General features: G+C 43.3%; 36 protein-coding genes (1 of these 36 running past the window's edge). 21 read left to right on the forward strand and 15 right to left on the reverse strand.

The annotated features are described in order from the left end of the window. The 3 genes from F6K49_RS09885 to F6K49_RS09895 all read left to right on the forward strand — a co-directional run. Positions 1-679, forward strand: the 3' end of a protein-coding gene (locus tag F6K49_RS09885; protein ID WP_293096211.1) for a transglutaminase family protein. Its footprint begins 1,013 nt before the window's first position; the window shows 679 of its 1,692 coding nt (coding positions 1,014-1,692); its start codon lies off the left edge, out of view; its stop codon occupies positions 677-679. A 170-nt stretch (positions 680-849) separates the two neighbouring features. Beyond that, the gene (gene hisA, locus F6K49_RS09890; RefSeq protein ID WP_293026019.1) at positions 850-1,623 is read left to right on the forward strand and encodes a 1-(5-phosphoribosyl)-5-[(5-phosphoribosylamino)methylideneamino]imidazole-4-carboxamide isomerase; all 774 of its coding nucleotides are present in this window, start codon (positions 850-852) and stop codon (positions 1,621-1,623) included. A gap of 778 nt (positions 1,624-2,401) precedes the next feature. After that, positions 2,402-4,699, forward strand: coding sequence for a polysaccharide biosynthesis tyrosine autokinase (locus tag F6K49_RS09895; protein WP_293096214.1), 2,298 nt, complete (start codon positions 2,402-2,404; stop codon positions 4,697-4,699). A 93-nt stretch (positions 4,700-4,792) separates the two neighbouring features. Here the strand turns inward: F6K49_RS09895 and F6K49_RS09900 are convergent, their stop codons facing one another. Further along, complete coding sequence (locus tag F6K49_RS09900; RefSeq protein WP_293096217.1) at positions 4,793-5,041, reverse strand: hypothetical protein; 249 nt, start codon at positions 5,039-5,041, stop codon at positions 4,793-4,795. 757 nt (positions 5,042-5,798) lie between these two features. Then, positions 5,799-7,442 (reverse strand): hypothetical protein, encoded by a 1,644-nt coding sequence (locus F6K49_RS09905; protein WP_366514157.1) that lies wholly within the window; start codon positions 7,440-7,442, stop codon positions 5,799-5,801. A gap of 288 nt (positions 7,443-7,730) precedes the next feature. Between F6K49_RS09905 and F6K49_RS09910 the strand changes: the two genes are divergently transcribed. Further along, positions 7,731-9,386, forward strand: a complete 1,656-nt coding sequence (locus tag F6K49_RS09910; RefSeq protein WP_293026025.1) for a glycosyltransferase family 39 protein — start codon at positions 7,731-7,733, stop codon at positions 9,384-9,386. A gap of 68 nt (positions 9,387-9,454) precedes the next feature. Here F6K49_RS09910 and F6K49_RS09915 read toward each other — a convergent pair whose 3' ends face one another. Both F6K49_RS09915 and F6K49_RS09920 read right to left on the reverse strand, forming a co-directional pair. Next, positions 9,455-11,059 (reverse strand): glycosyltransferase family 39 protein, encoded by a 1,605-nt coding sequence (locus F6K49_RS09915; RefSeq protein WP_293096220.1) that lies wholly within the window; start codon positions 11,057-11,059, stop codon positions 9,455-9,457. Between the two features lie 523 nt (positions 11,060-11,582). Beyond that, positions 11,583-12,794, reverse strand: coding sequence for a transposase (locus F6K49_RS09920; protein WP_293026034.1), 1,212 nt, complete (start codon positions 12,792-12,794; stop codon positions 11,583-11,585). Positions 12,795-13,037: 243 nt separating this feature from the next. Here F6K49_RS09920 and F6K49_RS09925 point away from each other — a divergent pair, with 243 nt between their 5' ends. After that, the gene (locus tag F6K49_RS09925) at positions 13,038-15,038 is read left to right on the forward strand and encodes an FAD-dependent oxidoreductase (RefSeq protein WP_293067675.1); all 2,001 of its coding nucleotides are present in this window, start codon (positions 13,038-13,040) and stop codon (positions 15,036-15,038) included. A 480-nt stretch (positions 15,039-15,518) separates the two neighbouring features. Here the strand turns inward: F6K49_RS09925 and tatC are convergent, their stop codons facing one another. Both tatC and F6K49_RS09935 read right to left on the reverse strand, forming a co-directional pair. After that, entirely contained in the window at positions 15,519-16,301 is a 783-nt protein-coding gene (tatC, locus tag F6K49_RS09930; protein WP_070395249.1) for a twin-arginine translocase subunit TatC, read from the reverse strand. 72 nt (positions 16,302-16,373) lie between these two features. Further along, the gene (locus F6K49_RS09935) at positions 16,374-17,963 is read right to left on the reverse strand and encodes a glycoside hydrolase family 57 protein (RefSeq protein WP_293096224.1); all 1,590 of its coding nucleotides are present in this window, start codon (positions 17,961-17,963) and stop codon (positions 16,374-16,376) included. Positions 17,964-18,208: 245 nt separating this feature from the next. Here F6K49_RS09935 and F6K49_RS09940 point away from each other — a divergent pair, with 245 nt between their 5' ends. Continuing rightward, on the forward strand, positions 18,209-19,408 hold the full coding sequence (locus F6K49_RS09940) for a histidine kinase (protein ID WP_293037618.1): 1,200 nt from the start codon (positions 18,209-18,211) through the stop codon (positions 19,406-19,408). Positions 19,409-19,484: 76 nt separating this feature from the next. Here F6K49_RS09940 and mutT read toward each other — a convergent pair whose 3' ends face one another. From mutT to F6K49_RS09960, 4 genes are all read right to left on the reverse strand, one after another. Beyond that, positions 19,485-19,898: an 8-oxo-dGTP diphosphatase MutT gene (gene mutT, locus F6K49_RS09945; RefSeq protein ID WP_202970699.1), complete on the reverse strand. Its 414-nt coding sequence runs from the start codon at positions 19,896-19,898 to the stop codon at positions 19,485-19,487. A gap of 121 nt (positions 19,899-20,019) precedes the next feature. Then, entirely contained in the window at positions 20,020-20,520 is a 501-nt protein-coding gene (locus F6K49_RS09950) for an A/G-specific adenine glycosylase (protein ID WP_293029534.1), read from the reverse strand. A gap of 396 nt (positions 20,521-20,916) precedes the next feature. Continuing rightward, positions 20,917-21,264 carry a DUF760 domain-containing protein gene (locus tag F6K49_RS09955; protein ID WP_293029537.1) on the reverse strand — a complete coding sequence of 116 codons (348 nt, stop codon included), beginning with the start codon at positions 21,262-21,264 and terminating at the stop codon, positions 20,917-20,919. Positions 21,265-21,510: 246 nt separating this feature from the next. Next, positions 21,511-22,470, reverse strand: coding sequence for an RNA polymerase sigma factor, RpoD/SigA family (locus tag F6K49_RS09960; RefSeq protein WP_293029540.1), 960 nt, complete (start codon positions 22,468-22,470; stop codon positions 21,511-21,513). 159 nt (positions 22,471-22,629) lie between these two features. Here F6K49_RS09960 and F6K49_RS09965 point away from each other — a divergent pair, with 159 nt between their 5' ends. From F6K49_RS09965 to F6K49_RS10010, 10 genes are all read left to right on the forward strand, one after another. Further along, a complete protein-coding gene (locus F6K49_RS09965; RefSeq protein ID WP_293029543.1) occupies positions 22,630-23,268 on the forward strand; it encodes a histidine phosphatase family protein in 639 nt (212 codons plus the stop codon). Positions 23,269-23,909: 641 nt separating this feature from the next. After that, the gene (locus F6K49_RS09970) at positions 23,910-25,367 is read left to right on the forward strand and encodes a PAS domain S-box protein (protein ID WP_293029546.1); all 1,458 of its coding nucleotides are present in this window, start codon (positions 23,910-23,912) and stop codon (positions 25,365-25,367) included. A gap of 575 nt (positions 25,368-25,942) precedes the next feature. Beyond that, entirely contained in the window at positions 25,943-26,167 is a 225-nt protein-coding gene (locus F6K49_RS09975; protein WP_364302468.1) for a sensor histidine kinase, read from the forward strand. After that, entirely contained in the window at positions 26,167-27,906 is a 1,740-nt protein-coding gene (locus tag F6K49_RS09980) for an EAL domain-containing protein (protein ID WP_366514158.1), read from the forward strand. The genes F6K49_RS09975 and F6K49_RS09980 overlap by 1 nt, the downstream gene beginning before the upstream one ends. Positions 27,907-27,930: 24 nt before the next feature. Beyond that, positions 27,931-29,046: a response regulator gene (locus tag F6K49_RS09985; protein ID WP_293096227.1), complete on the forward strand. Its 1,116-nt coding sequence runs from the start codon at positions 27,931-27,933 to the stop codon at positions 29,044-29,046. A 171-nt stretch (positions 29,047-29,217) separates the two neighbouring features. Continuing rightward, on the forward strand, positions 29,218-29,985 hold the full coding sequence (locus F6K49_RS09990; RefSeq protein ID WP_293096230.1) for a YebC/PmpR family DNA-binding transcriptional regulator: 768 nt from the start codon (positions 29,218-29,220) through the stop codon (positions 29,983-29,985). A gap of 91 nt (positions 29,986-30,076) precedes the next feature. Further along, the gene (locus F6K49_RS09995) at positions 30,077-30,982 is read left to right on the forward strand and encodes a hypothetical protein (protein WP_293027947.1); all 906 of its coding nucleotides are present in this window, start codon (positions 30,077-30,079) and stop codon (positions 30,980-30,982) included. A 17-nt stretch (positions 30,983-30,999) separates the two neighbouring features. Beyond that, positions 31,000-32,073 (forward strand): DUF4231 domain-containing protein, encoded by a 1,074-nt coding sequence (locus tag F6K49_RS10000; protein WP_293096233.1) that lies wholly within the window; start codon positions 31,000-31,002, stop codon positions 32,071-32,073. Positions 32,074-32,099: 26 nt separating this feature from the next. Then, positions 32,100-32,453: a hypothetical protein gene (locus F6K49_RS10005; RefSeq protein WP_293096237.1), complete on the forward strand. Its 354-nt coding sequence runs from the start codon at positions 32,100-32,102 to the stop codon at positions 32,451-32,453. A 26-nt stretch (positions 32,454-32,479) separates the two neighbouring features. Continuing rightward, positions 32,480-36,640, forward strand: coding sequence for a TIR domain-containing protein (locus F6K49_RS10010; protein WP_293096240.1), 4,161 nt, complete (start codon positions 32,480-32,482; stop codon positions 36,638-36,640). On the opposite strand, the gene F6K49_RS10015 is transcribed toward F6K49_RS10010, so the two are convergent. Then, complete coding sequence (locus tag F6K49_RS10015) at positions 36,621-36,785, reverse strand: hypothetical protein (protein WP_293079575.1); 165 nt, start codon at positions 36,783-36,785, stop codon at positions 36,621-36,623. The genes F6K49_RS10010 and F6K49_RS10015 overlap by 20 nt on opposite strands. Here F6K49_RS10015 and F6K49_RS10020 point away from each other — a divergent pair. The 3 genes from F6K49_RS10020 (at position 36,773) to F6K49_RS10030 (ending at position 39,739) form a co-directional block, all read left to right on the forward strand. Then, positions 36,773-37,213 (forward strand): DUF29 domain-containing protein, encoded by a 441-nt coding sequence (locus F6K49_RS10020; RefSeq protein ID WP_293037642.1) that lies wholly within the window; start codon positions 36,773-36,775, stop codon positions 37,211-37,213. The genes F6K49_RS10015 and F6K49_RS10020 overlap by 13 nt on opposite strands. A 163-nt stretch (positions 37,214-37,376) precedes the next feature. Further along, on the forward strand, positions 37,377-37,883 hold the full coding sequence (locus F6K49_RS10025) for a Uma2 family endonuclease (protein ID WP_293037645.1): 507 nt from the start codon (positions 37,377-37,379) through the stop codon (positions 37,881-37,883). A gap of 611 nt (positions 37,884-38,494) precedes the next feature. Further along, entirely contained in the window at positions 38,495-39,739 is a 1,245-nt protein-coding gene (locus tag F6K49_RS10030) for an FAD-dependent hydroxylase (protein ID WP_293096245.1), read from the forward strand. A 17-nt stretch (positions 39,740-39,756) separates the two neighbouring features. Here F6K49_RS10030 and F6K49_RS10035 read toward each other — a convergent pair whose 3' ends face one another. Beyond that, positions 39,757-40,380 carry a hypothetical protein gene (locus F6K49_RS10035; protein WP_293096248.1) on the reverse strand — a complete coding sequence of 208 codons (624 nt, stop codon included), beginning with the start codon at positions 40,378-40,380 and terminating at the stop codon, positions 39,757-39,759. 418 nt (positions 40,381-40,798) lie between these two features. Between F6K49_RS10035 and F6K49_RS10040 the strand changes: the two genes are divergently transcribed. Continuing rightward, the gene (locus tag F6K49_RS10040) at positions 40,799-42,277 is read left to right on the forward strand and encodes a leucyl aminopeptidase (protein WP_075903719.1); all 1,479 of its coding nucleotides are present in this window, start codon (positions 40,799-40,801) and stop codon (positions 42,275-42,277) included. Between the two features lie 371 nt (positions 42,278-42,648). Here F6K49_RS10040 and F6K49_RS10045 read toward each other — a convergent pair whose 3' ends face one another. From F6K49_RS10045 to F6K49_RS10055, 3 genes are all read right to left on the reverse strand, one after another. Further along, complete coding sequence (locus tag F6K49_RS10045) at positions 42,649-43,050, reverse strand: transcriptional regulator (RefSeq protein WP_293096253.1); 402 nt, start codon at positions 43,048-43,050, stop codon at positions 42,649-42,651. Continuing rightward, positions 43,034-43,333 (reverse strand): type II toxin-antitoxin system HigB family toxin, encoded by a 300-nt coding sequence (locus tag F6K49_RS10050; RefSeq protein WP_008189566.1) that lies wholly within the window; start codon positions 43,331-43,333, stop codon positions 43,034-43,036. Before F6K49_RS10050 ends, F6K49_RS10045 begins: the two co-directional genes overlap by 17 nt. A 392-nt stretch (positions 43,334-43,725) precedes the next feature. Continuing rightward, positions 43,726-43,926 (reverse strand): hypothetical protein, encoded by a 201-nt coding sequence (locus F6K49_RS10055; protein ID WP_293037657.1) that lies wholly within the window; start codon positions 43,924-43,926, stop codon positions 43,726-43,728. A 15-nt stretch (positions 43,927-43,941) separates the two neighbouring features. Between F6K49_RS10055 and F6K49_RS10060 the strand changes: the two genes are divergently transcribed. Further along, a complete protein-coding gene (locus F6K49_RS10060; protein WP_293096256.1) occupies positions 43,942-45,666 on the forward strand; it encodes an ABC transporter ATP-binding protein in 1,725 nt (574 codons plus the stop codon). Positions 45,667-45,808 lie beyond the last annotated feature (142 nt).

Genomic DNA, 45,808 nt, shown 5'->3' on the forward strand with positions numbered 1-45,808 from the left:
CTGGAGTATCAAGTACCGCCTGACACCACGGGATATGGAGGCGTTGCCTGAGTTAGCGCCAGAATTTCAGAACCGTTATTTGGTGGATGATGACAAGTTAGCCATGGATACAGAAATCATCCGCCGTTCGGCTAAAGAAGCAATTGGTAGCGAAACGAATCTGTTGCGGCAAGTCTACAGTATTCGCAATTATGTCTACGACAAACTTTCCTACCACGTGACCCCTAAAATAGATACTCCTGACATTGTGCTACGACGGGGTGTGGGGTCTTGCGGGGAGTATTTGGGAGTATTGCTAGCTTTGGGACGCCTTAATGGTATTGCCTGCCGCACTGTTGGTCGTTACAAATGCCCTCCCCATCCTGACCAAATCGGTATTCCTTTGGTACCAGATTTTAATCATGTTTGGATGGAATTTTATATCCCAGGAATCGGCTGGCTACCGATGGAATCGAGTGCTGATGATACGGTTGAAGGGGGTCCTTATTCCACTCGGTTTTTGATGGGTCTTGCCTGGTACCATATAGAGATCGGTAAAGGAATTAAGTTTGAAATCCTGAAGAGTCAAGGGGTGCCTGTGAAAAAGGAAGATATTTCCATTGGTGAGTTAGCCATTAATCATGTGCGGTTTAAGATTCTGGCAGAATTGCCCAGTGGTAGTGCTTCAATCGAACAATAACGACTACTACTGGCAAGGGTAGCCAGAAAGAAGTGGCTTGCAGGGGATCTAAGACCAAATCGAGGACGTAACTCCTAGACTTGGGCTACCCCCGTGATGTCAGAAGCCTACACCATACCTGCTGGGATTGGTGTGCCGTAGTTCAGTATAGGTTAGGGGGAAATTTAGTCATGGATGTTATTCCAGCTATAGACTTACTTGAAGAAAAATGTGTGCGGTTAGTCCAGGGAGACTACCAACGTGCGCAAATATTTAACGATAACCCAGTCGAGGTAGCGAAACAATGGGTTGAACAAGGTGCATCAAGGCTGCATGTCGTTGATTTGGATGGTGCAAAACTGGGTAAGCCAGTGAACACTAAAGCAATCGAAGCAATTGTGCAGGCGGTACCTGTGCCAGTGCAAGTCGGTGGTGGATTACGCTCCCGCTCCGGAGTCACTCAACTGTTGACTCTAGGCGTCGATAGAGTCATTATAGGGACGGCAGCGGTGGAAGACCCTTCCCTAGTGGAACAGCTTTGCACTGAATTCCCAGGGAAGATTGTAGTTGGTATTGATGCTCGTCAGGGATGGGTGGCCACTCACGGTTGGTTAGAAACCTCAGAAATTGCAGCTATTGACCTAGCTGAGCAAATGACTCAGCTGGGAGTAACTACGATTATTTACACCGACATTCACCGGGATGGAACTCTGTCTGGACCAAACCTAGACGCTCTAAGAGAACTAGCAAGTCATATCTCCATCCCCGTGATTGCCTCTGGGGGTGTCAGTTCAATCACTGATCTATTGAGTCTACTGACTCTCGAACCTCTAGGGGTTAGGGGTGTAATTGTTGGTCGTGCGCTTTACACCGGAGATATGTCTCTGAAAGAAGCTATTCAAGCAGTCGGTCCTGGAAGGTTACAAGATATCCCTCTAGATATGGGGTTTTCTAGCTTTGCTTGAGGAGTCGTCAATGGAAAAATGGAAAAATGGAAAATTGATCTGATTCGAGCCAAATACCCCATGATCAGTTTTTCATTGTCAGGGGCAATTTATTTTAAGATAATCATTTGTCTAATTGCTTCCTGATTAAACTTTAAAAGTTTAGTAAAGGGGTAAAGGGCAAGGAATTCCAACCATTGACCTTTTCCTTTTTATATTTATAACTTAAATTCAAGACCATACTACTAAACTAAATTGCCTTCTTGAAGTGTTATTTAGCTAGGCAGGAGGACAAGCTAATGGGGAGATAGGTAGATAGTGCTACCGCAAGCATATGCGCTACTTGAGGTGCTACTTGAGGTGCTATCAGTGGTCAGCCGTCAGCTAATCAACGGGAGGTAGTCAACAAGGTTACGGGCTGGTACCGCTGGTTGAAAATTCCTGCTCGTTTTGCTGATCTGATCCCGTGCAGTGAAAGCGGCTGCTAGTTGATAGTTTATAGCTGATAGCTGACAGCGGTAGGCTGAATCCTTACGATAGTGCTACCTATGAATTTAACTTGGTACCAGCAAACACGATTCCCCTAACTTAACCATTCCTTCATTTTATCCGGATATTTGATAAGTTTTGCGTAAAATTTTCCAGTTCTAGTGTCAAATACTAGTTTGTTAACACAAACTAACTACAGAGCTGATGGTTAGTGGCAAATACTGAAGGATATGATAGGGGAGCGATTAGCCATAGGTTCAGTTACTCTTGAACATAACTTAAACCAATAAATAAAAAGGCACATATAGAGATGGGCAATAAATCAGAGCTTTTCCCACAGGGGAATGGTAAATATTTCCACTCACAGCCCGTCATCTACCACACTAGAAACTCAAAATACTATCAGGATGGGCGTAAGCTAGAGGAGATTTGGACGATCATACGGCGTCGCTTTTTAGCGGCTGCTGGTGTAGCAATTACGATCACAGCTAGTATTTTTGTATGGACTTCTAATCAGAAACCTCTGTACGAAGGCAAGTTCCGACTGCGTCTGGAGCCTCTGACAGCACAGGATGATGAAAATCAATCGACACCAGGTTTTGAGAGCTTGGCTTATCAAACCCAAATGCTGGTACTGCGTAGTCATAAACTGATCACTCCCGTGATTGAGGAAATAAACAAGCGCTATGGAAAAACTAGCTACAAGTCTTTAGTCAAGAATAATCACCTGAGGATCAAACACATTGAAGGAACTAGTGTCTTAGAAGTCCGCTACCGTGATAGCGATCCTCAAAAAGTTCACTTTGTTTTAAACCAGCTTGCCGATAATTATATCAAGTACTCCCGCCAACAAGAAGCAAGTTACCATCACAAGGACCTTGAGCTAGCAAATAGAGAGTTGCCTCAAGTTCGCCAAGAGGTAGACAGACTGCAGGAAGAACTGCTGAAGTTGGAGCTAGGGTACAAGTTAATTGACTATGATAATCAAAAACAGCAGCTTTCAACTCAGATTAGCCAGATTAAGCAACAGCAATTAGATACTCACATCCAGCTTAAGGAAGCTCAGTCCTTTTACCAGATCATTTCTCAAAAGCTAGGACTGTCATCAAATCAGGTCAAGGACTCTCGTGCTTCGGAGTTAGCTTTGGCTCAAGTGACTTTGGCCGAAAACCCCTACTACCAAAAGATGCTCAACCACCTAGAACAGGTTGAGGCTGAGATTGCTATCGAGTCAAGCCGCTATACTCCAGACAGTCCCACCATCAAGACCCTCAAGCAGCAACAGTATAATTTCTTATCCCTGGTACGCTCTGAAGCTGAACAGGTACTAGGTATTAAACTTACAGATACAGATGTTCCTAAGATATCACCCAATTCAATTCACCAGCAGCTAACTCAAAAACTGGTAGATCAGAGCATCCAAATATCAGTTTTGCAAGCACGACAACAAGCTCTTGCTGAGGAAGAAGAAAGTCTTGAGCAAGACATGAAACAGATGTTGGCGATAGATCCAAAGTACACCAGTTTACAGCATAAACTTAGAGAGAAAACCGAACGATTAGATACTCTGTTGGAGCTTAAGGAAAGCTTCCAGCCTTATTCTTGGGAACTTATTCTCAAACCCAAACAGCCTCAATATCCGATTCCGCAACATCAGGAACTTCAGATTATTTTGGGAGCGATCGCAGGTATATTACTGGGTGCAGGAACAGGGTGGTTGATGGAGCGCTTAGACCATGTGTTCCACTCTCCCGACGAACTTAAACATCGCACCCAATTGCCTCTTCTCGGTGTTATTCCTTACCATCAAGCACTTAAGCCCACCAACTCATCAACCAGCCGCAAAGGTATACCTTTTGTTCAAAGCTTCCCTAAGGATCAGAAAAATAACTCAACCTCGCCAAAACTGCAGCAAGCTTCTCCCTTTTTAGAGGCGTTCCGGTTCCTCCATCGCAATATCGGCTTACTGGGCTGCGATAAGCCAATCCAATCGATTGTGATTAGCTCAGCTAGACCAGAAGACGGGAAATCTACCGTTGCTGTCCACCTAGCTATAGTGGCTGCTGCTATGGGTCGGCGGGTGCTACTGGTGGATACAAATCTGCGCCGTCCCCGGGTACATAAAATTTTTGGTTTGAACAATCAACTTGGTTTGAGTAGCGTCCTTAGTAAGCGGATCAAAGCTAACCGAGCCCTCCAGCAAGTGCCCATGTGGGATCATCTTCATGTGCTAACTGCTGGTTCCCCAGCACATGATCCGATTCGGTTACTATCTGCGCCAAAGATGGGAACTTTGATGGAGCATTTTAATGCTGTTTTTGATTTAGTTATTTATGATACACCTCCCGTGATCGGACTTGCCGATAGCCGCCTTCTAGCAGCTAACACGGATGGTATGGTCTTCGTAGGCAGATTAAACAAGACTGACCGCTCAGTTCTAATGCAAGCGTTGGATGAACTCAAAACCTCTAGGACTAATCTTTTAGGTATTGTTGCTAATGATGTTGAGAACTACGCAACTAGCTCCTATTATCACCATCAGGACTACTATACAACCGATTCAGCAACCATGAAGGTGAAAAAGCTTCTAGATCAGAACATGAGATGATATGAAGTCCAGTTAATAACTTTTAATATGGTTGCTTTTTGTTAATGGTTAATGGTTAATTGAACATTAACCACTAACCATTAACCATTATAGTTAGTGCTCAGTAGCTGGGAATGAAAATACGTATGTTAACAGGACTAGCATCACCCTTGATAGCATTAAGGTTAGTGTTAAAACGACTAGGGAAACCTGGACAGTTAAGCGTAACCGTTTACCCTTAGGATAAAAACGTTTATCCGGTAAAGGGTGAGCAGTTTTAGAAAAGAGTGTTAATGGTTGATGAGGCTGATAAGGATTCCAGAATACATGGGCACCTAAATGCTGATTGACACAGGGTTTCATAGTTCAAAATTAGAGGTAGTGTTTTGATCGCCAAGCAGCGTTTACGCCCTGTGGTGTAAACGTTAGTAGTAAAACTGAGATACTTCCTGTCTCAGTCTTGATAGTGATATCCAACCCTGTCCAAATTGCTTTGGAGTGGCTTGTGGTATTCAACCAGGGCTTAGGTATTTGTTTTAGTTTGTTTTAGAGTAAGGGGAGAGACAGAGCAAGGATATAGGGGGATGATTTTGTTTGGTTATTTTGTCTTTCTTCCAAGTCCACCTTGTCTTCCTTTTCCTGTATTAGATACAGAGCAATGGTTTAGCCCTGGGATAGGTAGGGTTTGATGGCTGAATTTGGTAATGCCTGCTACAATGGAAGAATGGACTTTAACAACAATTTAGGGCATCTAATTAAAATCTTGAACCCAGTCGTTTCAGATAAGTTGAGGGGTTTGACCCCCTAATTAATAGAGTTTTGTTTTTTGGGTTCGATTGATTCGGTGAAGAATGGGATGCGATCGCTTCTTAAAGTGATGATGAAAACCAAGATTTAGTGTCATACCCAGTAGCGTTCAGGGCTGGGATCACCTAAATTGCTAGGGTTTGCCAAATTACCCATTTAGTAGGTAGGCATGATTCAACCGACTAATGGAACCGACTGATGTCAAGTTTTGTAAAACATCTAGAAATTCAATCTATTCCCTTGAGCCAGCATGTTTAGATAGATTTGTTTATATATAGTTACATAGCTGCCAGCTTGATTTGGGCTTACCTATTTACCTCTTACCGGTAATCGCAATACATTCGGTATCCAAAACGACAATCTTATCTGTCTCGAAAACCGAACAGGAATCGATTACGTTAACAATTGCCGGAACAATGGCTTGTTTGAGTCGAGCTTGAGCTTCTGCTGCTACTGGTTGATACTGCATAATCCAGCGATTTTTAGTTATATATTGTGGATTAAATGCTGTTTTATCTAACAACCAAAAATCAATGTTGTACTGCCTAATAAATTGTTTGGATTCAGCTAAGTTTGGACTGTACTGGGCTTGAATTAAATCAATCGCTCTGTTGCGAAATTGGTTATAATAGTTAGTATGATAGGGAATACCGTATTCTCTACTGACTAAGACTGACCGTCCAGAAAAGGTTGGCAAGAAATCGGCTTCCTTTGATAGTGAGGCAATCAAGATATCCTTTGGTTGTTTAGCAAAGAATTCATAGAGGCCATGTTTCCTCCCAACCTCATAGTTAGTTTTGGGGAAATTATGGAAACCAAGAGGAGACAAGATTAGAGCTATTCCTACCAGTGTAACGATCGCTCGTCCCAACACTGGTTTCCCTGGAATTCGAGGGGAGGCTAGCCTCTGGCAAGCTTGAATAATAGCATCGAGTAATAGAGTTATAGCGATCGCAGCAGCTAAGACTAGCACAATTCGCAGACTATGCTTACTGTAACGGCTGGGTAGATGCAGTCGGAACAGGACACCATGAGCCATAACGAACATGCCAAGGGATACCAGGGCCAGTTGAGTCAGGAGTACCGTTTCCCCTTTGACTTTCTTCACTAACGGTAGCCATGAGGGAAATCTTAGCAAGATAGGCAATAGTAAACCAGCACAGACAGCTATAGGTAAACGCTTTCTTCGGGGAAATATACCACTGCGAGCATCTTCCAACCAGAAATCCCATGGGTTGTGATCGAAAAAGGCAACTCGCCCTCCTGGTTGGAATTCTGGCATGGTTTTGGCTTGCTGTGCGCTGATAATTGGACCATAGTCAGAAGTGGTCAAAGCATAGGGCAACAGGACAATGAATGCCATACCTAACCCAGCTGCACAAAACCAATAGTCATTCTTCTGGGAGGATAGTCTGATTTTACCCTCTCGCCAACGCAACAGTTTCAGCACCAGAACCCCACAACACAGGAAAACGCACTGAGGATAAAATAAACCCTGGAGGGTGATCACTACGAGACAGGGGATCAATGAGCGCCGTGATAGGTAGTACAAAAATGCTAACAGCAGGGGATAAATAAAAGCCCTAGGGGTTGCTGATACTAAATCATCGAGCATCCATAGGGTTTGATTTAGAAGCAAAGACGCAATAAATCCTGCAGCTGGGATGGGCAGCATTTGTAGACAAAGCCCGAAACAGTAACTAGTGGTAATCAACCCTAGCACCATGGGTAGTAGTTTATTCAATAAGAGGGGATGAATCCCGACAAATCCGATCAGCCGATAGAGGGTAGTATAGCCAGCGGGTGCTACAGATTGGAAGTAATTGGCAATCAGATCATCGGGAAATAAGCTGGGATCAAAAAACCGTTGCATCCAAAATACATGCTGTCTGGCATCATCTTGTACAATGTATTGATTACTAAAGGCTTCTTCGAGGGCGATCAGGCTGTAAACCATAGCAAATGCTAGGCTCAAGCTAAACCAAAATATTACTTGGTTTTTAGGGGGATTCGAGGCTGGGGGATTCATACTTTTTTGTGTTTGGGTAGAGACACTTAAAATGGGATAATGGGGTGACGGTTATCGGTAAGTTTCTAGATTAAGTATTATTGTTAACAGTGAAATATTATCGTTAACATTAACATTAATCATGAAACGGTCAATAAAAAGCGATCAATTACAATATCAAAATTAAACGAACACTAATAAATTTCCTTTGTACTTTTCGGTGTACTTTTTTGTGTGATGGAAACCAAACGATTACAGCTAGGGAAATTCCCTCAACCTCCCTTGCGACTATTATGCATTAGCCTACTGCTCTTAGGAATAGTCTTTCGCTTAGCCAATCTCGACAGCAAAGTCTATTGGGGGGATGAAACTTTCAGCTCCTCTAGAATTGCTGGCTATTCAGCGGAAGAAATTATCGGGGATATCTACACTGGTGAAGTCATTAGCGCGACAGAATTACAAAAATACCAGACCCCTAATTCTGACCGTAGCCTCGCCAATACCTTACGAATTATAGGGGAAGAAGCGCCACAACACCCGCCAGTTTACTATATATTAGCCCGATTCTGGGAACAATGGCTTGGTAGTTCCCTAGCACTCAAGCGCACTTTACCTGCTCTAATTAGCTTGCTGGGATTACCCTGCCTGTACTGGTTGTGCTTAGAACTATTTGGAGCATCATTGACCCCATGGCTTGCCGTGTCGCTATTCGCTGTTTCACCGATCCATATTTTGTATGCCCAGGAAGTTCGGGAATATAGTCTGTGGACTGTGAGTATCTTGCTATCGAGTGCTTCCCTGTTACGAGCGATGCGAGTCAACAGTAGGGTGAGTTGGTGCATTTATGCACTTTCTGTAGCGCTATCCTTCTACTCTCATTTATTTTCAGCACCCATTATCCTAGGTCACGGCATTTATGTCCTGATCATCGCAGGTTGGCAAGGGCGTCAACGGGTAATTGCTTACATCTCAGCGGTCACAGCAGCACTGTTGATATTTTCACCTTGGTTAGCTGTTTTCTTGGAAAACGAACCTAGAGCTAGCAAGGAATGGGGATGGGTCATTAAAGAATTACCCCCCCTGGATCTGGGTCGATATTGGCTGAAGAATCTACTCTACGGCTTTTTTGATGTACCCCTAGGCAAGGAGTACCCGTTTGACCTAACCTTTAGCTACACCCAGCCGAGAACTTACCTAGTCGTACCAATTATTGTGCTAGTGATTTATGGGCTATATTTTCTCTGTCGCTATACTCCAAAACAGGTTTGGCTATTTGTTTTGCTCCTCATGGGATTTACTAGTCTACCCCTAGTGCTACCAGATGTGATTTCAGGAGGCATGCGCTCAACGATTGCTCGATATCAACTCCCAAGTTACATCGGGATTCAACTAACTATTTCCTATTTACTCTCCACCAAACTAACTAAGTTTTCGATTGGTATTTGGCAAAAACGTTTATGGCGATTGACTACAGTTATATTGCTCTCTTGTGGTGTGATATCTGGTGTGCTGATTGTCCAAGCTGAAACTTGGTGGACGAAGTACAGTGACTACTATAATGCAGACGTTGCGAATATTATTAATCAGTCTCCTGCTCCCCTTGTACTAAGCGATAGTACTCACAATCGAATTCTATCCCTGAGCCATAAGCTTGAGCCCAAGGTTCAATTACAACTCATCAAAAAAATCAAAAATGTTTCAGAAATACCTGAAGAAAAATTACCAAAAATATCGGGTAAATTTAGTGATGTTTTTGTCTTGGAAAATATTCCATCACCATCATTGCTACGCCCCAGTATGGAAAAGCATAATAACTATAAATTTAACCTGATATACGAAGGAAATATTGGATTTAAAAAACGAAAAGTTCTGTTGTGGAAAAAAAATGATTAGATTGATTAGTCATTAGTCATGAGTGATTGGTCATTGGTGAAGTGGGTTTGACCTTTTGACTTTTGGTTTCACTGCACTAGCTTCCAGAGATGCTTGCGTTTATGAGCTGGTTTAACGTCATAGGGTGACTCCTCTTCAAATTTTTGTCGAAGTTTTGGAGAAGGTCTATATAAGAAGACGTCACTGAAACTGGAAAAAACTTTAGGAGAATCCTTAGTTTTGATTAACTGTAAGGTCACGTTGGGCTCAAGTAAATAACTGAGAGACACTAATCGCATGATATCACTACTAATCACCAAGGGACGATTGGCTTCATTAATAATATGAGCTTCCTCAGGCGTGTAATAGTTACTGTATTTATGCCACCAAGTTTCTGCTTGAGAACTAATGGCACAAGAGAGCACACCTGCTGAAATAACTGTAATAGCAACTAATCGCCATAGTTGTTGTTGTTTTATTGTCTGACCATTAAGGGGATTAATTTTTTTAGCAAGGAGGTAAGCAACAGCAAGTTGTATACCCAAGTAAGAAGGAATGAAATAGCGCGCCATGCTGGAACGCTGTCCTCCTAAAATTAAATCCTGAGCAATAGGAAACATCCCAACAACTGCGATCATGGTCAAGATAAATAACCAAACCCGCTGCTGACTATGACGAAATATAAAATAAATAGAATAGCCTACGATAATTAAAATAAGGATATCGAAATAAATCAGTAAATGGTCGTAGTTAAACTTTAGATCTCGACCTGACCGCACATCAAATAAGGGATTGTTATAGCCAATCTGGATATCGAAAAACACAGAACTCAGATTGATAAGCCAGCGGGTGATCAGTTTACCGAGTGGAGTCTCTTTATCCGCCCAATCCCCCAATTCAATACCGTTTTCAATTACCAATATGAGCCAAGGTAAAAAGGCGATAATCCCGAAAAGCGAAGCTAATCCATACCTAATTACTTGCGTACTAAAACGAAATTTTTCTGTAAAAATAACATAGATGCTATGTCCAATAAAAACTAATCCAGAAAGCAAATAGCTGTAGAGATTTAGAGAAACTGTTATGGCATAGATTACCCAACTCATCATTGTGCTAAGACGCATCGCCCTCAGCAAGGCTATGCTGGAAAGCAATGTGGTCAATGTCCACAAGCTATATTGTCGAGCTTCCTGGGCATACAACACATGAAATGGAGAGACACACAGCAATGCGATCGCAATCCATCCTGTTAGGGGAGACTCGAACAACTCCAAACAAAGCCAATAAATGCACGGCAAAGTCAAAAGACTAATCAAGGCTGGTAAACTTCTCATCACCGTAACGGAATAACCGAACAATTTTGCCCAAAAGTGAGCCATCACAAAATATAACGGTGAATGTTGTGGTTCATGTAACGCTAACCCTTGGATCGTGTCACCTACATCTTTGTTATCATTAGGACGCTGATACTGCTGTAAATCTTTAACATTAATTTGACGACCATCAATGTCTTGGATAATTTCTGCTTTGGTATAACCAGAAATTCGCAATGATGTATATGCTTCATCAATCCAATAGACTTTTTTGTCAATATTGACTAATCGAAAAACTATCCCCAGGAGTAATATAATAATAATTAAATACTTAGACCATTGACCAGATGTAGGTCGATAAAATTTTAGATTATTTCCCATGAATTATAGGTGTGGGGGTTATTAATTGGTGGCCTTTGAGCAGAGGTTAAGCATTGGATAAGCGTTGGTAAAATTAAGTTAGCCGTTTTAGGCAACACCAAATGGTAAAGCTTACCCCTCAGCAGCAGTATGGCAAGACTAAATTCATTGCCAGCACTTTCAAACCGTAGCCGAATCGTGATTTAAGACTGAAACTCGGAATTTAGGGAAGGGAGCAGTGAAGGCAATACCAAAGGCGGGATATGACGACTGGTAGTTCTGCCTTAGTTAGAAAGATTATCAGCCAACGACACCGGCTTAGCCATCGTATTGATTAGTCCCTTACATATCTTTACATAAATTCTTTCCGTTCAATCAACTCTACCAACTTAGCTGTATTATGGAAGATAAAATCCATTGCCTTTATATATATGTGGTGATTTGTTTAATACTGGCTGTGGTGATTATTGGGATTCCGCTGCTAATTATATTAGGTATTGTCAGTCTAATTATGCCCATAATTGCCTTATTGACACTCCCCGTCCTAGAAGAACGGGGATTCTTTGATCAACGAGGTCACTTGCTTCTTCAGACCGGAATCAGAAGAAGTAGAGGTGTCCTCTCCTAAAGCGTTGGGATCGATGATCCAGGTTCCGGTGTGCCCCACCGTACCCAAGGCTCTTTTTAGGATATTGATAGCTGCATTATGATCGCGATCTAAAACACATCCACACTTACAGGTGTGAGTCCTCGTTGATAGCGATTTCTTGACAACTTCACAACAGCTGGAACAATTTTGACTAGTATAAGCGGGATTAACTGCTATCGTTTGTCTACCAAACTTTTGTCCAAAATATTCCAGCCATTTCCTGAACTGATACCAACCTGCATCATTAATAGATTTAGCAAGACAATGATTTTTAACTAAATTTATTACTCTTAAATCTTCGTAAGCAACCACATCGTTAGAGTGGATTACGCAGCGCGCCAGTCTCTTGGCGTGCTCTTCACGCTGCCTACTTATTTTAAGATGTGTCCGGCCTAATTTATTAACGGCTTTCTTACGGTTGGATGAGCCTTTCTTTTTGCGAGAAACCCGACGCTGGTAAAACTTCAGTCTTTTTTCGCCTTTACGATAAAACCTAGGATTTGGCTCTACGCCTCCCTTGGAATCGGTATAAAATTCCTTAAGTCCTACGTCTAGCCCAATATTAGTATGAGAAGGTTCTAAAGATTCCTTTTCATCAACTTTTATACAGAACTGAACATAGTAACCATCCGCGCGGCGCACTAATCTAACTCGCTTAATTAGCTTCTGATCATAACGCCATAATTCCCAAGTTCCTTTAAGTCTTAGTTTTCCAATACCTTTTTTGTCTAAGAAATCTATTGACTTAGTATCAGAAGACAACTTCCAGCCCGATGTTTTGTATTCAACCGATCTGGAAAATTTCTTGAATTTGGGATATCCCTTTTTGCCAGGAACTTTCTTTTTGCATTTATCGTAAAATCTAGCAATTGAGCTATAGGCTCTTTCAACCGAAGCTTGACATGCATGAGAGTTCAAATCCTTTACAAAAGGATATTCAGCTCTAAGCCACGTATTATGACGATACAGTTCTTTTTGTCCTATACCCTTATTGTCCATCCAATAACGGATGCACTTGTTGCGGACAAATTGACCAGTGCGGATCGCCTCATCAATCGCGGCATATTGAGTTTTATTCCCTTTGACCTTGAACTCTAAGACGATCATTTTGACGTGAAAAAACTCTACGTAATATTGTAGCACAAAAAAAAGCCGTCGAACGAAGGACGGGGCTTGAAACCCAAATTTTTTAGTCAAGGTGCTGGAAAATCCTAATCAGCCCTATCGCTACCCGTATATTTTTCGGGTGCTTTGACATGCCATGGCATAATTGATACAACGTTTGGGAGATGACAGTATTGATAAGTTAGGGTAATTTATCGTCAAAGATTTTACTGACTATCTCGAATCATGAAGCGATCGCTTGTCCGTATTTCCCTATTCATATCATTACTAGGGTTTACTCCATCTCCTGGTATAGCAGCTCCCCCTAGAACTCCAGACCAAACCGAAGCCTGTGAAATCTTAGTGATTGGAGGTGGATTGGCTGGTGCTGCGGCTGCCTATGAAGGCTTATTGGCCGGGCAAACGGTGTGCTTGACTGAGATTACCGACTGGGTAGGGGGACAAATTTCTGCCCAAGGAACCTCTGCTCTGGATGAACGACCCACTCAGCGATCGCGTTTATTCTATCCTAAGGGCTATCTAGAATTACGCGATCGCATTAAACGCTACTACCGTCAACTCAATCCTGGGGACTGCTGGGTAAGCGAATCCTGTTTTCTACCCCGTGATGCTCACCAAATCCTGTTTAATATTTTACGAAAGGCGGCCAAACGGGGAAAAGGGACATTAAAATGGTTTCCCTCTACTGTAGTTAAGGAACTAGAGATTAGCCCAGATGGCAAAACCATTGACAGTGTGATTGCTATTCAGCACAAAAGTACTGCTGATGCTCCTGCCCTGAACACCTTTCCCCTATCTCAAACTATTGAAGATTGGTATAGCTACGAGAATTCCTCCCGCTTTGAGAAAAGCATTTTGCGCATTGTTCCCCAACAGACCCAAGACAATAGTTCTAATTGGTATATTATCGACGCAACAGAAACTGGTGAAATTATTGCCCTAGCTGACGTTCCCTACCGTTTGGGGATTGACTCCCGCTCCTACCTAAACCCTTCCGCATCTAGTGCTACTGACGACCCCTATTGCACCCAAGGCTTTACCTACACCTTTGCCATGGAGCAAACCAAGGAGCCTCAAACCCAAGAAATGCCCTCCTTTTACCCGCAATACCAACCCTACTACAGCTATGAATTACAGCGCCTAGCGGACTTTGAAGGAGTATTCACCTATCGGCGAATTTGGAGTTCTAAGCGGGGTAAACGGATCCGATGGGGGGTTACTGCTCCCACTCCAGGGGACATTTCCATGCAAAACTGGACATGGGGTAATGATTATCGTCCTGGCACTTCAGAAGATAATCTAGTTTACACCCGTCGCCAATTACGAACTACTGGTCAACTGGCTCCCGGTGGCTGGATGGGAGGCTTGCGTACGGAAAGTCTACGGAAAGGAGAAGAAAACGCTCTCGGTTATTACTATTGGCTAGTCGCAGGAACTACCGACTCCCAGCTTGGGGATGGGGTAAAAGAGCCTCATCCCAATCACCGCTATCTAACGGGGTTAGATTCTCCGATGGGGACAATGCATGGGTTGTCTAAATATCCCTATATACGGGAAGGGAGGCGGATTATTGGACGCCCTTCCTTTGGCTATCCTCAAGGCTTTACTATATCAGAAGTGGATATTTCCCGCCGTGACTACCAGGATGAGTATTATCGGCAGACCCTCTCACCAGACGAATATCGCCGCTTATGGGCAGTACTGGCTGGATTAGAAGCCCCCTCTGTGATTCAAGGTAAAATCCAGCCAGATCAAGTCAGTCAACGCAGTCGCTCTACTATCTATCCTGATTCTGTGGGTATTGGTCACTATGCCATTGACTTTCATCCCTGTATGACCCTAAGTCCAGCAGAAACCCCAGGAAACACCGAGCGTCAAGGGGAACGGCGGGGAGCAGGTCAAGCCTATCCGTTCCAAATTCCCCTGCGAGCAATAATTCCCCAGAAAATTGACAACCTATTAGTAGGAGGTAAAAGTATTGCTACCAGTCACATTGCCGCTGCTGCTTATCGGGTGCATTCCTTTGAATGGTCATCCGGTGCTGCTGCTGGTACAACCGCTGCTTTTTCCTTAGAAACTGGGATAGCACCTTACCAGCTTCTAGAAGAACCCCTCCTGCAACAAACCCAACTCCAAGCTCTACGCCAGCAGTTGGAAAAAAACGGTAATCCCACCGCTTTCCCAGACACTTCCATCTTTAATCAGAATTGGGAGGATTGGCGGTGAACTGAGACAGTTAACTAATAGTAACTATCGATAGTAATTATCTTTAGTAGGCTACATTTTTTGATAATGGCTCTTCCATAGATATAGCAACCGCCAGGGCGGTTGCTATATTATCTGTTTCTCAATAGTAATAAGTCATGGTTGTGCCATGACTTATTATTAATAATTAGCGACAATAATGCTAAAGATAGTTAGTTAGTAATTGGTCATTAGTAATTAGACTACTATTCCCTATTCCCTATTCCCTATTCCCAGAAGGTATTTGTAGCCAACATTCAATTACCTTCTGGTTTAGATATTGATACTAATCAGTATTTTTAACTATCATAGCATGCTGATTAATATCAGCTGTGGTAGTCATAAAATTAGCAAATTAGTTGGTAATTAAAGTTCGCTGACAATTAACGCATATCCAGCACATGCTAACAATTATAAGCGCGATGGTAGTTTTGATAGCGGGTTGATTAAGCTGACTTAATATTATTTCCCGACCAACTTTACCATTCCAATCCCACCAAAATACAGACCAAGTACAGCACCCCCCAGTAAACTTTGAGTGAGAGGATCTGTCGAAGGAGTCAGCACCGCTCCCAAGATAGCTGCTCCTAGGACAACTGTGCGCCAACCAGAAAGCATTTGCTTGGAAGAAACAATTCCCAAAAACCCCAGTAACATTTGAATAACTGGGATTTGAAATGCCAAGCCAGTACTAAACATCAACAATAATACAAATTCAAAATACTTATCAATTGACCACAACTGCTCTACTACATCTGCTCCGTAACTGATAAAGAAATTCAGAGCGGCAGGAATTAGAGCAATGTAGGCAAATACCAAGCCTAGGAAAAACAGAACTGTTGATCCTAAAACCACAGGTCCGATGAAGCGTCGCTCCCGACGAGTTAACCCTGGTAAAACAAATAGAAGGATTTGGTAAAGAATAAAAGGACTAGCAACCAATAAGCCACTATAGCCAGCCACTTTCAAGGACACAAAAAAGTATTCCCCTGGAGCCAGTTGCAGAAACTTGACCCCCCTAGCTGGAATTTCCAGCAACTGAACAATCGGCTTAACTGCCACAAAGCAGCCAGCCATGGACAAGAATACAGCAATCAGCGAGTAAAAAATCCGCTTTCGCAACTCCTCTAAATGGTCGAACAGAGACATCTCGACATCATTAGGTACCTCGTCGAGATAGGTCTCAGGGTCTTTGAGAGTATCCAAACTTTCCTGGGGAGCAGTATCTAACTCAGAAGGCGTCATGGATTTTGATTGGCTTAGGGAACGTTCTCTATTGTATCTTCTTGTATCTTCCCAGGATTGTGTGGGGAGATTTCAAACAGGACGATAGACGCGATAGTTAATCTTGGGAAAGATATTGTCAATTTTCTCGACTTTCTCCAGCCAGCCTGCATCAATCTTGCCCAGCTTGATATCATCGTAAAGCTTATTAAAGCGCATCAAATGCGATCGCGTTCGTCTAACTGCATAAGGTACCATTGTCTCGGTGCGCATAATAAATGCCCAGTCTGACGATTGCGCTAGTAGTAACTCTCGCGCTGCTTGATTTAATGCCTTCCACTCCAACTCATCTGTAGCTTCCAACCTTGACAGCTCAATCATCCGTTCTGTAGCTTTGTGCAGATGAGGGTAAATCCAGGTATTGGTTTCATTCAGCCAGTATTCATGAAAGCCCTGATACCCCCAGCTAGATTGAGAAGGTTTACAGACTTGTTGGATCGGATTATTCCGCAAATAATCTGCCAAATGAGTCATTTCATAGGTGTTCTGGTCATACCAGGACTTACGGAGCAAGACATCCAGAAACCAAGGTCCCTCGTACCACCAGTGACCAAATAACTCTGCGTCATAGGGAGATACCACAATCGGAGAACGCTGTATCATTGCTGCTAGATGTTTAACCTGCTGCTGGCGATTAAACATGAAATTTCCAGCATGTTCCGCAGCTTTGTCTTTTGCCCAATACGGATCATACAGTTGCTTTTCCCCTAATCCTATACCACGGTCTGTAATTTTGTGATATTTTATACCCGTATTCTTCCGCTGTCCATGGGGCATAATATATGCTTTAATGTAATCATAATCTGCTTCCCAGCCTAAATCCTTGTAGAATTCCCGATATACTGGATCTCCTGGATACCCGACTTCCGAAGACCACACCTGCTGGGATGACTCATGGTCACGACCAAAGGCAGCAACTCCTGTCTCAGTATAAATGGGGGCATAGGTACCAAACCGTGGTCGGGGACGAGCGTACAGAATACCATGACTATCCATCAGAAAATAGCGCAAACCAGCATCTGCTAGCATCTCCTCAATCCCTTCGTAGTAAGCGCATTCCGGTAACCAGATGCCCTTGGGCGGACAGCCAAAGTTTTGCTCATAATGTTCACAAGCCACCCGAATTTGAGCCCAAACTGCTTGGGGATACATCTTCATCAGAGGAAAATAGCCATGGGTAGCACCGCAGGTGATAATTTCCAGGTTATTACTGTCTAAAAATTTTTTAAATGCCTTGACTAAATCCCTTTCATAGTGTAACCATGTTTGGCGAATGGCGCTGAACTCTTGAACATAATGTTGGGCTAGGTAACGGATATGACCATTATGCTGATTATGCTCAACCTCCTTCTTGGCTAGTTCTTGGAGCAGTGACAGATGGCGCTCATAACGTTCTTGTAGTAGTGGATCCCGTAGCATCGACACCAAAGGTGGTGTCATACTAATGGTTATTTTGAAGTCAATCCCATCCCGCTTTAATCCCTCAAAAACATGTAGTAGGGGAATATAGGTTTCAGTAATGGCTTCAAATAGCCACTCTTCTTCTAGAACATAATCACTTTCTGGATGCCTAACAAACGGTAAATGGGCGTGAAGGACAAGAGCAAGGTAGCCAATAGCCATGATCAAGTAGCAGCCGTGGGTAGATTATTAAAGGAGAATTGACGCAATCCGCGATAATGTTACATTATTTTAAGATTTTAGTCTCAAATAGACTGGGAAAGTGCCAGAAAAGGGCTGGTTAGTAACGAGACTATAAAATAATAAAATAGACATTAAATTGTAAGGAAGCACACATCACCAACAAAAAATAACAAATCTTAGTCTTATTCCAGCCTTATTGGTTAAGAGTGCTAACACCAAATTGCATGCAGGCAGCTACAGAAACATACACTAACTCCCCAACCTTTCTACAACTGCTGCTGTTTGTCGATGAACGTCCCGGTTCCCGTAAACAGCTCCAGTCTATCCACCATTATCTGGAAACTCTCAAGACAGAGTATCCCTTTGAACTAAAGGTTGTGGATGTTGGGGAACAACCCTATCTAGCTGAACACTTTAAGCTAGTAGCAACCCCAGCACTGATTAAGATTAATCCGAAACCCAAACAAACCCTTGCAGGTAGTAATCTAGTTGCCCAGCTGAAGAACTGGTGGCCCCGCTGGCAACGCTCTCTAGAAGAAAACCAAACCCAACTTACCCAAGGATTCCCTTTACAACCAACTGTTAGCTCATCTAACTCCTCGGCTGAGACATCACCAGAGACAGCTGGTTCCCTGGCTTGTGCCTTGGAACTGATTCGACTGTCCGACGAAGTATTTCGCCTCAAGAAAGATAGAGAAGAATTGCTTGAGCAGCTGCAATTTAAAGACCAAGTCATATCCATGTTAGCTCACGACTTGCGCAGTCCTTTGACAGCAGCATCCATTGCCTTGGAAACCCTACAGCTAGAGCAACCAGTAGCCCAGAATGGCAGAAAATCTGGGCTGACGCCACAGCTAAAGGCACGGCTGTTTGAGCAAGCTCGTAATCAATTGCGCACTATCAACCGGATGGTGGTGGATCTGCTGCAAGCTAGGAAGGGAAGTAATGCTGAATTCAACATCCGACCTCATAAGCTGAATTTTGGCAGACTTTGCCAAGACGTTCTAGTTCAGATGCATGAACAGTTTCAGCTCAAAGCTCAGGTTCTGCAAACCGACATCCCACAAGACTTGCCTCCTGTCTACGGCGATGAAGAATTGGTGCGTCAGGTGCTAATTAACCTGCTGGATAATGCGATTAAGTATACTCCCAAAGGGGGGAAAATTGCTGTGTCTAGCATCCACCGTACTACCCAGAAAGTTCAAGTTAGCGTTTGCGACAATGGTCCTGGTATACCACAAGAAAATCGCGATCGCATTTTTGAAAACCACTTCCGCCTTAAGCGAGACGAAGCTATAGAAGGCTATGGGTTGGGCTTAGCCCTATGTCAAAAGATTATCCGTGCCCACTATGGTCGCATTTGGGTTGATTCACCTATCAAGGGTGGCAGCTGTTTTCACTTCACCTTACCGATTTATCGATAGGAAATGGGGTTTAAGGTTTAAGGTTTAAGGTTTAAGGTTTAAGGTTGTTTTCTTGAACTGATCAGGTAATCGCTGTTCAGTCTTGAGAGCGCAAAGCCGCAATAATCTGAGTATTGGCTTTGGGGAAGGGAAACTGATCTACTTCATCTAAGGTTACCCAGCGAATCTCATCACATTCAATAGGTTGCGGAACACCACTGAGATGGCGACAGTGGTGTACACTTAGCACAACACGAAAGTGGCTGTAGGCGTGATTAATTGTGATCAGGTGTTCACCAACCTCAATCTCAATGCCCAATTCTTCCTGAATTTCCCGTTTAATACATTCCGGAACAGTTTCACCAAGCTCAATTTTGCCACCAGGAAACTCCCAAAGACCACCCAATAAGCCTTTTGCAGGTCGGCGGTCGATTAGAATTTGTCCCTGGTCGTTCCAAATCACAGCGACACCGATATTTTTTGTGGGTAGGGGAGAAGATGGTTCACGCATAGGTATTTCAGATTGAATACCATGATTGTAAGCCTGACAGTAAGTTTTCCAGGGACAATCAGGGCAATTGGGAGTTTTCCGAGTACAGATAGTTGCTCCCAAATCCATTATTCCGTAGGTTTTACTCTCGAGGATGTTGATGATCCAGTAAGGCTTCTGATAGCTTCCATAATTGTTGAGTGGCTTTGGCAGGTGGTATCGACAATGCTACCAATCGTGCTATTACTCGTTTAACATTACCATCGAGAATAGGCACTGGCTGATTGAAGGCAGCGCTGAGAATACCACCTGCTGTTGTTCTACCAATCCCTGATAATGCTAAGACCTGGCTCAGCTCTTGGGGAAAAACGCCACCATGACACTGCATAATTGTTTTAGCGCAGGCGTGCAAGTTGCGAGCACGGGAGTAATATCCCAGACCCTCCCAAGCTTTGAGGACTTGCTGTAAATCAGCAGATGCCAGATGTTCGAGGGTGGGAAATTGCTCCATCCAGCGGTGATAGTAGGGAATGACCGTTTTGACCTGGGTCTGCTCTAGCAGAATTTCAGACACCCAGATGCTATAGGGTTCCCAACTTCGTCGCCAAGGTAAATCTCGACCAGCTCTGGTATACCAGTCCAAGAGTGATCTTCTTTGTTCCGATACTTTTTAGCTACCAAAGTCTATCAAGATAAACTTTAGCCCGCCAATGCAAGCTGATTCGAACGCCAGGGGGTATCTCCCAAAGCACAAAGAAATATTCCTCGTGCGCCATTAAATTTCTAGAACCAGATCCAATGTCACTACAAAACCCTTGGTTTTCGGGAAATATTAATTAAGACAAGGTCGTGGCACTAATATAATAGTTAAAGTATAGCAAATTACTTGAGGCAATGGCCAACCTTTGTGATACTTTTGCCTACTGTCCACTAACCTCAATAATAGAAACCGACAGACTCAGGTGATGATCTGCCGATATTCGATTGGGCATTTTCTATCAAAAATCTATAGATTCAGCCCTATGGGGCCAAGGTTTGACTAATCTTCCTCCACAGATTGAGATTCAGCTATTTGCAAAGACTTGTCAAAAACCATACGTTGTTCAGCGTTCCTAAGGAAATAGCCGCTAACCATGGCTGAAGCCAAAAGGCGACCTAGATTCTCACGGCTAGTACTGATCGTTACGCCAAAGTCTTGGGAAGGCAAGTTTCCCAACATTCCCATAATATTGTTTTCCATCACCTGATAGACTTCCGAAGACGTTGGTCTAGACAGCTGGGTAATGGTTTCTGGACTCATTGATTGAACATACTGCCAGAGTAAATTATTGTCAGAATCTTTATCAAAGAATTCAGGAACATGATTGGGATTGGATGCGTTATTCACCGTTTTACCTCCTAGCGATGGCTAATTCCGGTTTTTCTACTAGAGTCGGCAGCCAATGATGATGTTTATCTGTTTAGCTCTACTGCTTCGTATTTGTAATTACTTTAACAGGCAAGTGACCATGGCAAAGTAGGTGGAACCGAACCATCTAGGATCTGATTTTCTCACCTATTGGTCATTAGTCATTGGTGATTGTAGCTAATGACTAATGACTAATGACTAATGACTAAACCGACTCAGAAAAAATTAACTAGCTGGGATATATTCCCGCATATCCCCTTGACGCTTACGAAGTTTAGCGATCGCTTCTCGTTCGATTTGTCGCACTCGTTCACGGCTGATGTTGAGGTGTTGACCAATTTTGGCTAATGTCATTGGTTCGTCCTCTGCCAAGCCATAACGGAGTCTCAACACCTGCCTCTGCTGCGGTGTCAAATCATCCATGAATTTCTCTAAGTCTAGCTGCATTAACGATTGAGTCACAAAGTCTTCTGGTCCAGGACCGGTGTCTTCGAGCAACTCAACTAATTCTGTATCTTTGTTATCCCCCACTCGCAACTCCAAAGAGAGGGGTTGACGTGCTTGCTCGAAGTACTCGCGCAATTGTGATGGTGTTAGGTTCAACTCAATTGCCAATTCTGAGATAGTAGCTGTTCGTCCCAGCTTTTGGGAAAGTTGGCGCTGGGCTTTTTTGATTTTGTTTAACTTCTCGGTAATATGGATAGGAAGGCGAATCGTGCGCCCTTTTTCTGCGATCGCACGAGTAATTGCCTGCCTTATCCACCAGTAGGCGTAGGTAGAAAAACGATAGCCTTTGGTAGGGTCAAATTTTTCTACACCCCGCTGCAAGCCGATGGTTCCCTCTTGAATCAAGTCCAGCAACTCGAGATTACGCTTAATGTATTTCTTTGCCACTGCCACCACCAATCGCAAATTGGCTTCCACCATCTTGCGTTTAGCGGATTCACCAACAGCTATGCTAGACTTTAACTGAGAATCCGTTAGGCAAGATGCTGTTGCCCACTCAGAAAACGTAGGTTCACGACCCAGCTGTTGGACAAGGGACTCTTTGACTTCCTTTAAGGTTGTTAACTGTTTAACCTTTTTCCCGTAAGAAATTTCCTGCTCATGGGTCAGTAATGGTACACGACCGATTTCCTTTAAATAGGTACGAACTAAATCTGTAGAGTCCTGAGCGGTTTTCATTGAATTCGATGGCGTTATCAGTGAGATTTAAATTAAGAAAATTAAAGCAGACCATGCTGGTTTTCCAAACCAGATGATAAGCTTTGTGGGATTCCAGTTAAATTATTTTAATAAATTTTACATAACTTAACTAAATTCCCGAAGAAGGTGTAAGGTAAGATGACCCAAACAGTTTGGATTGCCAGACACGGAAACCGCCTTGACTTTGTTAACCCCGAATGGTTCAACAAGGCAGAGCGACCCTATGATCCACCCCTTTCAGTAGATGGGGAACTGCAAGCAGCGCAACTGGGTCAACGCCTTGTAGGAAAAGGAATTAGGCATATATTCGCCTCACCGTTTTTACGAACTGTCCAAACGGCTAACCAAGTCGCAGAAATTCTGGATTTACCTATTAAGCTAGAGTTGGGTTTAAGTGAATGGCTCAATCCTGAGTGGATGGCAACTGAACCAGAAAGACTGCCTAATGAAGTATTGCACAAGCAGTTTCAGCGAATTGACACCAGTTATACTTCCTGTGTAATCCCTGAATATCCAGAAACAAGTGTTGCTTTACTCAAACGAACAGGTGAAACGGCACAACGTATCACCGCTCAATTTTCAGAAGATTTACTACTGGTTGGTCACGGACCATCAGTAGTTGGAACCACTCAGGGACTAGTGGGTGCCACACAAAACATTAAAGCATCCTTGTGCTGTTTAGTTAAACTAGTGCGCCAAGAAAAACAGTGGGTGATGGAACTGAATGGAGATACCTCTCACCTGAGTCAGACAGAAGATGTCCTCCGGTTTAATTGAAGGGTATAAGCTTCGATAACATACAAAGTTGTTTTTGTCAATAGTCTACAGCCATAGTCTCCTTTGACTCATCATCTCACACTTCCCTTCGCCCAAGGGGCGACAGTGGCGCGAACGGGTAAGACCTAGGGCTAATCTGGCTGAGGGACGCGCTTTGACCCATAACCAATCACCAAAGACCAATGATACACTAACTGTTCGTGAATTTACAGGTGTCAAAATAGACAAACTAGCTAAGACACCGTAGTTTCCACGAGGGCTAGAAATTAAGACTGTGCAACAATTTAGGCATCTAGTGGTGGTATAACATCTTACCATCACCTAAGCTTGGGCGGCGAGTGTTGCCCCTATGTTCTTGGTATGGGCATGAATCGACGCCTTGCAATGGTCAGTGGTCAATGGTCAGTTGCATGCATGTAATTAGCACTTAGCCCATAGCTAAAAGCTAGTAGCTGCAAAACAACTGACACAAATTAACTAGCATGGACAACTGACCTCAAATCCCCCGAATTGATTGGTGGGGATGGGCTGAAAATTATGGTACAGCGTAGAATTGATGGCGGTTGCCTCTATGTCCAGTCTAGGCTAGACAGTTCCGCTCTTAGCTAATTTTATTGGTTATGTTACCTGAGCATAGACCCATGGAATCGAGCACTGGACATCAAAGAGTGGACTATCACCTCTTGAAAGTCCAAGCGGAAATGATTAACCAGATTGCCCAGGTTACAAGGGGGACGTTAGTCCTCAATGAATTGCTACCCACCATAGCTAATCAATTAGATCAAATCTTGCAAGTGAGTGGCTGTTTAATGTTTCCCACTCACGACCCTCCAGCTATGGCAACTCATCAAGTTAGCTTTCCCATTACCCAATCAGTGGAGAGTACAGGCGAGCCATGTCTGATCGAGGTATTTCGCCACCTCTTTCAGAGTTATCACTCCTGGCTAGCTCAGGGCAAACCGTTGATTATTCCTGAATCGGAGGGAAAACTCCCACCAGAACTGAAGGAATTAACCTATCCATGTGACCTCCGTGCCATCATGATGGTGCCACTGCTGCATGGGCAGTCTTGTCTAGGTAGTATGACCTTGTATCAGTGCGTACACGAACGAGAATGGACAGTCCAAGAAATTGCCTTTATCCGAGGGATCGCCGATCATTTTGCCATTGCCCTAACCCACCAAGAACTTGAGCAACTCTATCAAAAACAAAGCCAAGAACTTAAACAAAAAGAGTCTGCACTAAAAGTAAGCGAGGCTAGAAACCGAGCCCTCTTAGAAGCGATACCAGATGTAATCTTTCGTGTCAATCGGGATGGCTTTTACTTGGATTGGAAAGCGGCCATTGAAAACCCTGTGCTGTTTCTCAACAATAACTGTATTGGGAAACATTTACATAACTGTTTACCCACTGAGGTAGCAGGATTAATTTGGGAGCATGTGGAAATAGCCCTAGAAAGTGATGAGATGCAAGTTATTGAGTCCCCAGTCAGACAAGATGGTAAACTCCGCTACTTTGAGGCTCGTATTGTTAAAAGTGGGTTAGATGAAGTTGCTGTTATTGTCCAGGATATCACTGAGCGTATTGAAGCACGACTCACCCTAGCACAAGTCAATGATGCTTTGGAAGTCAGAGTTCAACAACGTACCGCTGCTCTGAGGAAAGCGAACCAAGCACTCAAGGGGGAGATTATTGAGCGCCAGAAGGCAGAAGAGCAGTTGCGGCAGAGTGAAGAGCGGTTTCGTAATGTCGTAGAAATTAGTAGCAATTGGATGTGGGAGATGGATGAAAATGCTGTCTATACCTACGCTAGTCCCAAAATCTGGGACTTACTCGGTTATGAACCATCAGAAGTAGTTGGCAAAACTCCCTTTGACTTAATGTTAAAGGAAGAGGCAAAACGTGTGATGGAAATTTTAGCTTCCTTTACCGTTTTAAAACAGCCCTTTAGCAACTTGGAAAATACCAGAATTAATAAAAATCGTCAGTTAGTGGTTCTGGAAACCAGTGGTGTACCAATTTTTGATCGTCTTGGCAAGTTTTGTGGTTATCGAGGAGTTGATAGAGATATCACTAAACGGAAACAAACGGAAGTATAAATCATAAAGGCACTGGCTAAAGAGAAACAACTTGGGGAGCTAAAATCCAGGTTTATAACCATGAAATCTTACGAACGAATTTGGTACCCCTATAATAACGATTTATTCATCAGGTAATTTACTGGAACATTACGGAACAAAATGATCAAAATCTAAAAATAACCATCACCTACCTCGCATTAAAAACATGGTTCAATATATAACCATAATTTTGAATGATATCTTGCTGATTGGCAAGGTATAAGCCGGTAAAATATAGTTACAGCTAAAGCCGATAGACTTGGAAAGTTTTTGCACCGATTTAATTTATAAAATCCAGCTTAATTAACGAAATGAGCACACAATAAAATTTACTTATAGCTTAGAAAAGTTTAAAAAAAAATTAGGTAGTAATCATGGAAAAAATAATGCGGCTAGTTCGTTATCATCCGCCCGACCGTATATGGATGAAAAATTGCTTAGGCAAATTTTGGAGAATTTGCTGAGTAATGCACTGAAGTATTCTCCCAAAGGTAGCATAGCACAGTACAGTTGAGCTTAAACTCACTTGCTCTGCCAATCAGGCTATCTTTAAAATCAGCGATCAAGGTATTGGTATTCCTGAAGAAGACCAAGGACTACTCTTTGAGACCTTCCATCGAGGTACGAATGTGGGGACAATTACCGGCACTGGCTTAGGACTGGCAATTGTCAAAAAGTGTCTCGATATCTACCAAGGTCAAATTGATCTAGAAAGTGAGGTCACTGTCGGTACAACGTTTACTGTAACCCTGCCAATATATTACTTGCTATCAAATTAATGATGAGAAAAATATTAGTGATTGAAGATGAAGAATTTGTCCGGGAAAACATTATAGAACTCCTCGACGCCGAAGGATTTGATGTCATTGGAGCAGAAAATGGTCGTGTTGGTGTTAATTTAGCTAAAGGAACTATCCCAGATTTAATTATCTGTGATGTCATGATGCCGGAAATGGACGGTTACAGTGTCTTAACATCCCTGCGTCAAGACTCAATGATGGCAACAGTTCCTTTTATTTTTTTGACAGCAAAGGCTGCTAAAAATGATTTTCGTCAGGGTATGGAACTAGGGGCAGACGACTATATTACCAAACCCTTTACCAGAGCAGAACTCCTCGGGTCAATTTCCAGTAGACTCAAAAAAAAAGCTGCTGTTCATAAGCATTACAATACTGAACTTCAGGAAGCTAAAAATAAACTCAATTACTTAATCCGCCATGACAGCTTGACAAACCTACCTAATCGGCTGTCGTTGCGAGAACGGTTTAAGCAAGTAAAACAACACATCGACGATAATCACAAACTGCTTACCTTTCTGTGTTTGGGTTTAGATCGGTTTAATCAAGTTAACAATAATCTCGGTCATTTTTGGGGTGATTACTTACTCAAATTTGTGGCTCAAAGCCTAACTTATTGTGTGGATAATCAGGGTACAGTTGCTCGTTTAAATGGCGATCAATTTGCCGTTATTATAGCCACAGCTCAACACAAACAAGATGTCATCAATGTTGTCCAAAGCATTCTTGAGAGCCTCTCTCAAACCATCGTTCTGGATGATCAAGAAGTTTTTATCACCGCCAGTATTGGTATTACCATTTATCCCCGTGATGGTGAAGACGTTGAACAATTACTCAATCATGCCAACCAGGCGATGCTTCAGGCAAAGCGTCACGGTGGTGATCAATATCAGTTTTACACCAGTTCCTTGAATGTCAATTCTTCAAATTATCTTACCTTGCAGAGTAGCTTACGCTATGCTTTGGAACGGGAAGAATTCCAGGTTTACTATCAACCCCAAATCAGTCTCGAGACAGGAAAAATTGTTGGTGCTGAAGCTCTATTACGTTGGCATCATCCAGAACTTGGTTTGATTCCCCCAGCAAAATTTATTCCAATCGCGGAAGAAACGGGTCTGATTATATCCATTGGAGAATGGGTATTACAGCAGGCTTGTCAGCAAGCTAAAGTCTGGCAAAATGATGGATTCACCTCTTTTCGGATAGCAGTAAATTTATCAGGTCGTCAATTTAATAAACCAGATTTTTACCATAATTTGATCAAGATTTTGCAGTCAACTGAGTTAACCGCTCGAACTCTAGAACTAGAACTAACTGAAAGTATACTAGTAAAAAACACTGAAACTGCTATTCGTCAGTTAAATGAATTAAAAAACCTAGGATTAGAAATTGCAATTGATGATTTTGGAACCGGATATTCTTCATTAAGCTATTTACAACAATTTCCCTTTGATGTTCTCAAAATTGATCAGTGCTTTGTCCGTAATATTGTGCAGAAACCTAACCAGGCTGCTATTACTAAGGCCATTATCCAAATGGCAAAAAGTTTAAATCTAAAACTGATTGCTGAAGGAGTAGAAACTCAAGAAGAATTGGCTTTTATTTATTCTCATAAATGTGATCGAGTTCAGGGTCATTTGATTAGTAGGGCTTTACCAGCGCCGGAATTTAAACGTTTACTCAATAGCGGTATTGGGTTCCCACTGCCTCAAGTCAATTAGATTAGTTTCACAAAGCGCAAAACAATGGTAAGAACAAAAATTCTGTTAATTGAAGATGAACCTTCAGTACGAGAAAATATACTGGAGTTACTGGAGGCTGAGGATTTTGAGGCGATTGCTGGTAGTAATGGTCGGATTGGTATCGAGTTAGCCCAGCATGAATCGCCAGATTTGATTATTTGCGATGTCATGATGCCAGAACTTGATGGTTATGAGGTATTGCAGACGTTGCGTAAACATCCTACTACGGCAACCATTCCTTTTATGTTTCTCACAGCTAGAGCTGAAAAAACTGATCAGCGCCAAGGAATGGAATTAGGAGCAGATGATTATCTGACCAAGCCATTTACTAGAGTAGAACTACTAGGAGCAATTACTACTCGATTGGAAAAGCAAGCTGCCCTTGAGTTGCAAAAAGATAAAAAACTGGATGATTTGCGCAGCCATATTACACTGTATTTGCCCTATGAAATGGATAAACCCCTAAATCGGATTCTGGATATTTCTAAACTAATCATGGAGCAATGGGAGAGTTTGGAACGATATCAAATTAAGACTATGGCAGAAGATATCCATCAGTCGGGTGAACGTTTATTAAGGTTAATTCAGAACTTTTTACTTTATGCAGAGCTTGAAATGATCGCTACAGATTCCAAGAAATTAGAAAATCTGCGAAATACTACCAGTACATTACCTAATCCGGTTCTGGCTAATTTGATTCAGAATCTTGCTCAAAAGACAGGACGGGTTGCGGATTTGGAATTAGATTGGCGAGAGGCTACTATTGCTATGTCGCAAAACCGACTTAATAAAATGTTGGAAGAGTTAATTAATAATGCCTTTAAATTCTCACAAGAGGGAACACCTGTTTGGGTAAATAGCTATTCAGAAAATAATACCTTGATCTTGTCAGTCCACGACAAGGGACAAGGGATATCTGAAACTGAAATGGCTGAATTGGAAGCTGACTTACAGTTTAAAGGTAACCTTTACGAACAACAAAGCTCAGGGTTGGGGCTAGTGATTGCTAAACGTCTAGTTGAGTTACATGGTGGTAAATTAACAATACATAGTACACTAGGAGAACAAACTACAGTGCAAGTAATGCTACCCCTAATCTCCAAAGGGCTACTCCCTTGACCAAGAACCATTTAGGATCTACCATTTACCATGGACTTTCTTTCCTTAAGTTAGTACCTATCCTAGCAGAAACAATATTATATTATATTATGGAATGACTTGGGTAGGTTATATGCTTAAACCAAGAATTGGAGGTATTTTGTAACTTGGGTTGTAATCAACTTAACCGTTATGGCAGGACATAGTAAATGGGCAAATATTAAGCGTCAGAAAGCGAGGGTTGATGCAGTTAAAGGTAAGACCTTTGCTAAAATCTCTCGGGAGATTATAGTAGCTGCTCGCAATGGTATCCCGGATCCGGAGGGTAATTTTCAGCTGCGGCAAGCGGTGGAAAAGGCGAAGGCAGCAGGGATTCCTAATGACAACATTGAAAGAGCGATCGCAAAAGGAGCAGGTACCCTAGGCAATGAGAGTGACAATCTCGAAGAAATTCGCTATGAGGGGTATGGTCCAGGAGGCGTTGCTATCTTGATCGAAGCTTTTACTGATAATCGGAATCGGACAGCAGCTGACCTGCGCTCAGCATTTACTAAGAATGGTGGCAATCTGGGTGAAACAGGCTGCGTTAGCTGGATTTTTGAGCAAAAAGGTATCGTTACGCTTACGGGTGATATCACAGAGGACCATTTGTTTGAAGCATCCCTTGAAGGGGGAGCTCAAACTTATGAGTTGAACGAGGATTCCGAAGGTGTAACGGCTGAGGTATTTACAGAAGTTAGCAACCTGGAAAACCTGAGTCAAATTTTGAAAAATCAGGGCTTTGAGGTCAGTGAGGCGCAGTTGCGCTGGATTCCTAGTAATACGGTGGAAGTGACTGACCCAGATCTGGCGCGGACGCTTTTAAAATTAATGGATGCTCTGGAAGAGTTGGAGGATGTACAAAATGTTACCGCCAATTTCGAGATGTCCGATCAGCTGATGTCCCTGAGCATGATCTAGCAGATAAAATATTATAAACCACTATAGGTAATTTTAAATGTTTCTATCTGCCAAGACAAAGCAAAAGCGAACAGATCACCAAAAGGTCTTAATGGCTAGATGCGCAGGCATCGCTCCCCCCCGATTGCTCAAGAGGAGAGTTTTAGCTAAGTCTGGTGCTTTGTCCCAGCATGGAAACAAGCCAAACCATCTCATCTTCAAGCAGTTCTTAAATAACCAGCCTCTCACACTCACCTTCAAGAATGGGCAAACGGCTTGTGCTATTCAAGTGGATCATTCTGTTGACTTGTCTGCTGCCCTGAACCAAATCGGTCTTCACGGCTCCCGTCCGGTTCTAGTGGTAGTTGGGGGGGCAAGTAAGATGAGTGATCAGAGTATGGCTCGTCTGCGCTTGTTGTTTGTCAATGTACTAGCTCCCATTGCTGAAACCCTCGGAGCATGTGTGGTGGATGGCGGTACCGATACTGGGGTGATGCAGATGATGGGGCAAGCTCGTGCTGAGATTGCTGGCACCTTTCCCTTAGTAGGTATTGCCCCAGTGGGCCAGATTGCGCTTCCTGATGCACCCCCCTCATCTTCTGGTCAAACATCACTGGAGCCAAATCATACTCATTTTGTGCTGATTCCTGGGTCTACCTGGGGTGATGAATCCCCCTGGTTGGCTCGTATAGCTACTACCCTGGCAGACGAAAAGCCATCAGTCACAGTAATGGCTAACGGTGGGGCGATTACCTTGGTAGACTTATTTGAAAACAAGAAAGCTGGACGACCATTGGTAGTTCTTGGGGGCAGTGGTCGGTTGGCAGATGAAATTACGATGGCAGTACGCTATCCAGAACAAGAAGCACGAGAATCTGTTACGGAACTATTACAACCAAATCACTTGCAACAAAATCACTTGACCTGTTACGACCTCTCACAACCATTCAGTGAATTGACTAAAATCCTCATGGAGGGACTGACGAGACAGTCAATGTACACATTAAAAAGTACATAGACTACACATAGACTGTCATGACGTCAGAAGTTGAGGCTACATACTCCCCTGGGCCAAGCCCAACCCTCAAACGTGCTTGGGAACGTCAGCGTACCTATAGCAAAAATGCCACAGCGGCTCAGAAACGTTTCTTCCTGCTGCGGATAGGAATTCTGGTATTGAGTGTGTTGGCTACCTTGCTAGCTGTGGTCCACTCAGAGTTGGTAGACATCCTTGGTGATTCACACCAGACGGTCAAAGTAATTCACTACATTCTTCTACTAGTGCCAATTGCTCTAAGTGTACTACTAGCAGGTGCAGTTAAGTTCGACAAAGGTGGCAATTGGATTCTGTTACGGGGTAGTGCCGAGGCAATTAAAAGGGAAATTTACTGTTACCGTGCGCAAGTTGGGGAATACAGTGATAACACGTCGCGGGATGCTAAGCTGGCACGCAAGGTCAAGGTGATTAGTCAAAGGCTAAAAGGAACCACAGTTCACCACACTAGTTTTAGCCCCTACGAGGGGGAAGTTTCCCGTAGAAAACGCTCATCCTTAAGCAAAGACAAGAAAAGCAAGGACAAGAAACATCAGGAAGCTCAACAGCATCATCAAGACGATAAGTTTTCTGACCTCACCCCCGAACACTACCTAGTCTGGCGAGTGGAAGACCAGTTTAAGTGGTACCGAAAGCGAACTAGGAAACTTGATATACAATTGCATGGCTACCAGTGGGGAGTATATATCTTGGGCGGTGTGGGTTCATTTCTGGTGGCGCTGGGTGAAGACATCTGGGTGGCGGTCAGTACAGCCTTTGCTGCAGCATTTTCGAGTTTCCTGGAATTGAAACGGGTTGAGACAACGCTGATTGCTTACAACCAAGCAGCTGATGATTTGTACGATATAAGCACTTGGTGGCATGGTCTCTCAGACGAGGAAAAATTGGAGAAATTTGAGTTATTGGTGATCAGTACAGAGAAAACCATCCAAAGCGAAAATGTAGGCTGGGTGCAAGAGATGAATGATGCACTAGCAGAACTCTATGGTGAAACCCAGGAGTCTGAGGCTCAGGAAAAAAACACCTCTCCGTCTAAGAAAGTCGATACTAAATGAGATCATTTATAATATCATTTACGTGCTTGACAGACTGGCTTTCTTGTGGTGTAAATTCATCCGATGGGCAGAGCACCAGAGGTGACACCTCAATCCTAACTATTCTTCAGCTGCTCCCCATTGGTTATATCCGTTACCTATCCGTTACCCATCTGTTGCCCCTATTTCCTTGTCTTGATGCAAAGCGCGAGTGGGGGAAACCACGGCAGTCGCTCATGGGGGAGACCCCCAAGACCGCGCTGCCTCCCCAAGACCGTAATGGTGCTTTTTCCGTAGGCGAATTAAATTCGCCACGGGTCGCACCTCTGCATCGCTCTCACAACTCTTCAAGCTTGCTCGATTTACGAAATCCAGGGTGTTACAAGTGTAGTGTTAAGTAGATATCCTCACTTAGACCCCTGGACAAATGACTATATTTTTCGATGCCTTTATCTCCTACGGACGTGCTGACAGCAAAGCCTTTGCTACTAAACTTGAAGCTAGACTAACACAATTGGGCTTAACGGTCTGGTTTGACCAGAAGGACATTCCGCCTGCTGTAGATTGGCAGCATCAGATTGATAATGGCATTGAGAGAACTCATAACTTCATTTTTATCATTTCCCCCCATTCCGTTAATTCAAAATACTGCCTCAAAGAAATTGAACTGGCTATTAAATACAATAAACGCATTATTCCTTTAGTGCATGTTAAATCCCCTCGTGACAAAATTCCTACGATTATCCGTAAACTGAACTGGATCTATTTCCAAGATAAAATCAACGATTTTGAAGCGTCCTTTAAACAATTAATGAATTCCATCCGTAAGCATGCTGATTATGTAGAACAGCATACTCGGTTTTTAGTTAAAGCTCTGGAGTGGGACAGAAATCAACAACAAACTAACCACCTGTTAATCCAGTCAGAACGGATTCAAGCTGAATCTTGGTTAAAGGTACGGTTTAAAAAAGAGCAAGCTCCTTGTGTGCCAACGGATTTACATTGTGAGTTTATTTGTGAAAGCACCAAAAATGCCAATAATTTAATGACCCAAGTGTTTATCTCTTATTCTGATAAAGATCAAGATATCAAGGATAAACTTAGCAAAACCCTGATGCGGGAAGGAATCACAATCTGGAAACCTGAAACTGATATTAAAACCGGTATAGACTTCCAAGCGGCAATCAACCAAGGAATTGAGGAAGCTGATAATGTCATTTACTTAATTTCACCCAATTCGAGTCAATCAAAATACTGTCAGCAAGAACTTGAACACGCCTTTGCTCACAATAAACGGATTATATCACTACTGATTGAAGACACGGATATTGACCAAATACCACCAAAAATTCGCTCCTTACAATTCCTAGATTTTACTAAGTCTAACCATGAAGGAAACTACCGCTTAATGGCTGCTCAATTATTAAAAGAATTAAATCAAGATGCTCTCTATTACGAAGAGCATAAGCTTTTGTTAGTCAAAGCGATCAAATGGCTGAGCCAAAACCGTAATTCTAGCATTTTATTGCGGGGTCACAATTTAAACTATTACGAAAACTGGCTGAAAGTAAATCGGCAACGCCTGGAACATCCACCCCTAGGATTACATGAAGAATTTCTGGCGGCTAGCAGGAATCAACAGCATGAATCTTATCTAGACGTTTTTATTTCTTATTCCCGTACTGATTCGGATTTGGCTAGGAAGTTAAATGAGGCATTGCAGTTACAGGGTAAAACTACTTGGTTTGACCAAGAAAGTATTCCTCCGGGCAGTGATTTTCAAGAGGAAATCTATCGTGGAATTGAACATTCTGATAATTTCTTATTTATTATTTCCCCTGCTTCGGTAAATTCACGCTACTGTGCTGGGGAGGTAGACTATGCTCAGACATTAAATAAACGGTTTGTGACTGTGCTTTCTTCACAGGTAGCAGCAAAAATGCTACATCCTGGATTAGCTAGCATCCAGTGGATTGATTTCAACCGGCATGGAGGAGATTTTTATCCCAATTTCAGTGAATTGGTCAGAACCCTTGATACTGACCGAGAGCATGTGCGCAGTCACACCAAATGGTTGCAGCGAGCTAGGGAATGGCAGCAGTCTAAGCAAGATACAGATTTGCTGTTGCGTGGCAGCGAATTTTCTATTGCCCAACAATGGTTGCTTGATGCCGAGACCAATGATAAACAGCCGACTGCGACACCTTTACACAAGGACTATATTGCTAAAAGTCGGGATGCCATATCGATTTTGAGAAAACGGGAAAAGCGTCGATTAGTTATCTTACGGTTGTCCCTTACTTTGATGAGTGCAGCATTTGCAGCAGCTGTTGGCTTTGGCTTGGTTGCTTTCATGCAATGGAAACGGCCAGAAACGGTTAGGGAAGGTCACATTAATGCTCTGAGTCGATATTCACTGGCTCTGAGAGAATCAAATCAGGAATTTGATGCCCTGATCGAAGCAATCAGGGCTGCACGGCAACTGCAAAAACAGATACGTAGTGTAAAACCTGAAACTGAGGGGCTGGTTAGGACAGCATTGCACGGAGCAATGTCTTGGGTTAGAGAATACAACCGTTTGGTAGGCCATAACAGTTGGGTTACTAGTGTTAGTTTTAGCCCTGACGGTAATCTGATTGCTTCTGCTAGTAAAGACCATACTGTCAAACTGTGGAGCCGCAAGGGTAAGCCACTCCAAACCTTTAAGGGACATGACGGTACCGTTTGGAATGTTAGTTTCAGCCCAGATGGCAAGACTATTGCTACAGCTAGTCAGGATAAGACGGTCAAACTGTGGAGCTTAGACGGGAAAAACCTCCAAACCTTTAAAGGACATCAGCGTGGAGTGCGGAGCGTGAGTTTTAGTCCGGACGGCAGGATGCTGGCTACGGCTAGTAACGATAATACTGTCAAGCTGTGGAGCCTCAATGGCAACCAACTCCAAACCTTTGAGGGGATTGCGGCTGGATATCGCAGTATCAGCTTTAGTCCGGATGGCAAAATTCTGGCTTCTGCTGGAAGTAACAATACTATCAAACTCTGGCAGCTGGATGGGACAAGTATTGCAACGTTTAAGGGGCATAAGGCTGAGGTTTATAGCGTCAGTTTCTCACCCCAAGGCAAGATGATTGCTTCTGCTAGTAGGGATAAGACTATCAAACTCTGGAGCCTTGATGGTCGGGAACTGAAGACTTTTCCAAAGAAATTCGCTGGAGTCAGAAGCGTCAGGTTCAGCCCGGATGGCAAAACCCTCGCCTCTGCTAGTCGGGATAAAACCGTCAAACTCTGGAGCCTTGATGGCTCGGAACTCCAAACCTTCCGAGGGCATCAGGCTGGGGCTTATGACCTTAGCTTTAGCCCAGATGGCAAGACCCTGGCTAGTGCTAGTGAAGATAAAACCATTAAACTCTGGCGCTTATATGCGAAAACACCTCGCACTTTCAAGGGTCATAGGAGTAATGTCTGGAGTGTGAGTTTTAGCCCAGATGGCAAAACCTTGGCTAGTGCTAGTGAAGATAAAACTGCTAAGCTATGGCATTTAGATTATACCTGTGGCAAGGAAGTATTAGGGGAAATAAGGTCTAGTAAAACTATCAATATGCTGGATTTTTGTTTGACTCCAAAAGTTCTAGACAGCCACAGGGATGCAGTGTTTAGTGTTAGTTTCAGCCCCGATGGCAAAACTATTGCTACAGGTAGCCGGGATAGTAAGGTTAGACTTTGGAGTAAGGATGGTAAAAAAATCCAAACACTCCAGGGGCATCAGGCTGGAGTCTTTAGCGTTAGTTTCAGCCCTGACAGTCAGACGATTGTATCTGGCAGTTGGGATAAAGCTGTCAAGCTTTGGACTTTTAAAGGAAGAGAACGCCAAAGGTTTAAAAAGCTTAGGGCTGCGGTTAGAAGTGTTAATTTTAGTCCCGATGGTATGATGATTGCTGCTGGTAGTGATGATAATACTATCAAGCTTTGGAGTCGGGGAAACTTATGTAATGGTGAATTAAAATCAGCAAACTTAAAATCAGTAAACTTAAAAGCAGCAAACTTAAAACCAGCAGTTGGCTCAGACCATAACACAAATTTTTTGCCTTTTTGCTTAACTCCTACTATCCTCAAAGGTCATGATGATGTAATTTGGAGTGTCAGTTTTAGTCCCGACAGTCAGATGCTTGTCTCTGGTAGTGAGGACGAAACAGTTAAACTTTGGAGTAGAGACGGTAAAGAAATCCGAACTCTCAAAGGGCATAAGGGTAAGGTGTTTAGCGTCAGTTTCAGCCCAGATGGCAAGATGATTGCTTCGGCTAGTGGTGACAAAACGGTTAAACTCTGGAATTTGAAGGGGCAAGAACTTGAAACTCTGATTGGACATAATGATGGCGTTTTTAGCCTCAGTTTCAGTCCCGATGGCAAAATCCTGGCTTCATCTGACTCCAGTGGCAATGTGATTATGTGGGATATGGATCTAAGTTTAGATTTCAATGACCTTCTGGGTCGGGCTTGTGATTGGGTAGGGGATTATCTCAAGCACAATTCTGCAATCGATGAAAGCGATCGCACTCTTTGTGATGGTATTAAACCCAAATCAAAATAGACTGGATTAAGGAAAGGCAAGAGGCAAGAGGCAAGAGGCAAGAGGCAAGAGGCAAGAGGCAAGAGGCAAGAGGCAAGAGGCAAGAGTTAATAAAGTAAGAGATAAATTGGGTATAGAAAGGGAGAGACACTTGTGGAAAAAGCATACACAAAAGATTTTAATTCCTGGACACAACAAACAGCACAGTTGTTGCGAGAAGGTCGTTGGCAAGAGATTGACTTAGAAAATCTGATTGAGGAGGTTGAAGACTTGGGCAAGAGTGAAAGGCGGGGAATTACTAGCCAATTGATTCGCCTGCTGTTGCATTTGCTCAAGTGGCAATACCAGCATCAGCGTCGCTCCGATAGCTGGCTGGATTCGATTACTGACGCTCGTACTCAGATTGAGTTAGCTATTGAAGATAGTCCCAGTCTCAGGAGCTATCCCGCTGAGCAGCTGGAACAAAGCTATCAGCGGGCTCGCCGTAAGGCAGCCCAGCAAACAGGAATGTCTGTTTCGGTTTTCCCAGAGGCTTGCCCCTATTCTCTTGAATTGATTTTAGATCAGGATTGGTTACCAGAAGCTGAAAATTAAAGCCTATTTTAGGATAAAATTGGGGATATTAAATTAATTGATATTGGGGTGAGTGAACCCATAACTTGGACTCAAAAACTAAAGGCACTAGAGGCACGGGTTGATAAATGGGAAACGGATAACCCCTCAGAAAATTAAGCTGTTTTTTTAACGTTAAGTTATCATGACCCTGATCAAAACTAAGCGCTTTAGCCTAGCTGACTATCATCGCTTGATTGATAATGGTTTTCTAACAGAAGATGACCGGGTGGAGTTGATTCGGGGAGAGTTAATACAAATGGTGGCGAAGGGTACGTCCCACTCGGTTTGCAACACTAAGTTATGGCGAGAGTTGGACAGACTAGTAGGCGACCGTGGGGTGGTACGGGGACAGGAACCAATCATCCTATCGAACGACAGTGAACCGGAACCGGATGTTGCGATCGCATGGGGTCAGGCGGATGACTACTTGCCAAATCACCCTTATCCAAAGGATATATTCCTAGTGATTGAGGTGTCAGATTCAACCCTGGAGTATGACCAAACCGTAAAGCTATCCTTATATTCAGAAAACCAAATTCAGGATTACTGGATTGTTAACCTGGTGGCTGGTCAACTAGAGTGCTATACTCAGCCCTATCAAGATACTCAAAGAAATTTCGGCTATCGCTTGACACTCCCCGCCCTATAAGAGCGGGGATTCTTAGTTCTACGACATGCCTTAAAATTAGTTATCCTGAAAGGCAATACTTAAGCCAAATATCCGTCCAGAAGAACCAAATATTGAGCCTAATTTAACTAACCCCAGTGGGCTTGTCTCCCTAAGCGTTGGGATTTACCGTTCCCGTGTGCCCCACGGTACGTTATATACTTTTAATTTGTACTTTACTGGTTTTCGGTGTCTGTTAAGACCCATGCGTTTTAGAGGTTTTTCGCGCCTCGTGTACTAGCATCGCTTTACGTCGTTGTTGAGTGAGGCAGTACCGACGAATCCTGCCTGTGCTAGGCTACACACTTAGATATATTATACACTATTTTTTTTATAACTTCTGGAAAAGTCGCCCTAGAAGGGCGTTCGCCTAGCGTGGCCATAGGCCAGGCTTGAAACCCAAAATTTTTGGTCAAACGGGTAGTGTTGCCCAATGAAACGGTTACCATTCCTGGTCTTGGAGATCTGTCCCTAGAGTTAAGTCGTGTGTTTCCAGGTTGAGCAAAATTGGATCAGTTGATGGGTTGATCTAAAAGCGTCAAAATGAAAAAGAGTATATATTACTATTTACCGAGACACTTACTACTATAGTTATGGCGCTGGAACTGCTGATTCAAACTACCTCAGCAACCCATCAAAGTTTTGATTACGACCTAGCCATTGTAGGGGGTGGCATTACTGGTTCTACCCTGGCCTGTGCGTTGAAACATTCTGGGTTGAGCGTATTACTCATAGAAGCCAAACCGAAGTCAGTGGCCGTTGCCAGGGTACAAGCCTATGCCTTGTCTATCCTCTCAGGGCGTATTTTCGCAGGTATTGGGGTTTGGGATAAAATCCTGCCACAGATTAGCACATTTCGGCAGATCAGGCTTTCCGATGCTAACCATTCCGGTGTCGTGCATTTTTCCCCTTCAGATTTAGGTACCAACGCTCTAGGGTATGTGGGAGAACACCGTCCGGTGCTAACGTCGTTGCAAGAATTTTTGACAGATTGCCCCAATGTTGACTGGCTGTGTCCAGCAGAAGTAGTGGATGTAGACTATCAGGAGTCTGGGGTCGAGATTACTGTCAAGGAGGGTGATACTAAGCATCGAATCAGGACAAGGCTCGTGGTGGCGGCGGATGGAGCGCGATCGCAAATTCGGACTAGGGCTAGGATTACGACTCGTGGCTGGAAATACTGGCAATCTTGTGTGACTGCCCGGATTAAAACCGAAAAGCCCCACAATAATACGGCTTTTGAACGCTTCTGGCCTAGTGGTCCGATGGGGGTGCTGCCCTTGTCAGAGAATCGCTGCCAGGTGGTGTGGACAGCACCCCATGCTGAAGCCAAAGCGTTACAAGCACTAGACGAAGATCAGTTTCTCGCTAAGCTGGAATACTACACTGGTGGTCTGTTGGGTCGCTTGGAGTTGGAATGCGATCGCTATTTGTTTCCAGTGCAATTGATGCAGAGCGATCGCTATATTCAGTCACGATTGGCACTAATTGGTGATGCTGCCCATTGTTGCCATCCTGTCGGTGGTCAAGGACTAAACCTTGGGATTCGCGATGCTGCTGCCCTTGCCCAAGTCTTGACTGAGGCACACCAAGCAGGGGAAGATATTGGAGCCATAGAGGTTCTTAAGCGCTATGAAAACTGGCGCAAGCAAGAGAATCTAGTCATCTTAGGGTTTACCGATACCCTGGATCGGATCTTTTCCAACAACTGGTTACCAATAGTCGGGATACGCCGTCTCGGGTTATGGATGCTGCGCCGGATTCGTCCAGTGAAGATTTATGCCTTGAAGTTGATGACTGGTTTAAGGGGAAATATTCCTCAAGTTGCTCAACACTAGAGCAGTGGCTCTCGCACTCAATTGCTGCTAGAGAGCGCTGCGATCAGAATTCTGGTTAAGGGTTCTAAATCGGTTGGTACCCGGTAGAGAGTCAATATTTGGGTGATTAATTTGTGTTGACGGTGCAGAATACCAAACTGCCAGATTGTTCCAGTTGAAACCGCTCCAAATAGCTGTGGCTGTTGCTCAACCGATGGGCATTTCTCCCACTGATCGAGGGCAATCAGTTCCACTGCCATCTGAGTGAAACCATTGGTAAGATCCTCTTGCTTTGCCTCAACTACTAACAGATTAGTCGTTGTCCTGAGCAAATAGTCCAACGCGCCTTGAAGCTGATTGCTGACCTTGATTGAATACTCAATTCGCAACTGCGCCCTTGTGTAGTGAATCAAATCTGCCATCACAGGTGCAATTAACATCTCCCGCCGGGATTGTTCGTTGGTGAGATCGAGGTAAGGTAAGATTTCTTCGAGGCGTGATTGGCGCTCCTGCAATCGATCTAAGTCACCCTGATATTGCCGCAAATCCAATAAGGTACGTTCTAGTGAATAGCCATATTCTGCCAAGAGTTCATCCGTCGGAGTTTTCAGTTTGGCTATTTCACTGAAGCTATAAGAACGGTTGGGGTCGAGCAGAGGCATAGGATGGAAACCAGAAATCAGCGATTAAGGGGAAATATTCCTCAAGTGGCTATACAATAAAGCATCGCTTAAGTCAATAGAACACTTCTTTCTAGTTTGGCTTACCTCGTCAAGCCAGTAAGACCTCGACAAAAATGTTTAGTTTCGTATAGCGTTGTCGAGGATTTATTTTTTGTGTGTTAACTGACTCGATATTTTGAGCCATAAACGTCTCGATCCGGAACAAGTTTATTGATAGTTTATGATTATAAATTATAAGTATAACACAGATAGAATGTTTTTTTCGTTAATCGTCAGATAAAATTTCAACAATCTTGACACTAACTACCCGCCACACCCCTCACCCCATTACCAGTCGATATCTGTTATGGTATTGGTCTCAAAACTATTCATTGTAACTACCTAGACAGAGAAAAATATGGAAATTCGAGGAACCGATACACCACGGTTAGACTGGACTGGTGATGCTCTAGCCATTGGGTTATTTGAGGATGCTGTAGAGCTGACTGGTGATTTAGCCGAGTTGGATCAGAAACTGGCTGGTACGATCACAGAATTGATCGAGGAAACAGAATTTAAGGGTAGCGCTAATAGTTCTGCTGTCACCCGTGTGGGATCCGCTAGCCCAATCCGTAAAATTATATTGTTAGGATTGGGTAAAGCAGATGACCTGAAGTTAGATACACTGCGCCGTGGGAGTGCCACAATTGCCCGGACTGCGAAACAGCAAAAGATTACAACTCTTGGAATTAGCCTACCCGTGGTTAATGATGACCCCACAGCAACGGCCCAAGGGATCACTGAGGGGATAATCCTGGCACTACACCAAGACAATCGCTTTAAGTCGGAATCCGAGGATAAGGGCGCAAAGCTGGAACAGATTGATTTACTGGGATTGGCTGGGCAAGAAGCAGGGATTGATAAGGCTCAGAAAATCTGTGAAGGTGTAATTTTGGCACGAGAGTTGGTGGCAGCACCAGCTAATGAGGTGACACCAATTAGTTTGGCTAAGACAGCAGAGGAGCTGGCCTCAGAGTATGGTTTTTCCCTGGAAATCTTGGACAGGGAAGCCTGTGAAGAACTGGGAATGGGTGCTTTCCTAGGGGTTGCCAAAGCTTCAGATCTGCCCCCCAAGTTTATTCATATTACCTACAAACCTGATGGCACGCCAAAACGCAAATTAGCGATTGTGGGTAAGGGGTTAACCTTTGACTCCGGTGGCTTGAATCTTAAAGGTGCTGGTAGTGGCATCGAGACTATGAAAATCGATATGGGGGGTGCGGCGGCTACCTTGGGGACTGCTAAGGCAATTGGCCAGTTAAAGCCAGATGTCGAAGTTCACTTTATCAGTGCGGCCACGGAGAATATGATTAGTGGTCATGCTATGCACCCAGGGGATATTCTTACTGCTTCTAATGGTAAGACGATTGAAGTCAATAATACGGATGCGGAAGGAAGACTGACCCTAGCAGATGCTTTAGTGTTTGCGGAAAAATTAGAGGTGGATGCGATCGCAGATTTAGCGACCTTGACTGGTGCCTGTGTTGTAGCATTGGGAAATGATATTGCTGGTTTATGGACAACCGATGAAACCATAGCGCAACAGTTTAAAGAGGCAGCAGAAGCCGCTGGTGAAAAACTCTGGCAGATGCCTATGGAAGAGAAGTACTTTGAGGGATTAAAGTCTCAAATTGCTGATTTCAAAAATACTGGGCCCCGTGCAGCTGGTTCGATTACAGCAGCGTTGTTCTTGAAGCAATTTGTTAAGGAAACGCCTTGGGTACATATCGATATTGCTGGAACAGTTTGGACTGAGAAAGAAAATGGTTGTAATAATTCTGGTGCGACTGGCTTTCCAGTTCGTACTTTGGTGAATTGGGTATTGAGTGAGACTTAGAGTAATCGGTAATCGGTAATGAGTAATCGGTAACTGATCCAACTATACTTAAGATCATTACTTAAGATCATTAAGATCATTCCTTAGTTTAGCAATCCCATAGTAAGGCACGGCGGAAATAAAGATACTTTTCAAAGCGATGCAGCGCGGTCTTGGGGGTTTCCCCCATGAGCGACTGCCATAATTTTGAATTTTAAATTCCGCCCAGCATTACTAGCTATGGGTTTTCAAAAGAAGCAATTGGCTAAAGTACATAATTTATTAGTTTTAGGGAATAGGGAATAGTAAAAAACTTCTTTGTACCTCATAAGTATGGACAACACTATTATAAATCGAACTGAGGTATTACCAAATTTTGATTTGAGCTTTTTTTACATAAACAAACTGGGATCAACTTGAAAAAAAACTCCCAAGGTTTTGGCTTGATATTTGCTAATTTCTCGCTTCCCATTAACGATGTCATCAACGGTTTTTTGAGAGCCAATAATTCCCACTAAATCCGCAGGTTTTATGTCTTTTTGATCCATTAAAAAAAGTAACATAGACTGAGGCTCAGATCTAATCCCTGGGGAGTAATAGTCTTGTTCAAATTTTTCAATTAATGTAATCAGCAATTCATAAATTTCATCTTCTTCTGGTGTTCGTTTAGGTCGGTGCATCAACTCTTCTACAAAAGCTAAAGCTTTTTCATTCTCTTCTTCTGTTTTAATCATTTTAGGTTGATATTTTACTAACAGTTTTTTGTATGGCTTTTGATTAAAAGTAAGGGTCATTCTTCCAGTTATTATAGTCGTATTCTGCGTGATTCAGAATATACTTGATGTAAATTAAATGCTTTTCATAATCTATACTTACAATTAAGCGGTACTTATTCCCCTTAATATTAAAAACTGTAAAATTTCCTACTGCTTCAGCTTTTCTAAAAACCGATTGTACCTCAACTAAGTTAGACCAAGTAGCCTGATTGGCAATCTTATACCAGTTATCGAGAGCATCATGGCAATCAGCGTGTTTTTCACTAAATTCCCGCAAACGTCGATAGCTGATCACATGCATTTGATATCCTCTTTGGTGCCCTGAACCTAGACACAACTCTGATTTCCTGTCTTGATGCAATAGCGAGTGGGGGAAACCCCCAAGACCGCGCTGCATCGCTTTATTTTGAAACCAAAGGGAATAGAGCTATTCCAAGTTATGTTCACTAACCATTACAACGGTTGCTTAATCTGATTGCCTTGAATGGGACTGGTCTTGAACTGGGGGAATAAAAATGATTGATAACGCCCAAATTTATTTAACCTGGGAAATCCATATTATCTGGTCTTAAATGCTTCTATGGTGTTGTGCAGTGGTTTAATCACATCCTGATTTACCTGAGAGTGAAATGCTTTTTGGGGCTTGAAGCTCGAAGACAGATAAAATTATTATTCTTAAGGGCACAGTAGTTCTTACTTTGAATACCAACCAATGATCAGGATATCACAATAATGGTCATGGTCACACAGAACGTAGTGCGATCGCGTAGCGTGACCGTAGGTCAATCGCATTTTGGGAAGTCTGTAGTCTGTAGGATGGGCATTGCCTGGGCAAATCCGGGACTTATCACCATCAGCTAACCGTAAGTGATAGGTTAAAACAGAAGCCATCATTCTCCCGATTGACACTTGAAACCCCACTCTAGTTACTGGCAACTGCGACCTTACCTTCGTTCCCAAGGCTTAACTCTGGCCCAGACATTGGTTTCTACATTAGTATTCACCGTCTGCTGGCCCCTACTCCTTTGGCTATCTGAGCCCTTTTTTGATGTGGTCGGACAGGGAAAACTGGTCAGGAGTCTTCAGCTAGCTGGGTTAGCTGCTGTTGTGTTTCTGACCCAGAAAATAGCGCAGTACTGTTTATATACCCTATCAGCAAAAGCTTCACTACAGATTGCCCTCCATTTACGCCAAAACGTTTTTAACCATTTGCAGCGCCTCAGTATTGGTTACTTTGAAGCTGCTAGAACTGGTGACCTTACCTACCGACTCACGGAAGACCTCGATCGGATTGGGGAGGTGATTTACAAAATTGTTCGTGATTTTATTCCTTGTGTCTTGCAACTGATTGTAGTACTAACTGCTGTCATCTATATTAATCCAGAACTGACCCTAGCCATAGTAATTATTGCACCATTGATGGGCTTGTTGATTGGTTGGTTTGGGGAACAGATCCGTAAATTCTCCCATCGCAGCCAAAATCGGATATCGGATTTGTCCGCAATGCTGACGGAAGTGTTTAGCGGGATTCGCTTAATCCAAGCTTTTGCCGCAGAAGACTATACCCTGGAAAAATTTAGTCAAGAAGCAGAAAACAACCGCAAAGCCAAGTATGCTGCTGAACGCCTCAGAGCAATTCAGTTTCCAATAGTTGGTTTTCTCGAAGCCTTGTGCTTCTTGTTACTATTATTGTTGGGAGCATGGCAAATTGCTGAGGGTAACCTCACGGCTTCCAAGTTTGTCAGTTACGGTATCGGTGTTGCCATGTTGATTGATCCGATCAATATCTTAACCCAAAACTATAATGAGTTCAAACAGGGAGAAGCATCGATAGACCGCATCTTTGAACTATTTGCCCTTGAGCCAACGGTAATTGAAAAGCCAAGCGCTATAGTTTTCCCCCCAGCAACGGGTAGGGTGGAATACTGTAATGTCAGCTTTGGTTATCAACCTGGTGAGCCTGTACTGAGAAATTTGAATTTAGAAATTGCTGCGGGAGAGGCGATCGCATTAGTAGGCGCTTCGGGTGCTGGTAAAACTACTTTGGTTAATCTCCTGCCTCGCTTCTATGACCCGCAAGCTGGAGAAATCCTGATTGATGGGATCAATATCCAAGATATTACCCTCAATAGTCTACGGCGTCAGATTGGCATTGTTCCCCAGGATACCACTCTCTTCTCAGGTACTATTGCTCAGAACATTGCCTTTGGTCAGTTAAAACCTGACTTTAAAGCTGTTCAGGAAGCGGCTAAGATTGCCAATGCTCACCAATTCATTATTAAACTATCCCAAGGATATCACACTTGGGTAGGGGAGAGGGGAATTAATTTATCGGGAGGGCAACGACAACGGATTGCGATCGCACGAGCGGTACTGCTCGATCCTAGAATCTTGATTCTCGATGAAGCCACCTCCGCTTTAGACTCAGAATCAGAAGCCTTGGTACAAGAAGCCTTAGAACGGATTATGAAAGACCGCACTGTTTTTATTATTGCTCACCGATTAGCAACAGTGCGCCGTGCTGACCGGATTCTGGTAGTAGAACAAGGACGAATTGTTGAATCCGGAAACCATGAGGGACTGTTAGATAAAGGTGGTCGTTATGCTCGGTTTTATGCTCAGCAATTTAATTGATCTAGTCAAGGGAATAGGGAACAGGGAATCGGGAATCGGGAATCGGGAATCGGGAATCGGGAATCGGGAATCGGGAATCGGGAATCGGGAATCGGGAATCGGGAATCGGGAATCGGGAATCGGGAATCGGGAATCGGGAATC

This window comes from Moorena sp. SIO3I6 (genome assembly GCF_010672095.1).

Excerpts from the sequence above, each read along its gene's own strand:
- F6K49_RS10040 (WP_075903719.1), top strand. The coding sequence starts at position 40,799 with ATGGAAATTCGAGGAACCGATACACCACGGTTAGACTGGACTGGTGAT.
- F6K49_RS10050 (WP_008189566.1), bottom strand. The coding sequence starts at position 43,333 with ATGCATGTGATCAGCTATCGACGTTTGCGGGAATTTAGTGAAAAACAC.
- F6K49_RS10030 (WP_293096245.1), top strand. The coding sequence starts at position 38,495 with ATGGCGCTGGAACTGCTGATTCAAACTACCTCAGCAACCCATCAAAGT.
- F6K49_RS09940 (WP_293037618.1), top strand. The coding sequence starts at position 18,209 with ATGCAGGCAGCTACAGAAACATACACTAACTCCCCAACCTTTCTACAA.
- mutT (WP_202970699.1), bottom strand. The coding sequence starts at position 19,898 with ATGCGTGAACCATCTTCTCCCCTACCCACAAAAAATATCGGTGTCGCT.
- F6K49_RS09920 (WP_293026034.1), bottom strand. The coding sequence starts at position 12,794 with ATGATCGTCTTAGAGTTCAAGGTCAAAGGGAATAAAACTCAATATGCC.
- F6K49_RS10025 (WP_293037645.1), top strand. The coding sequence starts at position 37,377 with ATGACCCTGATCAAAACTAAGCGCTTTAGCCTAGCTGACTATCATCGC.
- F6K49_RS09980 (WP_366514158.1), top strand. The coding sequence starts at position 26,167 with ATGATGAGAAAAATATTAGTGATTGAAGATGAAGAATTTGTCCGGGAA.
- tatC (WP_070395249.1), bottom strand. The coding sequence starts at position 16,301 with ATGACGCCTTCTGAGTTAGATACTGCTCCCCAGGAAAGTTTGGATACT.
- F6K49_RS10055 (WP_293037657.1), bottom strand. The coding sequence starts at position 43,926 with ATGATGGCTTCTGTTTTAACCTATCACTTACGGTTAGCTGATGGTGAT.
- F6K49_RS09995 (WP_293027947.1), top strand. The coding sequence starts at position 30,077 with ATGGCTAGATGCGCAGGCATCGCTCCCCCCCGATTGCTCAAGAGGAGA.
- F6K49_RS09965 (WP_293029543.1), top strand. The coding sequence starts at position 22,630 with ATGACCCAAACAGTTTGGATTGCCAGACACGGAAACCGCCTTGACTTT.
- F6K49_RS09895 (WP_293096214.1), top strand. The coding sequence starts at position 2,402 with ATGGGCAATAAATCAGAGCTTTTCCCACAGGGGAATGGTAAATATTTC.
- F6K49_RS09900 (WP_293096217.1), bottom strand. The coding sequence starts at position 5,041 with ATGAAACCCTGTGTCAATCAGCATTTAGGTGCCCATGTATTCTGGAAT.
- F6K49_RS09905 (WP_366514157.1), bottom strand. The coding sequence starts at position 7,442 with ATGGTTTACAGCCTGATCGCCCTCGAAGAAGCCTTTAGTAATCAATAC.
- F6K49_RS10045 (WP_293096253.1), bottom strand. The coding sequence starts at position 43,050 with ATGACCCTTACTTTTAATCAAAAGCCATACAAAAAACTGTTAGTAAAA.
- F6K49_RS09910 (WP_293026025.1), top strand. The coding sequence starts at position 7,731 with ATGGAAACCAAACGATTACAGCTAGGGAAATTCCCTCAACCTCCCTTG.
- F6K49_RS09970 (WP_293029546.1), top strand. The coding sequence starts at position 23,910 with ATGGAATCGAGCACTGGACATCAAAGAGTGGACTATCACCTCTTGAAA.
- F6K49_RS09935 (WP_293096224.1), bottom strand. The coding sequence starts at position 17,963 with ATGGCTATTGGCTACCTTGCTCTTGTCCTTCACGCCCATTTACCGTTT.
- F6K49_RS09925 (WP_293067675.1), top strand. The coding sequence starts at position 13,038 with ATGAAGCGATCGCTTGTCCGTATTTCCCTATTCATATCATTACTAGGG.
- F6K49_RS09985 (WP_293096227.1), top strand. The coding sequence starts at position 27,931 with ATGGTAAGAACAAAAATTCTGTTAATTGAAGATGAACCTTCAGTACGA.
- F6K49_RS09960 (WP_293029540.1), bottom strand. The coding sequence starts at position 22,470 with ATGAAAACCGCTCAGGACTCTACAGATTTAGTTCGTACCTATTTAAAG.
- F6K49_RS09915 (WP_293096220.1), bottom strand. The coding sequence starts at position 11,059 with ATGGGAAATAATCTAAAATTTTATCGACCTACATCTGGTCAATGGTCT.
- F6K49_RS10010 (WP_293096240.1), top strand. The coding sequence starts at position 32,480 with ATGACTATATTTTTCGATGCCTTTATCTCCTACGGACGTGCTGACAGC.
- hisA (WP_293026019.1), top strand. The coding sequence starts at position 850 with ATGGATGTTATTCCAGCTATAGACTTACTTGAAGAAAAATGTGTGCGG.
- F6K49_RS10000 (WP_293096233.1), top strand. The coding sequence starts at position 31,000 with ATGACGTCAGAAGTTGAGGCTACATACTCCCCTGGGCCAAGCCCAACC.
- F6K49_RS10035 (WP_293096248.1), bottom strand. The coding sequence starts at position 40,380 with ATGCCTCTGCTCGACCCCAACCGTTCTTATAGCTTCAGTGAAATAGCC.
- F6K49_RS09990 (WP_293096230.1), top strand. The coding sequence starts at position 29,218 with ATGGCAGGACATAGTAAATGGGCAAATATTAAGCGTCAGAAAGCGAGG.
- F6K49_RS10015 (WP_293079575.1), bottom strand. The coding sequence starts at position 36,785 with ATGCTTTTTCCACAAGTGTCTCTCCCTTTCTATACCCAATTTATCTCT.